Annotated in this window: 49 protein-coding genes and 1 tRNA gene; 25 read left to right on the top strand and 25 right to left on the bottom strand. The window is 54.7% G+C overall.

What is annotated here, in order from left to right; all coding sequences use genetic code 11:
* Nucleotides 1–213: 213 nt before the first annotated feature.
* Nucleotides 214–513: a hypothetical protein gene (locus C8J33_RS24305; RefSeq protein ID WP_422039035.1), complete on the bottom strand. Its 300-nt coding sequence runs from the start codon at nt 511–513 to the stop codon at nt 214–216.
* 407 nt (nt 514–920) lie between these two features.
* On the opposite strand from C8J33_RS24305, the gene C8J33_RS24300 reads away from it, so the two are divergent.
* From C8J33_RS24300 to C8J33_RS27690, 3 genes are read left to right on the top strand one after another with little or no spacing between them, the layout of a single operon-like run.
* Nucleotides 921–1481, top strand: a complete 561-nt coding sequence (locus tag C8J33_RS24300; RefSeq protein ID WP_245507275.1) for a LexA family protein — start codon at nt 921–923, stop codon at nt 1479–1481.
* Nucleotides 1482–1483: 2 nt separating this feature from the next.
* Nucleotides 1484–2596: a Y-family DNA polymerase gene (locus C8J33_RS24295; RefSeq protein WP_245507274.1), complete on the top strand. Its 1113-nt coding sequence runs from the start codon at nt 1484–1486 to the stop codon at nt 2594–2596.
* A 44-nt stretch (nt 2597–2640) separates the two neighbouring features.
* On the top strand, nt 2641–2742 hold the full coding sequence (locus C8J33_RS27690) for a DUF4113 domain-containing protein (RefSeq protein ID WP_245507273.1): 102 nt from the start codon (nt 2641–2643) through the stop codon (nt 2740–2742).
* Between the two features lie 118 nt (nt 2743–2860).
* On the opposite strand, the gene C8J33_RS24290 is transcribed toward C8J33_RS27690, so the two are convergent.
* The 4 genes from C8J33_RS24290 to C8J33_RS24275 all read right to left on the bottom strand — a co-directional run bounded on the left by C8J33_RS24290 (nt 2861) and on the right by C8J33_RS24275 (nt 5768).
* The gene (locus C8J33_RS24290) at nt 2861–4264 is read right to left on the bottom strand and encodes a helix-turn-helix domain-containing protein (protein ID WP_132665666.1); all 1404 of its coding nucleotides are present in this window, start codon (nt 4262–4264) and stop codon (nt 2861–2863) included.
* 165 nt (nt 4265–4429) lie between these two features.
* On the bottom strand, nt 4430–5233 hold the full coding sequence (locus tag C8J33_RS24285; RefSeq protein WP_132665665.1) for a hypothetical protein: 804 nt from the start codon (nt 5231–5233) through the stop codon (nt 4430–4432).
* Nucleotides 5234–5280: 47 nt separating this feature from the next.
* Nucleotides 5281–5475: a hypothetical protein gene (locus C8J33_RS24280; RefSeq protein ID WP_132665664.1), complete on the bottom strand. Its 195-nt coding sequence runs from the start codon at nt 5473–5475 to the stop codon at nt 5281–5283.
* Nucleotides 5476–5516: 41 nt separating this feature from the next.
* Nucleotides 5517–5768 carry a hypothetical protein gene (locus tag C8J33_RS24275; protein WP_132665663.1) on the bottom strand — a complete coding sequence of 84 codons (252 nt, stop codon included), beginning with the start codon at nt 5766–5768 and terminating at the stop codon, nt 5517–5519.
* 277 nt (nt 5769–6045) lie between these two features.
* Between C8J33_RS24275 and C8J33_RS24270 the strand changes: the two genes are divergently transcribed.
* A complete protein-coding gene (locus C8J33_RS24270) occupies nt 6046–6666 on the top strand; it encodes a recombinase family protein (protein WP_132665662.1) in 621 nt (206 codons plus the stop codon).
* A 127-nt stretch (nt 6667–6793) separates the two neighbouring features.
* On the opposite strand, the gene C8J33_RS24265 is transcribed toward C8J33_RS24270, so the two are convergent.
* Nucleotides 6794–7522: a hypothetical protein gene (locus C8J33_RS24265; RefSeq protein ID WP_132665661.1), complete on the bottom strand. Its 729-nt coding sequence runs from the start codon at nt 7520–7522 to the stop codon at nt 6794–6796.
* A 122-nt stretch (nt 7523–7644) separates the two neighbouring features.
* Between C8J33_RS24265 and C8J33_RS27975 the strand changes: the two genes are divergently transcribed.
* Nucleotides 7645–8076, top strand: a complete 432-nt coding sequence (locus C8J33_RS27975; protein ID WP_132665660.1) for an ankyrin repeat domain-containing protein — start codon at nt 7645–7647, stop codon at nt 8074–8076.
* A 24-nt stretch (nt 8077–8100) separates the two neighbouring features.
* On the opposite strand, the gene C8J33_RS24255 is transcribed toward C8J33_RS27975, so the two are convergent.
* The gene (locus C8J33_RS24255) at nt 8101–9108 is read right to left on the bottom strand and encodes a hypothetical protein (RefSeq protein WP_132665659.1); all 1008 of its coding nucleotides are present in this window, start codon (nt 9106–9108) and stop codon (nt 8101–8103) included.
* Nucleotides 9109–9341: 233 nt separating this feature from the next.
* On the opposite strand from C8J33_RS24255, the gene C8J33_RS27195 reads away from it, so the two are divergent.
* A complete protein-coding gene (locus C8J33_RS27195) occupies nt 9342–9506 on the top strand; it encodes a hypothetical protein (RefSeq protein WP_165929882.1) in 165 nt (54 codons plus the stop codon).
* Nucleotides 9507–9587: 81 nt separating this feature from the next.
* On the opposite strand, the gene C8J33_RS24250 is transcribed toward C8J33_RS27195, so the two are convergent.
* The 3 genes from C8J33_RS24250 to C8J33_RS24240 form a co-directional block, all read right to left on the bottom strand.
* The gene (locus C8J33_RS24250; RefSeq protein WP_132665658.1) at nt 9588–9890 is read right to left on the bottom strand and encodes a hypothetical protein; all 303 of its coding nucleotides are present in this window, start codon (nt 9888–9890) and stop codon (nt 9588–9590) included.
* A complete protein-coding gene (locus tag C8J33_RS24245; RefSeq protein WP_132665657.1) occupies nt 9887–10762 on the bottom strand; it encodes a phage integrase N-terminal domain-containing protein in 876 nt (291 codons plus the stop codon). The genes C8J33_RS24250 and C8J33_RS24245 overlap by 4 nt, the downstream gene beginning before the upstream one ends.
* An 845-nt stretch (nt 10763–11607) precedes the next feature.
* Nucleotides 11608–12003, bottom strand: coding sequence for a hypothetical protein (locus tag C8J33_RS24240; RefSeq protein WP_132665656.1), 396 nt, complete (start codon nt 12001–12003; stop codon nt 11608–11610).
* A 298-nt stretch (nt 12004–12301) separates the two neighbouring features.
* Here C8J33_RS24240 and C8J33_RS27970 point away from each other — a divergent pair, with 298 nt between their 5' ends.
* The 5 genes from C8J33_RS27970 to C8J33_RS27375 all read left to right on the top strand — a co-directional run bounded on the left by C8J33_RS27970 (nt 12302) and on the right by C8J33_RS27375 (nt 15295).
* Entirely contained in the window at nt 12302–12538 is a 237-nt protein-coding gene (locus tag C8J33_RS27970; protein WP_422039037.1) for a hypothetical protein, read from the top strand.
* Nucleotides 12539–12595: 57 nt separating this feature from the next.
* The gene (locus C8J33_RS27185) at nt 12596–12775 is read left to right on the top strand and encodes a hypothetical protein (protein ID WP_165929881.1); all 180 of its coding nucleotides are present in this window, start codon (nt 12596–12598) and stop codon (nt 12773–12775) included.
* A gap of 87 nt (nt 12776–12862) precedes the next feature.
* On the top strand, nt 12863–13972 hold the full coding sequence (locus C8J33_RS24230; protein ID WP_132665654.1) for a GmrSD restriction endonuclease domain-containing protein: 1110 nt from the start codon (nt 12863–12865) through the stop codon (nt 13970–13972).
* A complete protein-coding gene (locus C8J33_RS24225) occupies nt 13962–14660 on the top strand; it encodes a hypothetical protein (protein WP_132665653.1) in 699 nt (232 codons plus the stop codon). Before C8J33_RS24230 ends, C8J33_RS24225 begins: the two co-directional genes overlap by 11 nt.
* A 422-nt stretch (nt 14661–15082) precedes the next feature.
* On the top strand, nt 15083–15295 hold the full coding sequence (locus tag C8J33_RS27375; RefSeq protein WP_207904060.1) for a hypothetical protein: 213 nt from the start codon (nt 15083–15085) through the stop codon (nt 15293–15295).
* Here C8J33_RS27375 and C8J33_RS24215 read toward each other — a convergent pair.
* Nucleotides 15292–15495 carry a hypothetical protein gene (locus C8J33_RS24215; protein WP_132665652.1) on the bottom strand — a complete coding sequence of 68 codons (204 nt, stop codon included), beginning with the start codon at nt 15493–15495 and terminating at the stop codon, nt 15292–15294. The genes C8J33_RS27375 and C8J33_RS24215 overlap by 4 nt on opposite strands.
* Before the next feature lie 87 nt (nt 15496–15582).
* Here C8J33_RS24215 and C8J33_RS24210 point away from each other — a divergent pair, with 87 nt between their 5' ends.
* The gene (locus C8J33_RS24210) at nt 15583–16098 is read left to right on the top strand and encodes a DUF4231 domain-containing protein (protein WP_132665651.1); all 516 of its coding nucleotides are present in this window, start codon (nt 15583–15585) and stop codon (nt 16096–16098) included.
* A gap of 15 nt (nt 16099–16113) precedes the next feature.
* Here the strand turns inward: C8J33_RS24210 and C8J33_RS24205 are convergent, their stop codons facing one another.
* The 7 genes from C8J33_RS24205 to C8J33_RS24175 form a co-directional block, all read right to left on the bottom strand.
* Nucleotides 16114–16305, bottom strand: a complete 192-nt coding sequence (locus C8J33_RS24205; protein WP_132665650.1) for a hypothetical protein — start codon at nt 16303–16305, stop codon at nt 16114–16116.
* Nucleotides 16306–16753: 448 nt separating this feature from the next.
* A complete protein-coding gene (locus C8J33_RS24200; protein ID WP_132665649.1) occupies nt 16754–18082 on the bottom strand; it encodes an N-acetylmuramoyl-L-alanine amidase in 1329 nt (442 codons plus the stop codon).
* Between the two features lie 57 nt (nt 18083–18139).
* Complete coding sequence (locus C8J33_RS24195; RefSeq protein WP_132665648.1) at nt 18140–19231, bottom strand: hypothetical protein; 1092 nt, start codon at nt 19229–19231, stop codon at nt 18140–18142.
* A 737-nt stretch (nt 19232–19968) separates the two neighbouring features.
* A complete protein-coding gene (locus tag C8J33_RS24190) occupies nt 19969–21006 on the bottom strand; it encodes a hypothetical protein (RefSeq protein ID WP_207904059.1) in 1038 nt (345 codons plus the stop codon).
* 7 nt (nt 21007–21013) lie between these two features.
* A protein-coding gene (locus tag C8J33_RS24185; RefSeq protein WP_132665647.1) for an IS3 family transposase occupies nt 21014–22143 on the bottom strand; the annotation gives its coding sequence in 2 pieces (ribosomal slippage) (nt 21014–21900 and nt 21900–22143; 1131 coding nt in all).
* 239 nt (nt 22144–22382) lie between these two features.
* Nucleotides 22383–24095 carry an SGNH/GDSL hydrolase family protein gene (locus tag C8J33_RS24180; protein ID WP_132665646.1) on the bottom strand — a complete coding sequence of 571 codons (1713 nt, stop codon included), beginning with the start codon at nt 24093–24095 and terminating at the stop codon, nt 22383–22385.
* Between the two features lie 389 nt (nt 24096–24484).
* Nucleotides 24485–25858, bottom strand: coding sequence for a tyrosine-type recombinase/integrase (locus tag C8J33_RS24175; RefSeq protein WP_132665645.1), 1374 nt, complete (start codon nt 25856–25858; stop codon nt 24485–24487).
* Nucleotides 25859–26634: 776 nt separating this feature from the next.
* On the opposite strand from C8J33_RS24175, the gene C8J33_RS24170 reads away from it, so the two are divergent.
* The 8 genes from C8J33_RS24170 (at nt 26635) to C8J33_RS24130 (ending at nt 34624) form a co-directional block, all read left to right on the top strand.
* Complete coding sequence (locus C8J33_RS24170) at nt 26635–28569, top strand: ParB/RepB/Spo0J family partition protein (protein ID WP_132665644.1); 1935 nt, start codon at nt 26635–26637, stop codon at nt 28567–28569.
* 368 nt (nt 28570–28937) lie between these two features.
* Complete coding sequence (gene repA, locus C8J33_RS24165; RefSeq protein ID WP_132665643.1) at nt 28938–30140, top strand: plasmid partitioning protein RepA; 1203 nt, start codon at nt 28938–28940, stop codon at nt 30138–30140.
* A gap of 74 nt (nt 30141–30214) precedes the next feature.
* Complete coding sequence (gene repB / locus C8J33_RS24160) at nt 30215–31207, top strand: plasmid partitioning protein RepB (protein ID WP_132665642.1); 993 nt, start codon at nt 30215–30217, stop codon at nt 31205–31207.
* Between the two features lie 155 nt (nt 31208–31362).
* Nucleotides 31363–32643 carry a plasmid replication protein RepC gene (gene repC / locus C8J33_RS24155; protein ID WP_132665641.1) on the top strand — a complete coding sequence of 427 codons (1281 nt, stop codon included), beginning with the start codon at nt 31363–31365 and terminating at the stop codon, nt 32641–32643.
* A 310-nt stretch (nt 32644–32953) separates the two neighbouring features.
* Complete coding sequence (locus C8J33_RS24145; RefSeq protein WP_132665639.1) at nt 32954–33532, top strand: Fic/DOC family protein; 579 nt, start codon at nt 32954–32956, stop codon at nt 33530–33532.
* Nucleotides 33533–33888: 356 nt separating this feature from the next.
* The gene (locus tag C8J33_RS24140; protein ID WP_132665638.1) at nt 33889–34095 is read left to right on the top strand and encodes a hypothetical protein; all 207 of its coding nucleotides are present in this window, start codon (nt 33889–33891) and stop codon (nt 34093–34095) included.
* A complete protein-coding gene (locus C8J33_RS24135) occupies nt 34092–34283 on the top strand; it encodes a hypothetical protein (RefSeq protein WP_132665637.1) in 192 nt (63 codons plus the stop codon). The genes C8J33_RS24140 and C8J33_RS24135 overlap by 4 nt, the downstream gene beginning before the upstream one ends.
* Nucleotides 34283–34624, top strand: coding sequence for a DUF3768 domain-containing protein (locus C8J33_RS24130; RefSeq protein ID WP_132665636.1), 342 nt, complete (start codon nt 34283–34285; stop codon nt 34622–34624). Before C8J33_RS24135 ends, C8J33_RS24130 begins: the two co-directional genes overlap by 1 nt.
* A 31-nt stretch (nt 34625–34655) precedes the next feature.
* Here C8J33_RS24130 and C8J33_RS24125 read toward each other — a convergent pair whose 3' ends face one another.
* Entirely contained in the window at nt 34656–35603 is a 948-nt protein-coding gene (locus C8J33_RS24125) for a hypothetical protein (protein ID WP_132665635.1), read from the bottom strand.
* Between the two features lie 82 nt (nt 35604–35685).
* Here C8J33_RS24125 and C8J33_RS24120 point away from each other — a divergent pair, with 82 nt between their 5' ends.
* Nucleotides 35686–36540, top strand: a complete 855-nt coding sequence (locus C8J33_RS24120; protein ID WP_132665634.1) for a hypothetical protein — start codon at nt 35686–35688, stop codon at nt 36538–36540.
* Nucleotides 36541–36594: 54 nt separating this feature from the next.
* On the opposite strand, the gene C8J33_RS24115 is transcribed toward C8J33_RS24120, so the two are convergent.
* Genes C8J33_RS24115 through C8J33_RS24105 form a run of 3 tightly spaced genes read right to left on the bottom strand, consistent with a single transcriptional unit; the run spans nt 36595 to nt 40483 of the window.
* Nucleotides 36595–37767, bottom strand: coding sequence for a DUF4189 domain-containing protein (locus C8J33_RS24115; protein ID WP_132665633.1), 1173 nt, complete (start codon nt 37765–37767; stop codon nt 36595–36597).
* Nucleotides 37767–39509 (bottom strand): type IV secretory system conjugative DNA transfer family protein, encoded by a 1743-nt coding sequence (locus C8J33_RS24110; protein ID WP_132665632.1) that lies wholly within the window; start codon nt 39507–39509, stop codon nt 37767–37769. The genes C8J33_RS24115 and C8J33_RS24110 overlap by 1 nt, the downstream gene beginning before the upstream one ends.
* The gene (locus C8J33_RS24105) at nt 39506–40483 is read right to left on the bottom strand and encodes a hypothetical protein (RefSeq protein ID WP_132665631.1); all 978 of its coding nucleotides are present in this window, start codon (nt 40481–40483) and stop codon (nt 39506–39508) included. The genes C8J33_RS24110 and C8J33_RS24105 overlap by 4 nt, the downstream gene beginning before the upstream one ends.
* Nucleotides 40484–40702: 219 nt before the next feature.
* Between C8J33_RS24105 and C8J33_RS24100 the strand changes: the two genes are divergently transcribed.
* Nucleotides 40703–41593, top strand: coding sequence for a MobA/MobL family protein (locus C8J33_RS24100; RefSeq protein WP_132665630.1), 891 nt, complete (start codon nt 40703–40705; stop codon nt 41591–41593).
* Between the two features lie 192 nt (nt 41594–41785).
* A complete protein-coding gene (locus C8J33_RS24095) occupies nt 41786–42205 on the top strand; it encodes a hypothetical protein (protein ID WP_132665629.1) in 420 nt (139 codons plus the stop codon).
* A gap of 111 nt (nt 42206–42316) precedes the next feature.
* On the opposite strand, the gene C8J33_RS24090 is transcribed toward C8J33_RS24095, so the two are convergent.
* Nucleotides 42317–42778, bottom strand: a complete 462-nt coding sequence (locus C8J33_RS24090) for a hypothetical protein (protein WP_132665628.1) — start codon at nt 42776–42778, stop codon at nt 42317–42319.
* Nucleotides 42779–43044: 266 nt separating this feature from the next.
* Here C8J33_RS24090 and C8J33_RS24085 point away from each other — a divergent pair.
* Nucleotides 43045–43118 (top strand) — tRNA-Ser (locus C8J33_RS24085).
* A 262-nt stretch (nt 43119–43380) separates the two neighbouring features.
* Here the strand turns inward: C8J33_RS24085 and C8J33_RS24080 are convergent.
* A complete protein-coding gene (locus C8J33_RS24080) occupies nt 43381–44976 on the bottom strand; it encodes an AAA family ATPase (RefSeq protein ID WP_132665627.1) in 1596 nt (531 codons plus the stop codon).
* A 153-nt stretch (nt 44977–45129) separates the two neighbouring features.
* On the opposite strand from C8J33_RS24080, the gene C8J33_RS24075 reads away from it, so the two are divergent.
* A complete protein-coding gene (locus tag C8J33_RS24075) occupies nt 45130–45696 on the top strand; it encodes a recombinase family protein (protein ID WP_132665626.1) in 567 nt (188 codons plus the stop codon).
* A 20-nt stretch (nt 45697–45716) separates the two neighbouring features.
* Here C8J33_RS24075 and C8J33_RS24070 read toward each other — a convergent pair whose 3' ends face one another.
* A complete protein-coding gene (locus tag C8J33_RS24070) occupies nt 45717–46226 on the bottom strand; it encodes a MucR family transcriptional regulator (RefSeq protein ID WP_132665667.1) in 510 nt (169 codons plus the stop codon).
* Nucleotides 46227–46234: the final 8 nt, after the last annotated feature.

Raw genomic sequence — 46234 nt, 5'->3', positions numbered from 1 at the left:
CGGCAGCTTGTGTTTCGTGACGTAGGCCGCGACAATCCGGGCGGTCAGCGTGATGACCGGATCATCACCGGGCGGGTTGTCGAGCATTTTGTTCTCCTCAGCCAACGGGCTAGCTGCTTCGATACCGCTTTCAGCGTCGCAAAGACAAGGGCCGCAACGAGCCAGCGGCTAGGCACTCGCCTCTCGGCGTACCGAGAAATATGCCGAATGCATTCATTGCGACGGAACGTTCAAACTCCAGTGCTCCACATCCGCACTATCGAGGTAACGGCCCAGTGAGCGCAGGTGAGCAACAATCTCCCGCCGCAGATAATCCCGATCGCCAAATTTTTCGTTGATTGCCTGAAGCTGAGGGGCTGCGATTTCGTAATCTTCGTCCGACAGGTCGGCATCTCCGATCGTGTAAATATCATCGCCGCAGGCGCAGATATCACAACCTGTCTGAATGACCGCATCGACAAACGCCGGAATTTCACTCGCCTGCATCATGCGCAGCATTGGTTTGCTGGTCACGCTCTGCTCTCCGGCTATTCCTAACTCCGGCTTAGAGGATCACGGTTGCCTGTTGAAAGCAACCTTTGGATATGGTGCGGACGTCGCTCTGAACCTTTTGGAAGCCGTATGTCGATCTGATGATCGCAGCGATGTTTATGGCCAGATTATGCAAGAATGGCCCGATTATGAAAGCGCGCCGAGCCCGGATACTCTTATGAATAGCTGCTCGCTTTCGCAAGCGGGCCCGTGCTGCGTCGAAACAGTGCGGAGCGTCGTCATCCCTAACGTTGAAATAGGGGTGACGACGCTGATTGACCTTCTCGTGTGAACACCGACCGAAAGGTTCGCGCCGACTAACGAACCGCTGGACGGAACCCGCCGCCTGTGTGATTGTTGTAACAATAATCAAGATGGGGAATGGGATTATGAAGCTGGCGCGACCACACGGAGGACGGCGCGGCAATGCCGGGCGGCCACGCGCACCGGAAACCAAGGTGGTGCGGCTTCCCGTGCCTTTGGCGGATCTGGCTCGGCGGCTTGCCGATTGCGGCATTCGTGCCGGCGACATCAACGCCTTCATCGATGTCGAGGGCGTCCGTGCGCAGACCGTGCCCCTGATGTCGACCAGTGCCGCCTGCGGCTTCCCCTCCCCGGCCGACGACTACATAGACCGGCCGCTCGACTTCAACGAGCTGATCATCGAGAACCCGGCGGCCACGTTCGCGGTGCGCGCCTCCGGCGACGGCATGACCGGCGCCGGCATCTTCCCCGGCGACATCGCGGTGGTGAACCGCGCCCGTAACGCCGTGTCCGGCTGCATCGTGCTGGCACTGGTCGACGGCGAGTTCACGATCAAGCGCTACCTGGTGCGCGAGCATTGTATCCTGCTGCACGCGGAAAACCCCGCCTATTCCGACATCGTCATCAGCGAGGGCCGCGAGTTCGAGGTGTGGGGCGTGATCACGCGCTCGATCCGCATGTTCTAGGCATGCCCCCGCCCATTGCCCTGGTGGACTACAACAACTTCTACGCCTCGTGCGAGAGGGTGTTCCAGCCGAAACTGCGTGGCCGCCCGGTGGTGGTCCTGTCCAACAACGACGGCTGCGTGATCGCACGTTCGAATGAGGCCAAGGCGCTTGGCATCGCCATGGGCGCGCCCTGGCACCTCAACCGCGAAACATTCGAGCGGGAGGGCGTGATCGTGCGCTCCAGCAACTACACCCTCTACGGCGACATGAGCGGGCGCGTCATGCGCATCCTCGGCGGGTTCGTGCCCGACATCGAGATCTACTCGATCGACGAGGCATTCCTGAACCTCGCCGGGCTGGAAGACCGCATGGACAGGCAGATGCGCGAGGCGCGGGCCGCCGTGCTGCAGTGCACCGGGATCCCGGTCTCCGTGGGCATTGCGCCTACCAAGACACTGGCCAAGGTTGCCAACCGGCTGGCAAAGAAGACGCCGGAGAGCGGAGGGGTGCTGGCGCTGATGACGGAGGCCGAGCAGACCGCCGCCCTGACCGGCCTCAAGCTCAACGACCTGTGGGGGCTGGCCTACCGTATGGAGGCGCGGTTACGTGACATTGGCGTGACGACACCAGTCCAGCTGCGTGACATGGACCCGAAATGGATCCGGTCCCATTTCAGCGTGGTCATGGAGCGCATGGTGCTGGAGTTGCAGGGGATCTCCTGCATGGCACTGGAACTGGAGGCTGCAGACCGCCAGACTACCATGGCGTCGCGATCGTTCGGCCGACCGGTGGTCACTCTCACCGACATGCAGGAGGCGGTGGCGACCTACATCAGTCGCGCAGCCGAGAAAATGCGACGCGAGGGGCTGGTGACCCCTGCCCTGCAGGTGTTCGTTACCACCAACCGGTTCCGCGAGCAGGACAAGCAATACACCGGACAGCATACCGTGCACCTGCCGGTGGCGATGTCGGATACCACGCGGCTGATCCGTGCAGCGCTGCACGGTCTCGCTCGGATCTGGCAGCCGGGGTTCAGCTACAAGAAGGCGGGCGTGGTGTGCCTCGACCTGCACAGGGCGGAGGCCGTACAGGGTACGCTGTTCCATGCGCCAGTCCGGAGCGGGTGCAACTGATGGCATAGCTGGACGCTCTCAACAAGCGTTATGGGCGGGGCACGGTGGGATTTGCGGCGGGAGGACTAAAGCGGACGTGGGCGCTCCGGAGTGACCAGCGATCTCCGGCTTACACAACTCGATGGAATGAACTTCTGGCGGTTTGAAGCAGTGCCTTGATACAGTCACGGCTATGTGGCTTCACCGTGGGGAGAATGATTTAAGACAGTATCAATGATCAATTTGAGGGCGGTAATTGCGAAACAACGCTCTTTTGGACGACCTCTAGTCGTCCTCTTTTATTCTCGCAGAATTAACTTGGTGTGCTCTGAAGCCAAGATCTAAAAGCCTTGCCAATGCGTCAGGTCTTTTCTCGTCTGACTTTTTCCCTATGCCCAATGCCTCCCAAGGCAAACCAACTGCATCGCAAACGTTCAGGAATAAAACCGTTGAATCTACCTGAAGTTGTGTCTCGGGATGCTCTTCGTCAGCACTTGGAGCAGTAATCTCCCAGCAGGAGTCTGGGTCCGAGCCAGCCGGGACGTATGCTGTTTTGTTCTGGACAAGCGGGATCCCGTACTTCTCTACAAACAGCGATGCCTCTTCAAGATCGACATATGGCACCCTTCGCCAAAAATTGTTGATCTGAACTTTGAAAAACAAGTTCCAAGGGAGCCCCTCTGCTTCCATGAGGGCTTTCTTGCGTCGGAAGATTTCCAGAATTATTGAATATGTTTGCGATAGATCAACGAGATAAAAGCCGGTTATTTTGGTTTCATAGCATTTCCTCAGAAATTTCTTGTTATGCTCATATCCCTTTAGATAGAGCATTGCTTCTGGTAGGTCTGATATCCACCGACTACTCAATGGAAGTACGACCTCACTCGTACAATCGTTGTAATACCTCCAAGAATGCAACGTACGAGTTGGAATATTGTCTTGGACATGTCGCGCCATGAAGCCGTTACGAGTCGTAAAGACATTATCAAAGGTAACACCTCCATGAGCTTTATCTCCCATGAATGCTGAAAAAGAGGAAAAATCTAGTTTAGTAGATATCTCCTTCTCGTCCCATGGATCAGGAAAGAACAAGATTCGCAGGGAACTTACCTCAGCTTCTGACTTGGCTAGCTTCGGCTTTCGTTTAACGAATTTTGAGAAATTACTGCGCCGGGTCTTGCCTCGCTCCCATAGTAGATCAAGAAAATGCCGGTCGGTTTCTGGTCGTGGCTCCGATGAGTCAGCGACACGCCGATAGATTGCACCAGTACCATGAACGTATGGAGCATTGCTGCCAGATGGCACTCCAACCACAATAACCGCATGTGTTTCAGGTAGCAGTGCTGAGGTGGCGTCTCCAAAAATAACTTTTGTTTCAAAATGAGGTGATGGTGAGACTAGAGAACTAGCAGCCTGCCGAATCGCATCTTCTGCTTTGGCTACTTCCGCAACTGGAATACCTTGCAACGCTCCCATAACTCTGCGCCCATCGTCGCTTTCTTTAATACCGTAGAAAAGCCACCCTCCATAAGTATTTGCGAACGCACTAATTGATTTTGCTATTGAGCGCCCATTTGGAATTTCTTGCTTATATTCTATATACCATCCTTCCGGGATGTTCCTCAAGGTTTCAAGGTCTTCAAGTTCAATCAAGCCTATCTGTTTTTTAAAAGGGTTATAATTGTACAAGCTTTCCTCCAAAAATGCTGGGAAGCGAGATCCAACCATAGGGCACGGCCACAGAAGACCCAAGCATCTAGAATGGGAGATCGTCTTATGCACTGGTTTCTTCACGACCCAGCAGCACCAATTACTCACCGTTTCTGATTAGCATCAATGACCGGGCTTGAGTCTTCAAAACCTGCACAGTATGAGATCAACTAAGCTCGCGGGTGCTACACAAATTTCAGCCGGGGTGTGTCTCCAAATGTAAACCGCGAGTGCAATACTAATTATTGTCGCAATTCCTGTAAAAACTCCAAATACAGCCATTCTAGTATTGATAATTGACAGCCGGTCGTTCCGATCTTCGGCCTCACGACGTTTCGTATCCAATCTTTCCTTTTCGAGCTCAGCTTCATGCAATGCATATTGAGCTGAATCCCTTTCAAACTTTATCGTCTCTTGTTGAAATCTAGCACTGACTTCAGCTTCCAAGAAATTTCTGTAGCGATTCACAAGTAAGTCGAAATATGTACCGTAGATCGTTTCATAATTTACGAATCTTTTCGTTTCATCAGCTCTGGTTTCTTCAATGAGATCATAGCAAGCGACGATATCTTTGCAAAATAAAGGGTATTCAATGAAGTATTCAGTGATTCTAGCGCGACCAATTCTTTGGTCGGCTTCCGACGTAACCTTTAAAAAATACTTTACAAGCGCATCAACAATATCATGCTCAGCATTTTTCAGGTATTGATCGGCAATAACCAAGCGACGTTGGATAGAGCGTTTCTGGGCGGGCGCCATAGCAGCGGTCGCTGTAAAGTACGAACTGACGACAAATAGCTGCCTACCTGCATATCGCAACTCGTTAATCGCAGCTATTGCAACTGAATCCTGTACACGCTCGGCCTTCTTTAAAAGGCGTTCAATGCGTCTCCAGCGCTCATTGAGCTGAATAATTTCGTCGTGAACTATTTCGTTGAAAGGGCGCATACAAAAAAAGGCCGCACAAAGCGGCCTCCTCTAAATGGGTTAATTGATCAGTGGTGCGGGTTCAGCTCAGCCAAACCTTCCTCAACGTCTCTTTTGGTAACGAAGGCATTTTGCTGGATAGCAACGTTGCCTCTGGTATACCGTACAGCTTGTTCGCGACCTGCTAATTCATGGTCACGCATAACAGCCTTTCTGGTGTCGTCACGAGAAGGCGGCACTGGCTTTTCTAAAAATTTAGACATGATGGCTCCTTGTGAACCTTACAGGTGTATATCATACACCCCTAAAGTTCAATCACATTGATTTCGTTCTCACGAACAAGAGAACCAAATCCACTGAAGGAGGATACGGAATTGAAAAGCTTGTTTACCGTCGTAAGCCGTATTGGCACGCCGTTCTCAAGCCTACGCACCGATTTTTCAGAAGGCGCATTCTCGACCTTAGCCAAAAACTCTTTTATTGAGAGTCCTAACTTCGTGCGATGCTCCCTTAGGTTGGGGTAGAGGCCCAACTGCTCCTTCTTCTTTGGCGGCATTTTCTCTCTAATCCAATTAGTAGTGCTTATTTATGAATTTTCAACTTTGGCGCAACGGACAGATGTGGTCATACAGGGTCATTATTGGAAATGTCCAGAAAACTCCAGAATTTACTGGTCCTTTCCGGATTTTTCTAGCCAGGATCAGCCTAATCAGTATGCGATTTATGTATACCTCAATCGCAGTAGGACTTTCGCACTTCGCTAAATTGTGTTTGACGACTTAAATCGCAGCAGGCATTATCGAAGCACTTAAAACGAAGTGAAAGCCTGTCCTATGTTCATTCGCGCCTATCTCCGTGCCAGCACTAAGGAGCAGGACGCGACCCGTGCCCACGACGAGCTGCGCGCGTTCGCCGCCGCGCGGGACTGGAAGATTGCCGCGAGCTATATCGAGAACGAGAGCGGTGCGACCCTCAAGCGTCCGGAGCTGTTCCGTCTCCTGTCCGACTGCCAGGTAGGCGACGTGCTGCTGGTGGAGCAGGTGGATCGGCTCAGCCGCTTGTCGGCCGACGACTGGGATCGGCTCAAGCAGGAGATCCACAGCCGCCGCGTCCGCGTCGTGGCCCTCGACCTGCCGACCTCGTGGGGGATGGTCTTGGCCGATCGCGACGACATTCACAACCGGATGCTCGATGCCATCAATGGCATGATGCTGGACATGCTCGCGGCGATCGCGCGCAAGGACTACGACACACGCCGTCACCGCCAGAAACAGGGCATTGCTACTGCCAAGGCGGCAGGCGCTTACAAAGGGCGGCGCGAGGACGCCGAGCGCAATAGGGCAATAATGGCAATGCTGCGCAACGGTACGACTTGGACGATCATCCAGAATGCCACCGGTTGCTCAAGCTCGACTGTTCACCGGCTCGCCAAACGGTTGAAAGCTAGGCTTTAGAGGACGTTTCCTACTGCCGTCCAATGCATCTGATTGGCCGAAGCTCGCCGAGGTGGAATGCTTTGAGTGATGTGATACCTGTCTCGACTTGATGTCGAAGGCAAAAGGAACGGCATATGTCCTCCTGCTATTGAGGATAATATCGAAGATTCCTTCTCAGTTCTGATTTTAAAAACTCCTCATGATCAACCCTAAACGCCTCTATCCGCTGTAAGGCGGATTGTTGCGCAGGTCCTACCCATAGGTATGGATGCATAAGGAGTTGCAGAGCGGTCCCCTTCAGAACTGCGTCATGAGCCAAAGGATGGCCGTGTGACCAATTGCCTGCACCATCGCTAACATAACCTATTCTCTGAAAAAATTTTGGAGCGTAGACGTGTTCTCGCTCGGCAAATAGACCGGGCATCCCCAAGAGCTCTGGACGGGCTCCTGGACGGTGAAATGCTGTAAAACGAACGGCCTCGCCTAATATATCTTCCAAAACGCTACATTCTTTGCGGGCGGCAGCATCCCATATTTTCATGGACCCGGGATAATTTGTGACATCAAAATGTAATCCAATCTCATGACCTTGGCGGCTCAATATTTGTAAGTTCTCACGTGCAGAGCGGGTGAACACGTTATAAAATTCGGACCCAACTAGGACAAAAACGGTTGCTGAACATCCCTGCTCTTCATCTAAAGCTCCAATGCGGGCTGCATAATCTAAGGAGAAATCAACATCATGTCGAATAATTACGTGTTTATCATTATCGACTACAGCGTCAAAATTTACAAATTGATATCCAATGCATTTAAAAGAACGCAATATGTTCGTATAATTGACCGGACAAAAATCTGTTAATTCAAGACTCATTAGTTCAGTGCCTTATGATGAACACGATACTATCAATTAATATCTGTCAGCTGTTATTATAATGTGTTATATTTTATAATACACAAACATCTCTGAGAGACATAAACATTTTCAAATGGTCTATGACCCGCATCTGCCCTCCGGCGAGATGTTGGGGCACGGAGCATAATATGCACGCAAGTTTACACGAAAGGCGAATTAAATTTGCTTTAAATCGTTATAAATCAGAACTTTATAACAAAGACAATATCAGTCTATCCCTCGTAAAAAGAGCAATTCGAAAAGGTGTTGACCTGAAAATTACTCCGTATGATGGGGTGACCCCGCTAATGCTCGCAGCTTATAGGGGGGACTGCAAGCTGATAAGGTTCTTATTAGGCTATGGGATTGACGTGAACGCCAGAGATAAGCAGGGAGCTAATGCTGCGATCTATGCAGGTCGCAGCTTCTCGTTAACGGCCGCGTCTCTACTAAAATCCGTAAACTGCGACTTTACCGTAATTGACGTATCAGGAATGTGCGGTGATTGTTACTTTAAGAATATCGATATCTAGATAAGTAGGGCCGCATCAGCGGCCCTACTTATCTAGAAGTATCCCTCCACCGCTAGAAAATGTCCTCGACTTCGATTTCAAGAGCTCCATAATATCATTATGTCTGAATGATAGTGTTCCCAGCGTATTTTGAGCTATGCTAGGCTCAGTCCTAGCGTAACCGGACATATTATTATCTGATTCCACATTGAATATGTAGTTCGATAAAAGTGAGCGATTATCGGAATCTCTGTCAACAAGATTGTCATCGGTACTTGTTCTTAAATTTGAGAAATTCAATAGATAGTATGCTGTCAATACAGGCGATCTCCTCATTATTAGTCGAGTCGCTGCTATGGGGCTTGATTCATCTCCAGCTACATGCGCTACGCCTAAATTCAAACCTTGGAGTATTCTACCTTCATTATAGTGGAAAATCTGGCGTACGGGTTCTCTTTCCCGTTCCCCATATATATCGAGATATGAGTTTCCTTCTTTAGTGCGATACAAATTAACGCCGCCCTTCCAATCGGACCTACGGCCAAGCAGTAAGCAGCATGTATTTAATCCTTCTCGCAGATCGTAGTGTATAACGGTCAATGATGATCTGAGTTCTTCAGTAGATGGAGTATCTTGATCATCATGAAATTCAGTATTATTGGCAATTTTTATTGTCTGCCAAATACCGAAATGTGATTTATCCTGCGGGTATAGATCTCGAACAATGCCAAAAAACTGGTTCGAATGTAAATCCTGAATATTCAGTTTTTTTTCGATCTCAGCAATGCTTGGCTTGGTATCAGGAAATATCAGTTTCCAAGCAACAGTAGCGATGACGGCGTCGTATCCAAAGGGCATTTTGGAAAAATCACTGCGTTCAAACAGTGCTCTTATTGTTGAACGACTTGTCCCAGTCGTAAGAGACTTTCCCCAAAGACCATTTGCAGAAAGCGATATGGCCTCATTAGAGAGATGCTCAACAAGCGTATCTTTTTCATTTAAAATATATTTTATTTTTGATCTAAGGTTTTCAAACGGTTTCCAGTTGGCCATAAGGCGTCCTTTACGGCATGACGCAAATGGATCGCAGAATTCTCAGAAATATGCAAATTTCTAGATTTTTTAGTTTTCCTGTTTTTTTACATGTTGAGGTGGTTCCTCGTAATTCCAATTTTACTGAGATAATATAAATTGTTATAAAATTAGGTACAGTATATTATAATACTTTGGTATTTACCTTTATGTGCAATACAATATGATCCTTTTTCAGAAAGGAGATATTAATTATGAGTTTAGAAAAAATTCGGACAGCATCGGACCCAGATCTGAAATGGGAGCATCTTCCGTTTGAGTGTTATCTGGTTTTTGCAGAAATCGCTTTTAGTCAAAAAAACGCTCAAGAAAAAAAAGTGGAAGAACGTGAACTTCGCCATGATGAGGGCGATGCGTAGAAGACGCCATCAGGTTGACGATTACCGAATGAAATTGCACAACTAACAAGATTGCAATTATCAAGAAAATGAGCATAGCGATCACCATGTAATGGTCAGTTCGGGGTATTCCGTCGACACCTGAGGGCGGCACGCGTCCTGCTCGATGTACGTGGGCCGCCATGTATAATGGAACTGCTCGCTGTCGAGCCATTGTTCCAGTGTCTCGGCGGCCTCGGTGTCGGAAAGATCGAACGGAAATTCCTGGACAATGCGGAACTGTCGGAAACCTTTGAAGGCTACCTCATCGATCGCGGTCGCGACCAACGATGGTTTGAAAATCCGGTTGGCATAGTCGGTGCGGATCCTGGTCGCCATAAGGAAATTGCCTTCGGCGCGCTTCATCGGAACGCACTCCCCAGATAGGTATCGGTAATCTTCAGCCGACAGTGTCCGAGTTCCGCGGAAATCCGGCGACGAGCCGTGCGGTCGCGTTCGCGCTCTTCCCCTGTCATGTCCTTCCAGCTTTTGCCGCCGGCAAGCGGGCAGGATGTTCCGGTCAGCACCTGATACCGCTGTTGCGCATAAGCATGGCGGAAGCCATGGGTATTACGGAGATCCACCTTCAGCGTATGATACTCGAAACGCTTCAGCTGTTCGATATAGGTGAGATGGTCTGGGATCATCGAGCTTTTGCCCTTGATGAGCGCGGCGACATGCTCGAGTGCCTGCCGCTGCTGCAAGGTGGTGATCGGCACGGTGCGTGCGCGTCCCCCCTTCGTCCAACTGGCCTGCAGTGTTATGTGGTCGCTGCGGATCGCGGTTTGCGGCTGGAACTTCAGGGCTTCTTCGCGGCGCAGACCGAAAGTGACCTGCAGGATGATCGAAGCCCGGATATAAGGACATTCGATCGCTTGAAACTTCTTGTGATCGAGGGATTTAGCGCGGTTGCGGATCGTGTCGCCACGTTCGCCAACGCCATAATGACGGTTGTCGCGGTGGATAACGCTCGCCTTGCCGGTCTTCTCGGCCCACCAGCGAAGCCAGGTGAGCCGGTTACGGATGCTGGCATCCGTCTTGTCATCGTTCAGCCATTTCTCGACGAGGGCATCAGCGTGCTTCGGCTTAAGGGAGCCGGCAGTGGGAAGCCGGTAGCCGAGATCGGCGAGTTCCTCGGCCATTGCGGTGAGACCGCGCTGGCGGTTTTTCTGGGTGCCATAAGAGCCGTCCCGGTTCCGACGGCACAGCCGAACCAGGTCCATGGTGAGATCGTCCATCTTGCTCAAGTCCATTTTGCGGTGAGTGTTGATGGCCGATGCCTGTCCGTAGATCAGGTCACCCCGCGAAGATCATTCGCGGCCGAGGCCGGAATATCTGACTATGTCTCCTCTGCGGTAAGAGCCGCCCGAGCCAGCTTGGGAGCTGGCCTGTTTGGTTTGCCCTGCTGGGCGGCCGGCACCTTCATAAGAAGATGCCGGCAAATGGCGCCGCCTTGGCGGCGCACGGATGTCGTGGTTGTGCATACTGCACTCCTTTTCAATGGGAAAACGGTTGGTGAGATGGATCAGGTCTTTGGTGACCTGTTGGGATACTGGACGGAGGCTCGCCGGTTTGGCTAGTCGATTGCCTCCAAAATGACGCTTTAAGCGAAGCGAAGCGGTCGCTTCATTTCGGTGTCATGTGGTGTCGTTTGCGGGAAAGCCGCTTCCACGGTGGATGCCGCCGGGTCCGTCACTCCCCAATGGGATTGGCGAGTGACGGCCCTTCCGCCGTCCGCGCGGTCGGACGATATTCGTCCGACCTCACCCGCTCCGGCTTTGCGCCAGCGAACGTTCCTCCGCCCCCGCCCGGGATCCATCGGCGAAATACGGCGGTTGTAACCGGCCTACGCCGCCCCGCAAGTCGTGTGCCGCCGCAAGCGGTCTCCCGAGCACAGACTTGCCGGTCGTCGCGACGGCCGGTTCTGTACCGCCATTCGCCGATCGGGATCCCCGTTCGGGCGGGAAGACCTCGCATGCGCGCCGCTATGCGGTTGACGGACGGCTCTCCCGCCTAAGGATCGGCCATGCCAAAAAAGAGAGAACCTTGCGGTTCTCGTGGTTGTCCATTTCCGCCCTTGCGGCTAGGTGCGCCTATAGTATGCGTTCCAGGCGAGACCGATGTCGAAGAACGACCACTCGCGCCGGCGACCATAGGCCGGACTGGGACGGCTGAAGCACTCGTTGAGTGCCGTTTCCCGCTGAAACTTCATGAACCAGGCGGTCGACTTCGGCTTGCCCCGCGGCGTGGGTTCAATCTGGCGGATGATGCCGCTGTGGGCCCACTGCTCGTGTGGGGCAGGCACGGCGGTCGGATCGGCCAGATAGGCCCGGAGTTTTTGCAAGGTTGCCTCTTCGGGGCTCTGGCTCAGGCGGGCCTCAAGTTCCCGTACCGCCATGGCTGCTCCCTCGCGGGCGGCGTCCGTTAGCATGTCGCGCAGTTGCGCTTCGGACAGCACGAGGGCTCGCAGTGCTTCCATGGGCTGTGACTTTCATTGATGGAAATGGGTGCGGATATGATCACCGCAACTCATTGCCCCACAACCCGAAAATGACGTCAAGCCGTTATCCGGATGCGGTTTGTTGAATTCTTCACCGTTAGTATCCGCAATCCCCCTACCCGCCGCTCCTACGCCCGCGCGGCCGGTGAGTTCCTGTCACCATACGCTGGAGGAATACCTGGACGACCACCTAGAGGCCGGTGGATTACGGTATCAGCCGCCTAGCCCTTTTTCCAGACGATCGGCCGGGGCACGGGCCAACTAATCGGGGAGCCCCCTGCCCCAGGCGAATGTCTATGCGATGATCCAGCGGCGAGCCGAAGCGGCCCGAATCGATACAGCTATGTGCTGTCATACGTTCCGGGCCACCGTCATCACGGCCTATTTTAAGAACGGCGTAACACTGGAAAAGGCCGCGCACATGGCCAACCATAGCTCGAACCGCACACCCCAGCTCTATGACCGCCGCAGTGACGACGTCAGCTTGGACGAAATTGAGCGAATCCTGATTTAAGAGGGAATGGCGTGGCGCTGGATCATTTCGTAGTGCCAATTCACCTGAAGAATTTTTATGCGCCGGATCTACGTGCTTGCATGTATGCGACGCGCAAGACTGATCTTAAGTTACCCTTACGACGCCTTCAGCCAGTGCTGTATCGACGACGGCAGCACCAATCCCTACCTTCAAGAACCGCGCATCGTCGAAGGCTTTTTAAGGGATCTCGTGCCTTCTCCTGAAATCATTTTTTGAACTGCCGCCCGCTTACGAAATCGCATAGACTCGTGCATATATTTTAGCAAAAATCGCTTTTGTTTAATCAGTGAGGCAGAGATTTAGATGGACGAGACACAGAAGGCATTGGCGGATAGGTTGTTTCCTGCCGTTAAGCCACCGGAAGAGCTCGAGCTTAGAAACATCCCGCCTGAGCAGCGACGTTTGCACACCGAAACAGCCGACCTTACCGTGTCATCCATTTACCAGTATCTTGCGAACGGAAAGTTAAAGATCCCTGAGTTCCAGCGCGGGTACGTGTGGACCAGGATGCAGGCTTCTCGATTGCTTGAGTCCTTGATTATTCAGTGCCCGATCCCGGTTGTATACTTTAGTCAAGATACCAATAACGACTTGATGGTAATTGACGGAAATCAGCGGCTTCTTAGTATAAAATTGTTTATGAACGATGCCTTTCAGCTGGAAGGGCTGACAACTTATCCCGAACTGAATGGCCAAAGCTGGTCTACCTTAGATCCGCGATTTCGAGATCATATTCTTAATCGAACACTTCGCTGTATTACGATTCTCAGAGACACCCATCCTCAAATTAAGTTTGACGTTTTTGAGCGACTAAACACTGGCTCTGTTCAGCTCAATTCACAAGAACTCCGCCATGGAATAAACTTCGGATATCTTATTGAGCAGCTTGATGAGCTTACGAAAAATGAAAAGTGGAAGAAAGCGGTTGGGATCCGGGTTGATAAACGGATGAAGGGAGCCGAGCTGGTTTTAAGATTTTTTGCTCTTCGATACTCGAGAGCAAACTACACGAAGCCGCTCTCAAGCTTCCTCGACCAATTTAGTAGCACGCATAAAGCTGCTGCGCCCGCTACCGTAACAGTATGGTCAGAAGATTTCACCTCAACCGTCGATCGTGCCGAGCATGCTCTCGGCAAGCTAACATTTCGATTGTTCGAAGAAGACCTCAACACCGTTACGGCTTTCAATTCCGCGCTGTATGACGCAGAGATGATAGCGTTTTCGGAAACAAATAATCAAATTATAATTGATAAAAGATATGACCCAATTGAATTAAGATCTAAGATTGCCATTTTACTTAAGGATGAGCGTTTCTCTAATAGTATAAAGCGGGCGACCAGTGACGAAACATCAGTAGCTTATAGGATATCTACGTTTAAGAACTTCTTGGATGGCTACACGAATGGTATATAGACGAAGTTCTCATCGACTTGATTTTGAGGAGCGAGCCATTTTAGTGCTGGCAAACTGCCAAAAGGTAAAGCAACTGGGTACTGAATATCGAGAAGTCAGAGACATGGTGTACCAGTGTGCCATCTTTCAGACATGCGCAGCTTTGGAAACATATCTAAAGCTACTTATTGAGAGCTGGGCGCAGGAAATCCGGACGCAGGCGCTTCATGCGCATCTTCCCGAAAACACGCGCGGGTATTTAGCGGCAAAGAAATTCGAACGTCATTTTAATAAGTATTACAACGGTGGGGAGGAGAGAGCTCTTAGTACTGGAATTGCGAGTGAGTATAAAAACTGGCCTGTTCTGGATTCGAGCTCGACACTGCCTCATTATTTTAATGGGGAACTCCTGTATAAGGAGACAACTTATCCTACACTGAAAAACATTAAGCGGCTGTTCGGTCGTGCCGGCCTCGACGGAATTGAAGATAAACTCTGCAGACTGCTACGACGGGATGTTGATGCCATGATAGAGGGCTTTCAAAGCTTTCGAACTGCCCTTGCGCATTCGGCTCCCCCTGACATTACGATGAAGGACGTGCGACGGCTTCTATCTGATATGGGGAAATTGACAGGCGCGATCGACAGGGCTTTTTATAGCCATGTTATCAGGCATGGTGGAGCAACTTGTTGGAATTCTCGCCCTTGACGAGGCGCCCCTGACGTAGAACGTTGGTATGTTTTGGACAACGATCACCCCATATAAATCCGGGCTTTCTGAGTCTAAAATTCGCACCGGTTCGATTGGGGCAAGGGCTGATGTGCTTATCGTGCCATTTCGCCCCCAACCGGAATGGGCCCCGTTGCCGCTACTGGATTTCTTCGGTGCGGCGATCGGCATGGAGGTGCGGGACGTTTACGTGCAGAACCGCTGTCTGTAGGTGCGCCTCCGTGAAAAGGGCGGCAAGCTGCACGAGATACCCTGTCATCATACGCTGGAGGAATACCTGGACGCTTACATTGAGGCGGGTGGCTTGCGGGAACAGTTGCGCAGTCCGTTGTTCCAGACGATCGGCCGAGGCACCGGCCAGCTATCGGGAAGCCACCTGTCCAAGGCAAAATGTCTATGCGATGATCCAGCGCCGGGCTGGAGCGGCCGGGATAGATACGGCGGTGTGCTGCCACACCTTCCGCGCCACCGACATCACCGCTTATCTCAAGAATGGTGGCACGTTGGAAAAGGCCGCGCACATGGCCAACCACGCCTCGACCAGGACGACGCAGCTCTACGACCGACGCAGCGATGACGTGAGCCTGGACGAGGTGGAACGGATATTGATTTAAGCGGATCGGATAGCAGCGAGAACGTCATCCACGAGCTCTATGACATCCTGATGTGTCTGGTTCTTGAACACAATCCGCGTGCCGGTTGGCAGCAGGCCTTGGAGCGGGCCGGAAGATGGGACAGGTGCAAAATGCACGATCTCCTCAATCTTGATGGCGATCAGACTATCATCCGGACGGGTCAGAAGCACAAAATCCATGATCTTTCCCTAAAAAATTAGTAGCTTCATTTTGTATATTTTCTCTGTAATAAAAACTATGTTTTGTTCTCAACAGGGGAATGCTACATGGATGACAAAAACTTATTGGATACTTGGAAGGCAAGGGAAACAAAGCTTCTTGGCTATGTAAATGGCGCTATGGAGTATTACGCTGAGACTACGCGATGGTGCCGTTATGCGCAGCGCGGCCTTTCGATAACTGTCATGGTTTGTGCCGCATTGGCGCCTGTCGCAGTGGTATCAAGCAGCGGAAACGGATTAGGGGCACTGGGTTTACACGAGCCCGAGATAAAAATATTGGCGCTCATTATTACGATCTTACTTGCCATTGCAGACGGCTTGCGCCGGATTTTTCGGTATGATCAACGTTGGGCGACCTGTTACATTGCGAGGGAGACGCTGAAGCGTGCCCGCGAAAATTATCGCATCACGGTGATTGGCCTTGAGGTCGGGAGCGATGACTGGAAGAAAAACTATGAAGATCTCCGCGCTACCTACGAAAGTGTAATCGATCGGGAAACGCAAGAGTTTTTTGATACCGTTCGCACCGACTACACCACCACTCTTCCCAAGAAAATTTGATTGATGAATGGCTGATCATATTAAGGAGAACGCCTGTTGCAGGGCCGTAATAACTTCGAACTTAGCGCCTCCATCGCATCGAGAGACATCTACCGGCTCTTTCTGGCGTTCGCGGGCGACGAACGGATCTTTAACCTGGCCGGAGAGGATCATGCCGATCCTCTCCGAAAAATGCGGGATGGTTTCTTCGTTGATGAAATTACGCATCTGCTAATTGGCACAGCGATCGCCAACTGGATCCAGCTGGAGCATACCGAGGGGCTGCGGTCAGCATCAGATCCAGCTCTCAACGTCACAAGCGTCTCGTGCGGAGAACTGACGCCAGATGTAACAAACGATGAGGCCTCATTGCCTCTGACATTCAAAGAGGCATGCAACAAGATCGTTCACGCCATCCACATTGTTCCAGATTGCAGCGATCCGGCAGAAAATCCTCTGACGAGCGAGGTTAAGCTACGCGGCCATAAAGGCAAAAAGGCTTGGGTTGTGTACCTCAATATTCCGCAGTATGTCAGAGCTTCGGTGATGAATTTCAGGATATACAATCCGCATGAACGGTCCCTCTCCCATCATCCAAACCGGCCCTGCCCTGCACTTGCCGGGCGCGATCGGCGGCTGACTTCCTGTAAGCTCTGGAAAGATTGCCTTGGAAACATCAGGGTACGCTCTTACGCAGTAACTCCTCGACCTCTTCCGGCTTCACCAGCGCCTTGTTCAGTCCATCGCCAGCATAAAAAGTCTCGCCGCGCCGAACCCGGCGGTGCGAGCCCATGCAATCGGCAAGCACCGGGAACGAAGCCCATTCCTTGGCGAGTTCCAGACCAAACTCTGTAATTGATCGCTCGGCTGCGAGGAATTTTGTTATCCCGCGCCGACGCAGAAGAGCATACCCCAATCTGTCCTGCAGCCCTGAGGTGAAAAGCTCGCTGCCGGTCAACTTTTCCATCTTGGTCAAATCGATCAATGTATTGGTCATAAATTGGTATTTGCCACAGGCCGGCGATCCGAACCGTCGGCTCCAGCTAGGTCCCGCCTTGATGATTTCCGACACCGTCATCTCCGTAAGCGCCTTCGGAAGTTCGTGCTGCCGGTGCGCAAAGACTGCTTCATAATCGCCATTCGCTTCCACCTGACCAATTTGGTCCAGCAGCAAATGAGCGATCGGGGGGATAAGACCTTGCTGAGGCTGTGCGGGCTTAACGTCATCGTCATTCAGCAAATATGCCCAGGTCAGTGGACCGACAATGCCATCGCTGCGCAAACCATGGGCGAACTGGAAGCGGCGGACGCGAGCCTCGGTCGTGGGGCCAAACTTTCCATCAACGGTGATCTCCAGGAGTTCCTGAACCTTTTCTACATCCTGACCGCGGGCATAACGCTTGAGTGTGGGTCTGCCTGATGCGGTATCGAATGCCGGCGTGCTCGGGCGGGTCGTTCCACGCAGCTCCATGATATCTTCGACTGCTGATCGAAAAATATCCATGTTGAAGAGTGGGTCAGGCTTTCTGCCGGGTGCGTATTCTCGATGCGCGCAACACATGTCAGGCCCGGCACCGATATGCCTAAGGATCGCTGCGACGCCCCGGCGGTAGGCGTCCATCTGCCAATCCGGGTAGGGTGATGCGCGCATTCCAGCATTCTCTGCCTCAATACCGATGAAACTTGAGTTCCCCGTCTTTATGCCGTTCCACTGGCCCTCACCGGCATGATTGGCGCGTCCGGCGGCAATGATGTAGAAGGTGCCGTCTCGTCCCAGGCCGAGTTGAGACAAGGGGCCGCTGAGCGGGTGCTGACCCTTTCTACCTTCGACCAGCGTCCGAAGAGTCGGCATATTGCCCGCGGTCGCGGTGCCCGTGTGATGACACATGACACCTCGAACGGTACCCATCTCGGCTCGGCCGCGGCTTGTCCAGCCATCGGTTTCTGCAACTTTCAGGCCGGCATCACGGAGAACTTTCGGCAACCATAACAGGGAATACGCCATGCGGCTCACCACCGATCGATTAAAGTCAGGTTGATAGATTAGGGTGTGGGTTCGGGGTCAGGCCGCCTGCTTGGACTCGACGCCGCCCGTCGCCTCCGGCAACTCGATGTCGTCCGTCGCCTCGTCTTCATCCCAGCCGCTGTCGCAGAGGCAAGTATCGTCATGTTCGTGACGATCGGTTGCCTCAGGCTCACCGTAAACGGACGCTTCCACCGTTGCCTTGCCGAGCGGGTTACGTTCATTGACAGAAGCTTTAGCTTCAGCGGCACCGGCCGTTTCGGCTGCAACACTTGCCTGCGTCCGATTCGACGTTGCGGTTGTCAGGCGTGCCTCAACTTGATTGGTGAGCAGGTCACCAACAAGGCGTTCCGAAAAGCCTGCCAGGAAACCGACGACGACTAGGAAGTAAGGCTCGATGTTCGCTGTTGAGGCCGCGCCTACCTCAAGGGTTACAATCTTGCTACGGAACAAAGAGAACAGCACGATAGCTGAAATCGCCCCTATAAGTATCCTTAAAAACGCATCGATGAAGTTATCGCGCAGTTTTAGATCGGAGCGAACCGTCCGATTGCTAGTCATGGTCGCAATTGAAAAGAATGCGCCGAGGCAGCCGAGCGTTGAAGCCTTCCAGATCTCGTATTTTGCTATAAAAGCCGGAAAACCGCTGAGGTGGAGACCACCGAGTAAGATAAAAACAATGGAAGCGGCAATGGCTGCGAAGACAACATACTCCGCGCGACCTGTGGACATTCTCTCGTCGAGAATTTCCGCTTTGATACCTTGGAGCAAAACCTCGGCGCTCGCCTGATCGCCCTGAAGGGCAACAACGAGTGCGTCTGCGGTGCGTCGGTCATAGCGCCGCGCGCGCGCTTTCAGCTTGTCGCGGCGCCAACTCCCGAATAGTGTATCGAGACCGTTTCGCCAGCCGTCGATAAGTCCGTGGATCTCGCCGCGTAACGGCGCCAGATGAGCAAGGGCCAAGCGTTGCTCGGTCGCGAGTTTCGGGTCGTCTGCATACTGGATCGCAAGGCGTGCCTGATTGGCATAAATAGCATACGTTTCATCGGCCACATGGTAGATGGCTTCGATGCTCAAGCCGCTTTTATCGATCGCTTTAAGCTTTATATCGGCTACGGTGAAGCTGGTCATTGCGCATCCCCCTGCTCTTTGCAATGCATAGGAAAAATAACCACAACGATACTCATCGAGAAATGACATCTCGAAGACAAACGAGCAAATCATGCGTACAGAAAAAATATTCAATCTGAGCTATGGAAAGCCGAGACTGTTGCAGGGATAATCTAATACATACCCTTAGATTGTTTTCAAGGGAAAATTCACAGTCTCGAATACAACTCGGTTTGTTGCACCGTGGCATACAGTGAATCTTGTTTAGAGAACCGACGGTGCACTCAGCCGCTCCCTGACGGGACGAAGAGGATCAAGCAAACCAAGGTCATAGTTAATCGTCGTCTCAAGGTTGCCCTTGTGATCAACGTAGTGAGAAATCGCTTCGTGCGAGACACTCTTCCTAGACCGCGAGGAGAGACGGGGGTGAGAACGTGAGAATGCTCCCGCGATTGTTCGTGAACTGGAAAGACAGCGGCTCGAAATGATTAATGACGCGCGCTAAACCCTTTAGCTTCTAATCGAGGGCCTCCTCCGTCCATCCTTTAAACTCGCCGTGCAGGTTGTTTGCTTCCACCATTCCCAAGTAGGCAATCGATGATTGGGCTTGTAGCCCCTCCGCCATGCGTTGGAGAAGAGCTCCCATCTGTCGGCTCGGTTGAGATAGCCAGCCATGAACAGCCGTTTGTCTCCCTTGTCACTGGCGGAGTCGTCGCAAAATAGCTGAAGCAGAACAAAGTGTTGTCGTCCCCACGTATCTAGGAAGCCCTTTCTAGGAGGTCTACGCCGATAATCGTTACCTCGTCCACGCCCGGAAACGCAGGCGCGATCTCTTGCCACCGCTTCTGGAGCGCAGCAATGAGGCCCTCAAAGTCAACTCGATTGGCTCCTCCTGGTACGTCCCACCCAGCCTTTTCACCGTTGCGCACGAGAAGGAAAATGCCGCGCGTTGATCTGTTATCACGCAGATAGTCGCCGCAAAGCTGATTCTCTAGTCGCTCGAAAAGTTCTGGGCCGGTCCACTTGTCGGCCAGCTTCAACTCCGCCGGAACGGGTGCATCGAATCCCATACCGTGAAATCTGATGTCGGGTTTCTTGGCATCAGCAAACTCCTCTTCTTGCGGAACGGAATAGCGAGCAGAAGCCTTTTCACGGAGCTCACGCCCGATATATTTCCGCATATCGGTTTCAAGCTTCGCACCAGCTTTAAGTATTGCCGCAATGCTGCTGTCACCGTTCTCTAGATCATCCTTCAAATCGAGGAATCGCATCACCGCAAGCTCCGCCAGCTCTCGGTGACTTGCAGGTGTTCGCTCCAAGTGGTCATGAAAGTCGCGGACCTGAGCAGGCATCCACGGCGCAATGTCCGAATCTTGCTCGGCCTTCACCTTTGCTAAATGTGCCATCCATGGACGAGATTCCACCTCTGGGTGGCATTGCGATATTTCTTGCAGAGCCAGGAATGCTTCCTTGCCGGGTATCTTTTTCAGCAGCTCGAAAAGCCCGTTCCTCGAGTCCTGCGCCTTGTCGCGCAAATCTGGGGAATAGACGCCTTTGCCAGCACGATCAATGTCTTCGCTTCGCCGGATGTGATCATGCATCAACAGGTAGAGAGTTTTCAAATGTCGGGGTGTTTGATAGCCAGACTTAGTGCTGGCCGCACTTCTGCGTCCACCCCATAGGTTTGTTACGAAGTTCATCGCAAATTCTGTACGCGCCTCGCCCTCTGGCAATTCTTCCAAATAGGCAGCAAAATCGGGAATTGCGGCTTGAATAGCCCCGAGTTTCGTAGACACCCTCGGGTTACGTTTTCTGCTGTTTTTCGAACTCGACGGGTGACAGCATCCCGTTCCTGACATGTTTGCGTTTCGCGTTGTAGAACATCTCGATGTAGTCGAACACGTCCTGCCTGGCTTCGTCTCGTGATCGATAGACTTTTCGCCGTATGCGCTCGCGCTTCAGCAGATTGAAGAAGCTCTCAGCCACGGCATTGTCATGGCAGTTGCCCCGCCGGCTCATCGAATGAACCAGATTGTGGTGCCTCAGGAATGCTGCCCAGTCCATACTGGTAAATTGCGATCCCTGATCCGAATGCACCAGAACCTTTTCCTTTGGCTTCCGCCTCCAGACAGCCATCAGCAGCGCCTGCAGCACGACATCCGTTGTCTGTCGGCTCTGCATCGACCAGCCGATGACGCGGCGGGAATAGAGATCGATCACCACCGCGAGATAGGCGAAACCTTCGTTGGTTCGGATGTAGGTTATGTCGGTGACCCAGGCCTTGTCCGGGGCCGCGACGTCGAATTGCCGAGCCAGCGTGTTGTCGATGACAATGGAAGGCCTGCCGCCGTAAATTCCAGGACGGCGCTTGTATCCGATCTGAGCCTTTATCCCGGCGATCCGCGTCAGGCGGGCAACCCGGTTGGGGCAGGATGTCTCGCCGTGGTCGAGCAGGTCGTCATGAAGCTTGCGGTAGCCGTAGACCTTGCCACTTTCCTCCCAGGCTTTCCGCAGAAGCCCAATTTGCCGTTTGTCTTCACAAGCCCGCTTGCTCAAGGGCATCCGGAGCCAGGCGTAAAAGCCGCTGGGATGGATACGCAACAGGCGGCACATCGTCCGCACCGAAAACAGCTCCTGATGCTTTGCAACGAACGCGTACTTCACTTTGCATCCCTGGCGAAATACGCGGTCGCTTTTTTTAATATGTCGCGCTCCTCGGTGACACGCGCCAGCTCCTTTTTGAGCTGCCTGATCTCGTCGGCCTGGTCGCTGCCCTGATTGCCAAACGCCGAGGAGAACTTCTTCTTCCACTCATAGAGCGAGTGCGGGCTCACACCCAACCGCTGCGAAACTTCCGCAACCGGATACCCGCGTTCCGTGATCTGACGCACCGCGTCGCGCTTAAACTCTTCGCTGAAATTCGATTTGCTCATGGTGATCTTCTTGCCTCAAATTTAGGAAAGAAGGTGTCTACAAATCTCGGGGCTATTCAATCAGGCAAACGGCGATGCTCTTCAGGTCGTAGAAATAGAGGTTGGTCGGAAACTCTGGAAATGCCTTGAACGGAACACATTGTGGTTACTGACACGAGTCTGTCGCGGCCTGCCGGCCGCAACACGAGAATAGTGTATAAGTCTCATTACCGGTAATATATCACCGCTTGATTGATCGCTCAGTTGGCAAAACGGCTTACGAAGTTGAGAAGTGCCCGTAAAAACTCTTTTCTCTTGGACTCGTCCTCCCCTCCGAGACGCAGGAAATTAAACTCTCTTCGCGTAGCGTCGGCGTAGGACCAGCCAGGCGTTGTCAGGAGCGCAGCACATGCTCCTTCTGCTGCGTTGCCGAAGCCCTTTTCGCCCCGATTGGGACACGTGTCTCGACCGTCCCTGAAGGCCGGAATGTACAGCGGATCGTCCTTCATGTTTGCAAGAACGGTCTGGGCCATCAGTTCGTAGCCGACCGTCGAAAGATGCATATTATCGAAGCTGAACAGGCCGCCTTGACTCGTCTTCGTGCTCAACGATGCGCCGGTGACATATCCTGATTGCCCCCCTGGTTCGAATGGGCGATTATCGAGTTTTACATCTCGACCGGACGTCAGCCCTAGCACATTCTTAGCACTAATCGTAAGTCGAAACTCGTTGCAGCGATCTGCGCTTTTCTCATCAACGCACTTTTTGTAGTCAAAATTCTCCAAGGTTCCAGACTGATCAACATATACAAAGTTCGGACCCGAACGTTGATTAAATTGTTCGATGAGAGAGGACACGCTATTGTTCACCTGATGAACAAATTCATCATTATTATTCAATTCCGATGGAGAAACATTTCGAGTGCCGAAAAGACTGCTTTTATAATTTTTGCCGTCGTACACCAAGTTCGCTGGTTGGCTCGGAAGTGCAAGGTTATTAAAATAGACAGTCTCTAGTCTCGGAATTTTCGATAAACGCAGGAACAATTGTCGCAGATCAGCCAGATATCGAGTAGTGATGAACTCCCGGATCGTTGCCGCGTTGCAGCGTTTTGTGACTGTGATCTTATCCTCAAATTTTGTGTCGCATGCTGCGTCATCGAGACTCGCGGCTTCAAATGCCAAACGGTAAAGGCCGTTGTTTGAGCCAATATTGATCATCAATCGCTTGGGTTGTCTCAGCTCGACTTGATCCAGTGCAGACAGGTCATCAAGGCAGGTGTTTTTGGTCGGGTTGAGAACAAAATATGCATTTGCGTACAAAAAAGCGTCTGCCAGTGCACCGAAATCAGCCCCTCTGGCAGCCCTAGCAATCGCGTCGATTGCTGCACGGCGATAGTCTCCCGCTTTCCAAGCGAACATGTCCGATGAGTTGGCGCCAGAGAAAGCAATATTATCAACCATTTGTCGCCCGTTTGGCGGCTGGTATTGCAGAGCGAGATATTTCAACGCTTCGGCCTGCCTCCGCGGAGCCGACAAAAGTCCTGTCAGTCCAGGGATATTCTCCAGATTAAAGCCATAGCTCTGCGTAGCGCCCGGAGCGGCATCCTGCGTGTAATACTGAGGACCATAAAAATTCCGGTCACCGGTTCTGTCGCTATTTTTCTCCTCGATAAGTCCAAGTCGTATAGCGACAAGAGACGGCGGCGCCCATTCAGACAACCACCAGTTGATCCTAAGGGACTGCACCCCGTTGTAGAGGCTGTCGCCGATCGCCATAAGTTCTGGCTGTGAATAATGTTGTGCAAGATACGAAAGTTGGTTTGTACAAGAAGTCGTCGTATCTGCCGCTTTGGCGACACTGCCATCCCAATACTTGTGTCGATCGCCATTCATTGAATAAATTAGAGGGGCGCTGACGCAACCAGATAACACTAAACTAGCTGAAATTATAAAGCAGAAAGCAGTATTCATCTAAATACCCCACGGTTGGGCGAGATATTAATAAAGAAAAAGCCATATACAAGAGACAAATTGGCGAATTTGGAAAATTAAGCAAATTTTTTCTAGGATAAATCATCGAACCGGTACGCTGGCCGGTGAATGGACAGCACTGGATCGATCGGGCCGAAATTAATTATCCCTTTATGTTATTGAATTTGGAGATGATTTGACCAGTGGTTCATCTGTACATTGGTCCACTCTGGCATTCGCAGCGGCCTGCGATGTGAGATCTAGTTGTGGCAAGGTCAGGTCAGCAACAATCGCAACCGGGTCAAATCAATGCGGAAAGCATCTGTATGGCTGCTCGGTCGCTCAGCCTGCAGCCGGCGTCCGGTAGCGGACGACATCACTACGCGTGTTTAGACGCCGAGGAGTGCGCCCAGCCGCTCGGTGACCGGGCGGAGCGGGTCGACGAGGCCCAGGTCGTAGATCATGGTGGTCTCGAGGTTGCCCTTGTGGTCGACATAGTGAGAAATGGCTTCATGGGAGACCCCCTGCCCTGTTAGCATCAGCGAAATGGCAATGCGTTTCAGGTCGTAGAGCTGGAAGTGATCCGGAACGCCCTTAAGTTTTTTGAAGCGTGCGAGCCCCTTCCGGAAGTTGTCGCGCGGCTTGGCGCTGTCACCGTGGGACGGAAACACCAGGTCGCTATCGGGCCATCGCTCGCGCTGAGTCCGTACCATGGCAGCGACCCGTGTGTGGATTGGCACGGAACGATATGCGTATTCATAGGCGGCGCGGGAGAGCTTGATGCCTTTGGTGTTGTGCTTGTGCCAGATGAGTTTTTCGAGGTCGAAATGGGCGAAGGTGGCCAGGTTGAGGTCGCTTGGCCGCGCCATCGTAAGGAACAGGATCCCCATGTAGTTGCAGAGTTCAAGCATCTGATCGTTCGCCGCGGCCGCCTGCCCGATGACCAGAGCGTAGTTCCGCTTGGCCAATCCAGTCCGGTCCTCGAAATCCGGAACGGCTTCCAGAACAGGATAGAAGATGTGAGCGGCAATCTGGTTGATCTGTTCCATCGAGTAATCGCGGCGCTTCCTAACGGTTTTACGCCGGCGGATCGGGTTCGCGGGATTGCGCATGTCCACCAGCTGCATACGGATCGCCCAGTTGAACAGGGCCAGCGTATGCTGGAGGGCCTTATTAAAGGTGTGGCCAGACGTGAACTGCTTGAGATAGCGTTCGATGTCCAGCGGCTTGAGGGATGCCACAGGCCGATCGGAAAACATTGTCCCGAAATCCGTATAGCTGCGCCGGCTGTTATGTCCGCGGTTCGAGACAACGGCTGGGGGCCGCTTTTTCCACTGCGCAATGAAGGTAATGAAAGAGTCTTGATATCCCAGTGACAGTTCGGTCACATGGTTCGCCCAGTAACGGTCAACGGCCTCCTTGATGGTGAGCAGATGCGCACGACGCGGGTTCGTTTGGTCGAAGTCTGGGTTTTCTCCCGCTTCGAGTTGTCGCTCTCTCTGTGCGACGGCCAGTCTGGCCGAAGCGACGCTGAGAAGGATTGTTGATCCAAGCGACTTGCGGTAGCGCTTTCCGTTGAACTGGTAGGCGTGGACGAAAGATCGGTTCCCGAGTGCAGTTACCCTCAGGCCAAGTCCTGATACCGATCCATTGCGGATGCTTCCATCGGTCGCGACCGGGTAGTCCCAGTAAATTTCCTGGTCTTTTCCAGAGGGGCATTTCGCACTGTTAAGTAAATATTCGTTCAGATAGATTTTCGGCATTTCATGTAACTTCCATGTAACGGATTTATAGCAAATGTTACATGGAAAGTGAAGTAATGACGATTACACTAAGTGATAAAATGACGTCATTTGAGCACTTTAGACAAATTTCGATGTTATTGAAATACGTCCTGGGTCGGCTCCGAAGGAAGTGGTCGTGCGTTCGAATCGCGCCGGGTGCACCAATATTTTCAATGACTTGTCTGCTATTTCTCGGTTAGAGCGCCGTTTATGTAACTTTCATGTAACGGCGCTCCAATTCGCTATTCATTCTGGCTACTCCTCAACATCATGCCTAAGAATTCACGCTCACTTGGCTCGGCAGGGTTGTCGGGATGTGCTGCCGCAATTCTGGTGGCGATACGTTTGACTGCCATCTCTTCCTCAATTGATGTCGGTGGCCTGACTAAGTTCCGGTACGACCACCGCTAGAAGGCGACGCCTTTAACGAGGCGGCCGATCACCGTCCACGCATCGATCGGGCGTAAGAACAGTCCCGCGATCATCTCGCTATACCCGCCCCGTGGACGAGAATTCCGCGTTCTCCCAAGAAAGAGGTTTGGAGCCTTAAGGCGCATTTCCTGTGAAAGGGGGCCGAGGGGCGTTGCCCCTTCTCTCCCCCAAACAGGCCTTCCGCCCAGCTTCCTCCGCTTCGCTTCGTGCAGCCGGTTCCCCGCGAAGTCCTGTTGTCCCCTTCCAGCCCCACCACTCGCGCGGCCCCGGGAAGCAGGACCAGGTCCTGTTTCCGGTCCGTTACACAAACGAAGGGTAGTCCCATGAATATCGAAACCATGTCTCACACGATTGATGCCGGCACGTTCGTCGCGCTCACCATTCAAAACGAGGTGCAGGCCATTCCCCTCGCCCGCCTTATGCCGAGCAAGGCCAACGTGCGGCGCGTCAACGGGTCGGCGAACGTCTCGGAACTGGCCGACAGCATCGAGGCTCACGGCCTCCTCCACAATCTCACCGTTCGGCAAGGGAAGAAAGGCAAGTATGAGGTCGTGGCAGGGTCACGGCGTCTCGCAGCGCTTCGTCTGCTGGCTCGCGAAGGACGCTTGGCCTCTGACACCGAAATCCCTTGCAACATCAGGCATGCAGACAACGACATTGAATTATCCCTTGCCGAGAACGTGCAACGGGAACCCATGCACATCGTCGATGAAATCCTCGCCTTCCGCGAGCTGGCCGAAGGCGGCATGCCGGTTGAGATTATCGCGTCACGGTTCGGGCAATCGGTCATCACCGTGCGCCAGCGGCTGAAACTCGCCGACCTGTCCCCGAAGCTGCTGGACGTCATGCGAGACGATGGCCTCGGTCTGGAGCAGGCGCGTGCCCTCGCCATCAGCGACAGCCATGAGGCGCAGGAAGGGGCGTGGTTTGACTCACCGGCCTATCTGCGAGACGCACGCAACCTACGTGCTCTGCTGACCCATGAGCATGTCCGTGGCAACGACCGGCTTGTAAAATTCGTCAGTATCGAAGCATACGAGGCCGCAGGCGGCGGCATCCTCCGTGATCTCTTCGCCGACGAGACCAGCATCTTCCTGACTGACCAGCCGCTGCTGACGCAACTGGCCATCAGCCGATTGGACGGCGAGGTGGCGGCCATCCAAGCCGAAGGCTGGAAATGGGTGGAGGAGAGCCTCGATCCCTCCGTAATCTACAGGTGCGACTACGGGCGCATCTATCCGCATGTGCGCAGCCTATCGGATGACGAGCAGGCGACCATTGACGCGCTGGGTGAGCGGGCCAGCGCATTGCGGGAGCAGCTTGAGGCCTACGTCGAAGGTGACGAAGCCATTGAGGCAGACGAAGCGGAACTAAGGGTACTGGAGGACAAGATCGGGGCCGCCCAAGACGCCGCCCGCACGTATGGTCCCGACGAACAGGCTTTCGCGGGTGCCCTTGTCTACATTGACCATGGCGGGGACGTGGCGGTTGCTCGCGGGCTGGTCAAAGCGGAGGATAAGAGCGCGCTCGACCGTCTTCGTCGCGGCGATCTGGAACAGGCTGAGTCCCTCCCCTCCCCTACCGCCACCCCTGCCGAGACCGGCTACTCCGCGGTACTGGTCGAGGAACTGACCGCTATCCGGACGGCAGCCATGCGGACCGAGCTCGCCCATCGACCGCATGTAGCCCTCGCGGCACTCTTGTATCCGCTAGTTGGGCGTATCTTTCTCCATGGCTTCTATTCCAGCGAAGCCGCAGTGGAAATCATCGGTCAGCAGCGCGCTCTTGCGGCCTCCCTCAAGGTGCCGGGCGAGTCGCGGGCGTTGGGTGCCTGGGAAGCCATGAAAGAGGCGTGGGGAGACATCCTCCCCGGCGACAGCGCAGCCCTGTGGGCATGGCTTCTGGAGCAGGGTGTCGACAAGCTACTTGAACTGCTGGCCTTCGTCACTGCTGCCAATCTCAACGCGGTCAAGAGCAAGCAGGACAGCAGCACCGCCCGTCTCGCCCATGCCGACCGTATAGCCACGGCGATCGAACTGGATATGCGCGACCACTGGACGGCGGACGAAGCGTTTCTGTCCCGCCTCAGCAAAGCGGAGATCGGGCAGGTGCTGGAAGAGGTCGGCTGCGCCACTCAGGCCATACGTGGCGTCGAGAAAGGCCCAAAGGCCGAAGCGGTTGTCGAAGCGGCAAACCTGATCGCCGGCAAGGGTTGGCTTCCTTCGATCCTTCGGTCGGAAACGTTCGGAACGGAATAGCTCCGCAGGCATCGCCCCACGGACTTCACAGATGCCCGGCAATCACGCTGGGCATTTTCCTTTTGTGAGACGGCGCGACGTTGCCCTACGAGGGGAGCCCCATGGCCCCTCCCCTCGCACTCCCCTCCCACCCGCAGGTTATTCGTTGGAAATGAGATCGATAGGAATGGCTTGACAGCCGTGCAGAACGGCAAAATAAACAACAGAAGCAGCTATTTAGAACTTACTCCATTCACTGAGCCGGTGGGTTTTCCCACGTTAAGCTTTCGTTAACTAAAAACAATTTGCCGAAACGGTAGAATCGCAGCTAATAATAACGCTTCTTAGACGCCATCGGCAGAAAAAGCGTTATTCCGGATGCGAGCGACATGAATATGGCAACCCCGATCGAGACGCTCGACTTCGGCCAGGAGATTCTCCGGCAGGGAGAGCTTATCTCCGACAACCTCAACATGCTGCGGCTTGAGCAGTATCCGCCCGACGCACAGAAGGGCCTGCGGTCCTTTTCGCTCGCCGAGGTCGCAGACTATCTCGGCGTCACGCAGAACCATATCAAGAAACTCCATCTTGAGGGCAAGGGTCCGGTTCCGACCACCACCAGTTCGGGACGGCGCACCTATACCGCTGACCAGATGATGGAGCTACGGCGCTTCCTCGACAAAAATGGTCGCAGCGATTTCAAGAAATACGTGCCGCATCGCCGACCGGGCGAGGGCCTGCAGATCATCTCGGTGGTCAACTTCAAGGGCGGTTCGGGCAAGACCACCACAACGGCTCACCTCGCTCAGTACCTCGCCCTTACCGGCCACCGTGTCCTGGCGATCGACCTCGATCCGCAGGCGTCGCTGACGGCGCTGCACGGCATCCAGCCTGAGCTGGACAAAAATCTGTCTTTGTTCGAGACCCTCCGTTACGACGAGGGGCGCAGGCCGATTACCGAGATCATCCAGCCCACCAATTTTCCGGGCCTCGACATCATCCCGGCCAACCTCGAACTGCAAGAATATGAGTACCAGACGCCGCTCGCGGCGACGAGCAAGACCTCGGCCGAGGGGAGGTTGTTTTTCACACGCATCTCGAACGCGTTGAAGGACGTTGAGGACCGCTATGACGTGGTAGTGATCGACTGCCCGCCACAGCTTGGCTACCTGACGCTCACCGCACTGACGGCTTCAACGTCCGTCCTCATCACCGTCCATCCGCAGATGCTGGATATCATGTCGATGAGCCAATTCCTGCTGATGCTCGGCGGCATCCTGGAGTCCATCCGGGGAGCGGGGGCGAAGGTGAACCTGAACTGGTTCCGTTATCTGGTGACGCGCTACGAGCCGACCGACGGCCCACAAGCGCAGATGGTCGGCTTCATGCAGGCGATGTTCTCGACGCGAGTCCTGAAGAACCAGATGCTGAAATCCACGGCGATCAGTGATGCCGGGATCACGAAGCAGACGCTTTATGAGGTTGAGAAGCACCAGTTCACCCGGAGCACTTATGACCGCGCACTGGAGTGTTTGAACGCGGTCAATGGCGAGATCACCGACCTGATCCACAAAGCATGGGGGCGGCGCTGATGGCCGTTTTGACAGCCGTGCAGAATCTAGGAAAGCCAATGACGATCAACGCGTTGCGGGAAGGGTAGGGCATCATGGCCAGGAAACACTCTCTGCCGATCCGCGTACCGGACGAATCCGAGGCGCAGCGATCCGGCGCCGAAGTGCGCACCGAGTATACGCGCCGCGGGGCTTCCCGCTCGATGCTCCAGTCGCTCGATGAGATGGCCGAGAACTCGATGCGGATGCTCGAAGGCGAGACGATCGTTGCCCTTGATACCGAGCTGCTCGACGGCTCATTTGTCGCTGACCGCATCGGCGATGACGAAGAGGATTACGTGCTGCTGCGGGAAGCGATCCGGGAGTCCGGCCAGTCCACACCGATCCTCGTTCGCCCGCATCCCGATGCATCCGGGCGTTACATGATCGTTTATGGCCATCGCCGCGCCCGCGCGGCGCGGGATCTCGGCATCCCTGTCCGGGCGGTGGTGAAGCCGCTCGAGGACATCGCCCATGTCATTGCTCAGGGTCAGGAAAACACCGCCCGTGCGGATCTGACGTTTATCGAGAAAGCGCTCTTTGCCAGTAAGCTACTCGGCAGCGGCATGAGCAAGGAGGTCGCAAGGTCGGCACTCTCAATCGACGACACCCTGCTGTCGCGCATGCTGTCGGTGGTCGAAACCGTGCCGGGCAGTGTGCTTGACGCGATTGGCGCTGCCAAAGGCGTCGGCCGCGACCGTTGGGAAGAGCTGAAAAAGCTGGTCCAGGTTCCTGCTCAGGCAGAGCGCGCTGAAGAGTTTGTGAGATCGGAAACCTACACGGCTTGCGATGAGGGCGGGCGGTTCACTCTGCTCCTTGACGAGCTTAGAACGGTGCGAAAGCCGAAGCGTCTTTCGACGTCACCGTCGGTCCGCAAGTTCGATGTCGCGGAGAAAGCCGTGTCGGTTGCGACCCGGAATGCCGGCAGGACTTTTACAATCGCGCTGACGTCGAAAGACGCTTCGGGATTCGGAGCGTTTGTCTCCGAGCAGCTTGAGACGCTCTACAAGGCGTTTCAGAATCACCAACAACCAAAATCAGGAGACTGATCCGCAAAAGAAAAAGGCCCCCAGAACGTTGCCGTCGTGGAAGCCCCTCTCGAGATTTAAGCACCCCGAGATTCGCACTTCCCCGAAACATAGTCAAGAGTCGTTGGCACCGTTTTGGTGAGCAGAATTCTTTTGCCTCATGAAAGGCGAAGAAAATGGAATCTGGACACGTGACGACGCCCTTCGGGCGGCGGTCGATGACGCTTGCCATGTTGGCAAGTCAGGCGGTAGCTCGCAAGATTGAGCCCGACAAAGCAGTCGATAAGTGGAAACTGTACCGTGCGTTGTGCGAGGCGAGACCGCTGCTCGGCGTCAGCGATAGGGCGCTGGCCGTCCTTAATGCATTATTGAGCTTTTACCCGAAGGGCGACCTTGCGGAGAAGCATGGCCTGGTCGTCTTTCCGTCGAACATGCAGCTGTCGCTACGCGCGCACGGCATGGCCGAGCAGACTATCCGCCGGCATCTTGCCGCCCTGATCGATGCCGGACTGCTGGTTCGCAAGGACAGCCCGAACGGCAAGCGTTACGCCCATAAAGGGAGAACAGGAAACATCGACGAGGCTTTCGGCTTCTCGCTTGCACCGCTGCTGGCCCGGGTGGAGGAGATCGAAGGTCTCGCGGCGCAGGTTATCGCCGAGCGACTAGCGCTCCAACGTCTACGCGAGCGACTGACGCTGTGCCGTCGCGACGTGTCTAAGCTCGTGGAAACGGCCCTGGAAGAGGGCGCGCCAGGAGATTGGGCCGCGGTTATCCTGCACCAGCGGTCGCTTATTACAGGCCTCTCACGCAATCCGACGCCATCTCAGATCGAGGCTGCGATCGAAGAAATGCAGATGCTGCGCGACGAAGTTGTCAACCGGCTGGAATTGCTTGAGGAAAGCAAAAAAACGTGCGGCAATCCCATTCAAAGTGAGCGGCATATACAGAATTCAAATACCGAATCTCTCCTTGAATCTGAACCGCTCCTCGAAAGAGAGCTGGGCGCGAAGCTGGTGACAACCAACAGCCGTGATCCCGAACCGAAGCAGCCCGACTCTTTCAAAGAGGCTGGGCGCAGGGCAGGCGTCGATCCCGCAGGCATGAAGTCCTTCCCGCTCGGGCTTGTGCTGCGGGCATGCCCGCAAATCGACGATTACGGACCTGGCGGCGCGGTGGCGAATTGGCGGGACCTGATGGCGGCCGCGGTTGTCGTTCGCTCGATGCTGGGTATCAGCCCCTCCGCCTACGAGGAGGCTTGTGCCGTGATGGGGCCGGAGAATGCTGCGACGGTCGTGGCCTGCATTCTTGAGCGGGCAGGGCACATTACGTCCGCCGGAGGGTATCTCCGTGACCTGACAAGGCGGGCGGAGCGAGGTGAGTTCGGACTTGGTCCGCTTCTCATGGCGTTGCTGCGGGGCAAGGGAATGCCAGTGAGTGTGAGCCGGTCGGCGGGCTGACGGCAACGGATCCGGAAGCGATTAAGAATCCGCATCGCTGCGGACGTCGCAGGCAGGAGAGGCCTTAGGAAAATGTTGCAGTCCCCAAATAGGTCAGGTAATTTCAGCTTATGAAAAAGCAGCCTTCTCAAACTGGACGGATCACTCAGCCAAGCAAGCTCACGAGCACGCGGGGGGAGAAAATCAGTGCCGTCGAAGGTATGAGTCTCAGTGCGCGGATGCGTGCCGTACTGACCCAGTCCAAGGACAAAAGCGGTGACGAGCGCCGCGCGCTTGTCCGTCAGCAGTTTACCAAAGTCAAAACCTAGCAGTGGTCTATACCGCCGAGCAGGATCCCGCGTGCTATCCCGGCACGACCGTGCTGATCAATAAGCTCGATCTGCGTAGCCAAGATGACCTTGACGAGGCCGAACTGGCGTTGTTCCTCATCCGGGCTGATGAAACGCCGCCGGCGGGCCGGTTTGACTATCCGCATTACATGGCCCTCCATCACCACCTGTTCCAGGACGTCTACGATTGGGCCGGGACAGCGCGGACCATCCGGATCGGCAAGGGTTCCAACTGGTTTTGCTATCCGGAGCATATCGACCAGCAGATGAAAGCCGCGTTCGCAGCGCTAAAAGGCCATAGCTTCCTCGCCGACAAGCGCCCCGCCGAATTCGCGGCTTTGGCGGCTGAGACACTTGCGTGGCTCAACGCCATTCACCCGTTCCGTGAGGGCAATGGCCGAACCCAACTGGCTTTCCTGTCGATGCTGGCCGAACAGGCCGGGCTGCCGTTCAATGATGACCAACTGGCCCGCGACCGCGTCATTGCAGCGATGATCGACAGCTTCGGCGGTGACGAAGACCCACTGCGCAAACTGATCCTCGATCTGGTCAGCTCCTGACACGCTACCCTGGTTACAGGCGTGCCTCGGGGTCCTTGCGAGGGATGGGATTGAACCATCAGCCGTGCCAAGGGCTGGCATGGTCCAGTTCTAAGTCCGCCTGACGTGGCGGGGTAGGGAGGTTGGTGTCCGGCTGTTGATGTTCCCGTGTTCTGTCTGACGTCATCTCGGCCTGGGTGTGGTCGGGTTTTGCGTCGTGGCCTGTCCCCGTCAATCGGGCTGCCCGCTCCGTTCGCTGCGCTCCCGTGTGGCCCGTTGACCGTGAGCGGCGCGTACCGCGCCTCAGGCGTGCCGCCGCCTGAACTCCCCGACCGGCCGCGATGGACGTAGCCGGAGAAACCAAGGGGAGAAATCTCATGACAACCGAAACCAACAAGCCCTCCCACGCCGTCTACCACGTCGAAGGCGAGGGCAAGAAAGCCTACTGGACCAAAATCGGCGCAGCCTGGTCGCACGAAGACGGCGAGGGGTTCAACATCCAGATCACCTGCCTGCCGATGAGCGGCCGCCTTGTGGTCCGCAAGCCCAAAGCCGACGAGAACCAGAAGGGAGACGCGCGATGAGCGCGCTCCCGACCCGGGAGTACCGGGTGTTCCTCGATATCTGGGACGTCTACGAAGTCACCGTTCAGTCGACCAGCGAACAACAGGCGCTGCCGAAAGCCGAGGCACTCTACGATGCCGAAGGTCTTGAAGCTTTCAGCCACGTCTACACTGGCACGGATGGGTTCCGCAGCGGGGAGGCCGAATAATGGCCCTAGATCTCGAAACCACCCGCATCCGCCAGCTTAACGACATGCTGCGCAAATGGCCCTTTCCACCGCTCGGTGAAATGCTCGTCACTACCGGCATCATGGCGCTCAGCGCGCAGGACCGCGTGGATGTGCTGCGCAAGGTCGCCGCGTTCGATGCCTTCACCGAGGATAATGATCCCCATGGGGAGCACGACTTCGGTGCCTTCGAGCATAACGGCACCAGATACTTCTGGAAGATCGACTACTACGACCTGAAGCGGGAGTACCATTCGCCCAACCCGTCTGATCCGGAGGTTACCAGGCGCGTCCTGACCGTCATGCACGCCAGTGAGTACTGAACTCAGGGGGCTTCGGCCCCTATTTTAGGCTTCAGGGAGCTGGTGCTGCAGACGCTTCGCATTCGTCGTTGATGACGTCTGGCGCATGAGCCTCTACCCATGCTGCCTGACCTTCTTCACTGCAATCTGGCTCAACATAGGTGCAAGCTTCATAGACTCGTCTATATTCTTGTACCATCCGGCCATCGAAGTCCTCGTGGATAGCCACAACCGTTACGCCCCCTTCGCCGGTCAGTTTTGCTTCGACCGTACCTTTAAACACATGCGGTGCGCTATTAAGGTAACCTTGGCACTCACTGGTTATCGATACAAAATCAGCCGATTCCTGTCTGTCAATTACCTTACAGGCGCCATTGGCACGTTCGCTTCCGCCGACAAGACCCTTAAGGACGTCCACGGCGCTTCCCTCATTTCGATAGCACATGTCTCCAGAAAGCGGCATCTGCACCAGTGATCCATTCTGGTTTGTCAGGAGTTCTGTCATGCGGAGACCGGGCTCGCCCTCATGTTCGGCCAAATCCTGAATGCTGCTTGCGGCATTCTCCGCATTATCCTTCGCCATCTCGCCGAGCTTCCAAGTCGTCGCAACAGCTCCCAAGACGCCGGCAACACAGATGCCGCCTCCTACATACCCCTTTGGCTGCTTGCAAAATCGATTCAAGGCATGCGGTACAACCTTGGCCTGAAGTTGCAATTCCACAAAGGTAGACGCCACCATGCCGCTTAATACCCGCCCACGGCTTTCTCCATTCGCCACACGGGAAGGTGCTTTGAGAATATCCATGCCGGACGCGATCCAGCCGCCGGTCTTGCTTGCTGCCTTCCACATCAAGCTTGTCGGAACGGCATCCTCCATGAATTCAATTCCCATGGAGGCATTTTTCAGGATATCTTCATCTTCAGCACCGGCGTTCCTGCTGCATGCAATGAAAGAAAAAATCAGAATGGTGCAGAGAGGTTTTCTATTCTCGCGAAGCAATGACCTCTCCTTGAGGACAGCCAATTACAGGTCTGTGATAGCGTGGTTTCTTGGTAGAAAACAGCTAATATCCATAATATTAATGTATTTTTCCTTTTATCCTTTAGCAGTCTTCGCTGGAGACAGTCCTTATTCCTATACAGCCAACGCTCAGGCCAATACCGAATTTGCAACGCTCCTCGCGCAAGGTGAGTTGATCCGTAAAGATTTCGTAGGGAACGCTAAACCATTAGATCCACATGCGTTGATTTCAGGGGTCTCTGTCCTGATGCCAGCCCAATACGCAACGCCCTTGCTCAGAGTTTTCTTTCGAGGCGCGTCGTCGCTTCCGATCTTTGCAAAGCAAGGGTATTTTTTAGTATTTTATAATCCCGTGTCAGACGTTGCGTTGGTGACGTTCTGGAAAATCAACGGGACGACCGCTCTGTTTCAGAATGCGCACTTCATGCCAGCCGAGAACCTGTATCTGAAAAAGCAGCCGGAACAATTTCCCCACTGGATGGCCACCGAGAACTATTTTGCCAATATGCGTAAATCGATGACATTGATGGTCAACGTTGCAAGCGCTCCCGATGGTATCGTTTCTGAACTGCTCGGTAAGCTGTCAGAACTCCCGTTTGATAAGATCAATTCGGCACGAGCCCTCCAACGGATTGCTTTTGCTGCCGCTGGCCTGTCGGACGTGAAACTGCCGTGCGGTAAAGCCCTTACGCCTTACACTGAACTTGCTAGCCTCCGTCACGCAGCTGGCCGTTCGAACATCAAGGAACCGGTTGACCCGCTCTCTTTATCGGGCCTTGGCGGCATTTCCAACGCGGGGATCACAATACGCTTTTTCGTAGCAGGCGGACAGCCTGATCTCATCATCGCCGCGGCAGCTGACGAGCAGGATAACTGCAAGATAATTGCTGTGACGGCGATCAATGTCGCTGAGTGATGAGGCTGCCACATCGGCCGATGTGTCCCGTAATGCAAAGCAGATCTGGTGACCTCAAGGCTTTGCCAAAGCGGACGGTGAGCAGGCCGTGAACCTAATTGTGCATTTTTTGCGGCTACCACGTTCGCATTCATAAAGAGAGCTGTGCTCAGACGCCTGCCAACTGCTGTCCACTCCCTGCCACCAGTTGTCCGGCCTGACGCCTTCACCCTCCGGTCTGCTCAGGCTCAAGCAACTGTTTTCGTAAGAGCCCACCAGCTGGCAACCTTGGGAGGTGCCGCAGAGTTTCAGGGCGATCAGCTCTGCGCCTTGGTAAGTGAGCTGGTTCGTTATGCTCTCGACGCTGCCGGCGCTGCTGACGGCGGCCGCGAGCCAGCTCGCCGGGTCTGGCTGGCTGGACACAGAACCCGTCTCGCCAAGGGTGGCGAGGCTCTGTTTGAGCGCGCTGATTTCGGTGTCTTGCTGCTGAAGCATTTCGGCCTGAACAGCGACCCGTGCCTCGACGTTGGCACGATCAAGCCTTAAGGCTTCAGCCTGCCGCTTCAGTTCCTCGATCTGATCAACGCGGCTTGGCGTTTCCGGTGTGGGCACTTGGGATGTCGGTCCTGTTGGGTTCTGGATCGCCGTCTGCTGAGACTTGAGCTTATTGCGCATGACCTCAAGACTTTCAGGGCTGGGAACCGTAGAAGCGCTGTTATCTCGGGGAACGGCTTGGGCCTGCGGAACCGGCGGCAAAACAGCAGCGGCAGGACGGAGCTGTAAAGCCATGAAACCGACGACAGCCCCTATGGCTACCCCCGCGCACAAGGCCAACCCGGCATGCACCTGCCGGGGTAGGGGAGGGGTTAGCGTCGGGCTATCGGCAGGTGCTGCCGACGGCGCCGGTGCGACTTCAGCCTCGACAGGAACAATGACGGGCGGGGTTACAGGTGGGCTGGGCCACACAAAACGCTCGCGCAAATTGATGTTAATTTCTTCGAGCATAAGCTCGCTTGCTGGAAGAACACGAGCTGCTATTGCCGCATCTATCACGAGATGCGTTTGCTCGTTTTGAGGCGTAACCTCCAAAAGCGTCTTTCTTCCCGCAACCCACCCTGAGGGCGTCAGGTATCGTTTCCGTTTCAGGTCAACGAGTGCAAGACGCAATGTGCGACCGGCAGGAAGCGCAGTGGCAAGGGTGAGCACGGCTTCACCCGTGGCAGTGTCCAGTCGGACTGTTATGCCCATCACGGCCTCCAGGTGTCATAGAGAGAGGTGAAAAGCTCGCATTCGTAAAATGGCAGCAGGCTTGCGATCGCCGGTAGCTTGTGACGCAGCAAAACGATTTGCGATCCCTGCGGCATGGCGCGCAAGTCGCTGGACGTCGCCACCGGATCGTCCTTGTAACGGATCTGTTCCGCAAAGGTCTTTGACCTGCTTTCGGAGGCAGAGGTTCCATCGGATGTTCCCACTGTATTTCCCATGCCGCCGCCGCCGCTGCCCCAGCTGTGATTGCGGCTGCTACCAGACGTGTCGCTGGAGCTGGAACCGAGAGTGTAGCTCTGACTCCCCGAGGCCGTGAAATAACGCATGGCATACTCGCCGGTCTTGCCAAGCTGTTGGGAGAGGAAGTCGCAAATATCCGGATCGGCCATACCGAAGTAGCAGGACGCGCCGGCATTCGACACGAAGGTGCTCCAGTTTTCCTTGTAGATTTCCTTCAGCTGCCCGAGGCTTTGGGCAAAGGTCCAGATCTGTACCCCGTAACCGGCGAGATAGGCCATACCCTGTTCAATCGGGGCCATATGCCCGAGCGACGGAAACTCGTCGAGCAGGAACAGGACCGGGCAGGGCGGTTTGGTCCGCCAGCCCGCCTCGACATGGGCTGGGTCTGACCAGTCGTTGGAGCGTGTCATCTCAACGGCAGCAAGTCCGACGATCATGCGCAGGACCGAACGATACTCTTTCAGGTATTCAGCCGGTATCATGACGTAAAGCGTGGTTGGTGCGGGATCGTCATTTTCTGGACGGCACATCGAGCGCTTCAGATCGGAAAAGCGGAAATCGCTTTCCTGCGTCGCGTTCTGGAGACGCTCCGACAGCCAGATACTCATCGCCGATCGGCAGGTCGACAGGATGCCGGCACGGACCTTGTCCTCGTGCTCGATCGACTGCGTGACCATCGCGCCTAAGATTTTATCGTTACACTGGTCGGCCCATAGCTTGATGGCATCCGTCGTTTTCACGAACGGCGACGTTGTGTCGTCGTCATCTGGAGAGAGCACAGGAAACAGAAGCTCGACCACCCGGCCCATCACCCGGTCATAATGCCCGGGCTGATAACGCGTTGCCACGTACAGCAGGAGCATGGTGAGGAGGTTCCGCGCCTCGATGTCCCAGAAGGTCTCGTTGGCGCGACTGCCGACCAGCATTTCCGACAGCAGGCGCGCATCGTCGAAGGTATAGGATGAGGGGCTGCCATCCTCCTTTACCCGAATGAAATCCAGCGGATTATAGTGGTTGGTGTCGTCGTCAAAAGGCGCAAACTTCAGAACGCTGGCGCCGTCGAAAAAGGTCTGCCGGTGCTTGTGAGTGACCTTGTGGTTCTCTCCTTTGATATCGATTACCAGGCAACTGCCGGCATACAGCAGAAGGTTGGGAATGATCTGGGCCGCACCCTTGCCGGACCGGGTCGGCGCGATCGTCAGGAGGTGGCCGTCGTCGTTGTACTCCAGTGCCCCGCTTACCGGCGAAGTGCCGCCGGATCCCGAATTGGTCAGGATGCCGAGAAAAGGGCGGCGACCACGCGGGAAATCCGACACCAGCGGATCGCCGTTGTCGCTGACGTCGTTACGCGCAAGCTCCGCGGTGATGAAGCACGACAGACGATGCTTCGGCCATAGAACAGGATGATGCCAGCGGCTACTCCAATAGTCTCGCCACAGGGCGACCTGCTCTTCGGCCTGCGACGTGAGGAGGGAGCCGCTCATCGGGGCGTCTCCGGCGTGGTTGGCGCATCAGACGGGGGTAGAGTGTCAGGAGCGGCCCGTTCGGCATCAAACTGAATCCGGTGCTGCCACAAGGCCAGAAACCGGTTCTTCTCCTCGTTGTCTTTCTTGGCCTGGATTGCTTGCTGTTCAAGATAACTATTAGCTTCATTCGCAAGCCGCTGCGCCTCATCCAGCTGGAAGGTCCAGATGACGGTCTGGCGCATGCGCGCCACCGAAAACCAAAGCCACTGTTCCCGAGGACCCGTCAAAGCCTTGAATAGGGCGATTAGGCAAGCCTTCAAATGGAATCGCAGGCCGTAGTGCGTGATCGGAAAATTCTCGAAGCCATACCGCATGAAGATGAAACGACCGTCTTTGTCGGCAGTGTGAACGGACACGACCACCGGGCGCTCGGCTTCTGGCATCGCCAGGTAGGTCTCGACATACTCGTCGGTATAATCCGGATTCTGTTCAAGCTGGCGGGACGCATACGCCCAGTGCCCGTAGGCGTCGAACAGCACCGTATAGCGCGGACGCAGCCGCAAACGGATTTGCGCCACAACGGCCGAGCTGGAGACGTTGTGAATTTTGGTCGGATAGTCGTCGGTCGTGGTGTTCGGCCAGGCCTCCTTCGCGTTGGTGCCGGGATGGAGGATGAACAGCCTGCGATTGAAGTCCTCGAACCGGGTCACAGGCGGTCGGTATTCCGGGAACTCATGGACCTCAGACGAAAACTCCGTCGGATCCGTTTCCTCCCCCCAGACGGGCCGGATGTTGCCGTAGTCAGGCGGCGCGAGTTCTATGGCAGGTTCCGCCTGTTCCGCCTTTTGTGGCGGCTGAATAACCGGCGCAGGCGGTTCGGGCATCGCGTGGTGGCGGGGGCGATGAAACCATGATCTGACGCGGCCGCGATTGAGGTACGCGGTAACCGCTATGATGGCCGCCACTAGCCACGCAACGACGTTGTCCGGCATGCAACCCCCGAGTTTGTCCCCGCCATATTTCTTCCACGGCGATCCCCATGCGTCAAGCATCGGCGTCCCTGGATTTGGCCCCTTTTCCCGACAGGCTGCGGCGGATGGCTACGCGGTCGGCGTGTCGTGGACCGTTGCGCTTTCCCAAGCGTCTAGTACTCTGGCTGGTATAGTGCGCACTTATGGGTTTGGGAAACCCGTTAGATCGTGGAGAACGGTGTGGCAATTTACAGCTTGCATCATAGTTCGATCGGGAAGGCCACGCAGACCGAGCCTCATACGGCCGGCGCTCATATCAAATACATCACGCGCGAACGTGCCGTCTCTCGCGCCGAGGCAGGACGAATGCCGGTCGACAAGGATAAGGCGGTGGCATTTCTGAAGCACGCGGAGGATCGTCTGCGTAAGAACGGCCGCGTCGCCGATAAGCTCATGCTTGCTTTACCTCGCGAACTTAGCGCAGATCAACGAGTCACCCTGGTCAGGGAGTTTGCTGAGGCGGTGACGGGAGGGCGAGCATCTTGGTTCGCCGCATTCCATGATAAACGCAAGGATGCGAAGAACCCGCATTGTCACCTGCTCATCTGCGACCGCGATGTCCAGACCGGTAAGCGCGTCTTCGAGACGTCCGAGAAAGGCAGTACCGAACGGCTTCGCGTGCTTTGGGAAAGTCATACCAATGCAGCTTTGGCGCGAGCCGATCGGAGAGAACGGGTTGACCGGAGAACTCTGCAGGCACAAGGCAAGAGCCGCCGCCCGACCATTCATGTAGGTGTCCGTTCCAAGCAACTGATCCATCAAAATCGGCGTCTGGCGTCCCGGGATCGAACGGTGCGCAACCATTGTCAGGCTCATACGCGCCAGCGTACTGTGGCCTATCCAGCCATCGATAAGGGGCGACTTCGGCTGGAGCACAATATCCATATCCGGCGCAGCAATATGCTGGCGACACGTCAGCTAGGGGGGGAGCGGGAGTATTGGGACGCGATCGACCAGGACGCTCTGGCGCGCGACATGCGAGAGCTCCGGCGACTGCATGCCGTGCTTGAATACGGGCCCGACGGCATCACGCCGATGCGGTCACGCGATGAGGGCTACGGCGGCCTTTAGACCAACTGCTAAGGTCAATGCCGCTCGTGAGGTTTGCGGTTGGAGGTCTGGAAGCTCTTCATGTCCTCCATCGTGAGTGTTGGGTGCTTTTTAGGGCTGATGAAAATACCGGCGATCTCACGGAGTAAGGTACGAATAAAGCGAATTAATGTAAGCATTAGCTAATGTAATGTCGTATTCCGAAGGTGTCAAATGAATGATGATGTGAAGAAAGAACTCCAGAGCCGAGTGATAAAGGCGCAAGCGGATGTTGACGTGAAGCGGCAGGAAACCATCATCGCCGCTAAGAACGTCTACGCGAACCCGAGAAACGCTTTGTCCAGTATGATGGACTATTCGCGGAAGCACGGAGACGGCGCTCTGGTTACCAAACTGGAACAGGACCCAAACCACTTCGGCGCCATGAAGGGCCATTTCGGTTCTGGTGACGCTCTGTCGTTGCAGGGAATGAGAGATAAAAAACTCTCAAAAGAGATTGTCCTCCAGCTTCCCGGTCTCGTTAAAGAGACGCTGGAAGCCGATAACAAATTGCTCGCACTCGAAAGATCCTTGGCAGACAGCGGGCGATCTAGCGGCCTGGCAAGGGGCAAAGACGGGATCGACTTTTCCTAAGAAGAAGGTCGGCGCGTGGCCCAACGCATTCCGAGAATCTGCAAGGCAAGCTGACCGGGGATGCCATAAGGGAAACCCCGCCTTTTTTCATACATGGCTTTCTGTGCCAGACTAGTTAAGCGACCATCCAACGGTTTCCAGCACCTTTCGCTGTTCGTCAAACGCCAATGGTTTCATATTCCAATCTCCGAGTTCATTTTTCCACATACGGAAAGTATCAACCGGGGTTTGCGAGCCGCCTTTGAACGCCCAAGCTATCGCACACATGTAATCCTGCGGAGATTCCTTGCTGTTAAACGATTTATAGCATTGCTGCCTTACAACCAGCAAATCATCCCAGGTAATCTTGGCCCCGATGGGCAAGCCAATCCTTTCGGATTGAATCTTTCGGCTCTTGGTCATCTGTGCCCGGAATGCCGCCTCGATGTCAGCAGGTGCGGGGTCGGACGCTGATGGTGCGTTTTCGTTTGTTGGCTGACTGTTAGCGGGCTCTGAAGGGCCGCAGCCAGTTATAACGAGTGACAGAATGAACAGGCCACACAGGCGTGTTATGCGGTTCTTTTGCTTGAGCAAGGTGAGGCTCCCGAGAGTGACAGACGCCCCACTCGATTATCAAAATTCACGAATTATGAGCGTAACGCGGCCGCGATGGTCACTGTGCCGTTTCGGCAAAGAACCGGTTTTCAGTCAATAAAATGCAGTTAAAATTAGTTATCAAAATATTAAAAAATTCAGAATTCCGCATATTGCAAAATTCGTGAATTATGAAACGCTGAAATGGCGACGATTTTCAGAACGTCCTACTTGATAACCTTTGATGATATACTTATCTAGGTCTTGAACATGTAGATCAGTGGATAGATCGGCCGACTACTAATCGGCGGGTCGGGAGTTCGAATCTCCCCATGTATTGAAGAGCGCTCCCCGGTTGGGTCGAGCGCCCTTCCTCATTTGTGGCATAAATCGCCATTATGGAACTGTCGCGATGGGTGGATTACGGACTAGCAGGTTTTGGCGGATAAGACGGATAGCCGTTTTCTACCTGGTCAACGAGTGTCGGCGGCAACGCGTCCATTTCAGTGGTACTGCGCCGCAAAAAATATTCCCGGAAGCGGACACACGCCAGTGTCTAGCCGCATTGACTAAGTTCCAACCGTGTTTTCTTGCGTCCGTCGTTACGTGCCAAAGATGTCACGCTTCAGGTCTGCGTACACAGCCGTTCCGGGTTTAACGAGTGGTGCTAACGTGTTTCGACCGAACGCGGCAGCATCGTTACCGGATTGAGGTATTTGGAGAAGCCGCTTCACCTTCTCATGGATAGACCCAATCGTCTTCTTGATGTCATCCGCTAGATTGCCTCGGACGACGCTGTCGGCAACGGCCTGCGTCTTAATCGCCAACACCTGTTGTAGATCGGCAGATTTGCCCAAACTGTCGCAGAGAGCGGTCAATACTTCATCGTCCCAAAGATAGGACTCGAGGTGTCGACGGCTCAGCACTGTAATTCCCTTGGACTGGAGATCGGCGATGTCAGCGTCCGCGTGATCGTCTCGGTCGATAAGACGCTTGACGCGCATGCCAGCAGCGATCTTCGGCAACGCTGCAGCGAGGCCAAGGAAGTCTCCTTCCACTTCCTTAGAGTTTCCAGCTGCCACGAATGTGACGTCGGAGAACTCGTCAGCAAAAATGATGGTGTAGATGCGCGCGTCGTGCTCGGCATTCTTGCCAGGAATCGGACCCGCCGGGTTGCCCTCGCAGATTACGACCTCGGAAGGGGCCACCAGCGATGCCAAGTCGTCGAGCGCCACGTGAAGGACATCGGCCCAGAATGCTCGGGTCGGCTTGGTGGGTTCGATGACTGTGGTTTGGTCGAAGTCCTGGTTGCCGAAATCGAGGAAGGCGACGGAGGTAGGGTCGGCGTCGTAGAGTTCTCGAGCCTTCCTCATCATTCCGATTGAATGTGACGCGATCCAGAGCTGCGATTCTTGTGGAACAAGATTTATGAGTTCTTCGAGAAGCGCGCCCTGAAGTCTGGTATTCATGTGCGTCTCTGGCTCGTCGATGCAGTAGATCGCGTCTGCGTAGCTTTTCCTCTTGACGACGATGTCCAGCATCAGGTCGAAGCTGGCCTTCTCGCCGCCGGAGAGGCTCCGATACTCGAAGTTCTTCGCCGACCCCTTATCGAACCTGAATGTCCCACTGTTTAGGGGATTGCCAATACCCACAAACATTAGGTCCGGGAACAGCCGGTTCATCGGATCTCTTGTTTCACCGAGCAGACGATCTCTATATTCGGTGAAGGTGGTCGTCCCAGGCTCGTTGACGAAGACATCCTCCATAGCTTGCGACGCCAAGCGGGTATAGTTGGCCGAGACGGTTGCGTCGGTCTCGATCAACTTGTTCAGGACGACCGTGTCGAGAATGTCATTCTGTCGAGACAGGCTCGTATGGGAAAACTCGGGATCGTTACGATAGGCAGTCCTTACATAGAACGTGCCGCGGCCTAAGAGCATACCGCTGTGGGTGGTTACAGCAATCTTGTTTTCGACAGCGGCTGCAGGGTTATCCGGGCGATTGTAGTACCCGACGTCTCCCGACCACCCGTACGATGAATCTATTCGATGCCTGAGGAGCATCGCGTCGAAGAGAGAAGACTTGCCTGATCCGTTTGGTCCCGCCAGCACGACCAATTTGGCGCTGCTGGGAATGTTTTTGATCTCTAAATTTACAAAACGGCGGAAGCCATTCAGCCTTATGCTAGAAATACGCAAATTGTCCCTCTCCCCTAGAAAGCGCTGAGAAACTATCGGTTGGAAGGAGAATCGCCAAGTGGTTAGTGGAGTCGCTTGCTTAGTGCATAAATCAAGATTTATGTTCTAGCTTGTCCGACTTGCCAAAACAACGCCTTGCACTGAACATAAGTCATGAACAAAACAGCCCCTCCCCTCCGTCTTGTTGGCTATGCCCGCGTTAGCACCGTGGGTCAGACCCTGGAGGCCCAGCTTGAGCAACTGGAGGCAGCGGGGTGCGAGGTGATCTATCAAGAGAAGGCCAGTGGCGCCCGCGACGATCGCAAGCAGCTGGTGAAGATGCTGAAGAACCTGCGCGAGGGCGATCTCGTCGTGGTCACGCGGACCGACCGCCTCGCCCGCTCGATTTTCCAGATGTTCCGGATCGTCAGCCAGATCGTCGATGCCGGCGCCAACTTTCGCGACTTGGCGCAGCCCTTGGCTGACACATCCACGAGTTCCGGCCGGATGTATCTGGCAATCCTCGGCGGCTTGGCCGAGATCGAGCGGGAGTTGATCGCCAGCCGGACGGCCGAGGGCCGCGCCCGTTCAACGAAGCGCATGGGACGACCGTTCAAACTCACGCCCGCCCAGCAGGCCGAGGCGCTTGAACGCAAAGCCAGCGGCGAACCGCTGACCGATATCGCCCGCTCGTACAATGTCAGCCACATGACCATCCAGCGCCTTCGGCCACCGGTGTGAGTAAGTTGGACGTGACCAGATTAGGTTTGAGAACTGCGCCGCTTGCGGGGCCGCTTGGCAGGCTTTTCCTCGACGGGTTCACTCGTGCCGGTAGCTCCAGGTTCCGATACGGCTTTTGCTGATCGGATGTGGCCCAGGCCCAGTGACCGGGCCAGTTCCGAGCGCCTTGCGCCGTAAGCGGGTGCGGTCATGGGGTACTCTTTCGGAAGCCCCCACTTTTCGCGGTACTCGTCAGGTGTCATAGCGTAATGAACCTGCAGATGCCGCTTGAGAGTTTTGAATTTTTTGCCGTCTTCCAGGCAGATCAGATAGTCGTCATGGACTGACTTGCGGATCGGGACAGCCGGAACAGGCTTGTCTGCAGGTTGCTCGGGCTCGGGGGCATTGCCAAGACCACCGAGGGAGGCATGGACCTGGCCAATCAAGCCCGGAAGCTGGTCCGCCGGCAGCTTGTGTTTCGTGACGTAGGCCGCGACAATCCGGGCGGTCAGCGTGATGACCGGATCATCACCGGGCGGGTTGTCGAGCATTTTGTTCT

Source organism: Rhizobium sp. PP-CC-3G-465, assembly GCF_004343445.1.
GTDB classification, from domain to species: Bacteria; Pseudomonadota; Alphaproteobacteria; order Rhizobiales; family Rhizobiaceae; genus Ferranicluibacter; species Ferranicluibacter rubi.
This window is presented reverse-complemented; position numbering and strand designations above follow the sequence as displayed.

Excerpts from the sequence above, each read along its gene's own strand:
- C8J33_RS24070 (WP_132665667.1), bottom strand. The coding sequence starts at position 46,226 with ATGCTCGACAACCCGCCCGGTGATGATCCGGTCATCACGCTGACCGCC.
- C8J33_RS24250 (WP_132665658.1), bottom strand. The coding sequence starts at position 9,890 with ATGAAGCGCGCCGAAGGCAATTTCCTTATGGCGACCAGGATCCGCACC.
- C8J33_RS24265 (WP_132665661.1), bottom strand. The coding sequence starts at position 7,522 with ATGAGTCTTGAATTAACAGATTTTTGTCCGGTCAATTATACGAACATA.
- C8J33_RS24215 (WP_132665652.1), bottom strand. The coding sequence starts at position 15,495 with ATGGATTTTGTGCTTCTGACCCGTCCGGATGATAGTCTGATCGCCATC.
- C8J33_RS24205 (WP_132665650.1), bottom strand. The coding sequence starts at position 16,305 with ATGCGTAATTTCATCAACGAAGAAACCATCCCGCATTTTTCGGAGAGG.
- C8J33_RS24245 (WP_132665657.1), bottom strand. The coding sequence starts at position 10,762 with ATGGACGATCTCACCATGGACCTGGTTCGGCTGTGCCGTCGGAACCGG.
- C8J33_RS24270 (WP_132665662.1), top strand. The coding sequence starts at position 6,046 with ATGTTCATTCGCGCCTATCTCCGTGCCAGCACTAAGGAGCAGGACGCG.
- C8J33_RS27195 (WP_165929882.1), top strand. The coding sequence starts at position 9,342 with ATGAGTTTAGAAAAAATTCGGACAGCATCGGACCCAGATCTGAAATGG.
- C8J33_RS24120 (WP_132665634.1), top strand. The coding sequence starts at position 35,686 with ATGTATTTTTCCTTTTATCCTTTAGCAGTCTTCGCTGGAGACAGTCCT.
- C8J33_RS27185 (WP_165929881.1), top strand. The coding sequence starts at position 12,596 with ATGCGCCGGATCTACGTGCTTGCATGTATGCGACGCGCAAGACTGATC.
- C8J33_RS24180 (WP_132665646.1), bottom strand. The coding sequence starts at position 24,095 with ATGAATACTGCTTTCTGCTTTATAATTTCAGCTAGTTTAGTGTTATCT.
- C8J33_RS24115 (WP_132665633.1), bottom strand. The coding sequence starts at position 37,767 with ATGGGCATAACAGTCCGACTGGACACTGCCACGGGTGAAGCCGTGCTC.
- C8J33_RS24170 (WP_132665644.1), top strand. The coding sequence starts at position 26,635 with ATGAATATCGAAACCATGTCTCACACGATTGATGCCGGCACGTTCGTC.
- C8J33_RS24280 (WP_132665664.1), bottom strand. The coding sequence starts at position 5,475 with ATGTCTAAATTTTTAGAAAAGCCAGTGCCGCCTTCTCGTGACGACACC.
- C8J33_RS24175 (WP_132665645.1), bottom strand. The coding sequence starts at position 25,858 with ATGCCGAAAATCTATCTGAACGAATATTTACTTAACAGTGCGAAATGC.
- C8J33_RS24130 (WP_132665636.1), top strand. The coding sequence starts at position 34,283 with ATGGCCCTAGATCTCGAAACCACCCGCATCCGCCAGCTTAACGACATG.
- C8J33_RS24095 (WP_132665629.1), top strand. The coding sequence starts at position 41,786 with ATGAATGATGATGTGAAGAAAGAACTCCAGAGCCGAGTGATAAAGGCG.
- C8J33_RS24210 (WP_132665651.1), top strand. The coding sequence starts at position 15,583 with ATGGATGACAAAAACTTATTGGATACTTGGAAGGCAAGGGAAACAAAG.
- C8J33_RS27375 (WP_207904060.1), top strand. The coding sequence starts at position 15,083 with ATGATCCAGCGCCGGGCTGGAGCGGCCGGGATAGATACGGCGGTGTGC.
- C8J33_RS24255 (WP_132665659.1), bottom strand. The coding sequence starts at position 9,108 with ATGGCCAACTGGAAACCGTTTGAAAACCTTAGATCAAAAATAAAATAT.
- C8J33_RS24075 (WP_132665626.1), top strand. The coding sequence starts at position 45,130 with ATGAACAAAACAGCCCCTCCCCTCCGTCTTGTTGGCTATGCCCGCGTT.
- C8J33_RS24285 (WP_132665665.1), bottom strand. The coding sequence starts at position 5,233 with ATGCGCCCTTTCAACGAAATAGTTCACGACGAAATTATTCAGCTCAAT.
- C8J33_RS24140 (WP_132665638.1), top strand. The coding sequence starts at position 33,889 with ATGACAACCGAAACCAACAAGCCCTCCCACGCCGTCTACCACGTCGAA.
- C8J33_RS24195 (WP_132665648.1), bottom strand. The coding sequence starts at position 19,231 with ATGACCAGCTTCACCGTAGCCGATATAAAGCTTAAAGCGATCGATAAA.
- C8J33_RS24275 (WP_132665663.1), bottom strand. The coding sequence starts at position 5,768 with ATGCCGCCAAAGAAGAAGGAGCAGTTGGGCCTCTACCCCAACCTAAGG.
- repA (WP_132665643.1), top strand. The coding sequence starts at position 28,938 with ATGAATATGGCAACCCCGATCGAGACGCTCGACTTCGGCCAGGAGATT.
- C8J33_RS24200 (WP_132665649.1), bottom strand. The coding sequence starts at position 18,082 with ATGGCGTATTCCCTGTTATGGTTGCCGAAAGTTCTCCGTGATGCCGGC.
- C8J33_RS24295 (WP_245507274.1), top strand. The coding sequence starts at position 1,484 with ATGCCCCCGCCCATTGCCCTGGTGGACTACAACAACTTCTACGCCTCG.
- C8J33_RS24240 (WP_132665656.1), bottom strand. The coding sequence starts at position 12,003 with ATGGAAGCACTGCGAGCCCTCGTGCTGTCCGAAGCGCAACTGCGCGAC.
- C8J33_RS24225 (WP_132665653.1), top strand. The coding sequence starts at position 13,962 with ATGGTATATAGACGAAGTTCTCATCGACTTGATTTTGAGGAGCGAGCC.
- C8J33_RS24105 (WP_132665631.1), bottom strand. The coding sequence starts at position 40,483 with ATGCCGGACAACGTCGTTGCGTGGCTAGTGGCGGCCATCATAGCGGTT.
- C8J33_RS24300 (WP_245507275.1), top strand. The coding sequence starts at position 921 with ATGAAGCTGGCGCGACCACACGGAGGACGGCGCGGCAATGCCGGGCGG.
- C8J33_RS24110 (WP_132665632.1), bottom strand. The coding sequence starts at position 39,509 with ATGAGCGGCTCCCTCCTCACGTCGCAGGCCGAAGAGCAGGTCGCCCTG.
- C8J33_RS24135 (WP_132665637.1), top strand. The coding sequence starts at position 34,092 with ATGAGCGCGCTCCCGACCCGGGAGTACCGGGTGTTCCTCGATATCTGG.
- C8J33_RS24230 (WP_132665654.1), top strand. The coding sequence starts at position 12,863 with ATGGACGAGACACAGAAGGCATTGGCGGATAGGTTGTTTCCTGCCGTT.
- C8J33_RS27975 (WP_132665660.1), top strand. The coding sequence starts at position 7,645 with ATGACCCGCATCTGCCCTCCGGCGAGATGTTGGGGCACGGAGCATAAT.
- repC (WP_132665641.1), top strand. The coding sequence starts at position 31,363 with ATGGAATCTGGACACGTGACGACGCCCTTCGGGCGGCGGTCGATGACG.
- repB (WP_132665642.1), top strand. The coding sequence starts at position 30,215 with ATGGCCAGGAAACACTCTCTGCCGATCCGCGTACCGGACGAATCCGAG.